Here is a 57,671-nt window from a genome sequence, read left to right as displayed (position 1 = left end):
ACAGCAAAAACATTTCCCATTCTTATACGGGAACGGTTCGTTATTATACTAAAGGAGCTCAGGACTATTTTGCTTTTCAGATAGGAAGCGGAATAAGCCCGGAAGAATTCCGAAATAACCTTCTGGAAAATGAGACCTTTAAACTTAAAACCTTTAAAGTGGGTGCTGAGTATAATTTTTCTTACCGCTCCGTCAATCTCTTTTCTGTGGGAACAATGTACTATAACCAGGAATTCCGTCCGGGTGAGAAAGGAAATCAGTTTGATATTACTTTAGGCTATACCCGAAAGTTTTAAAACTTTGACTTTGTTTTTTTCTTAAAATTCACCATTACTGAATCCGGCATTAGTTTTTTCGTGGAATAAAATTGAGCATTCATGCTTTTATACTGATTGAACCTACCATTGATTTTACCTTTGGCTGCAGCATCATTAGACGCATCTTCTTGCATGGCTTTAAGCGTGAAAAGCTGGCCGTCATGGATATAATACTTCTCAGATACAAAATCAATAAGCTGGTTTTTACTTTGCATCATAGGGATTCCCACATTACTGATTTCAGAATCTGCAGAGAAACCTCTTCCAACCCATGTAACTGTAGAAGGGGTAGTGATTTTATAATTATTTCTGTAGTATGCTAAAATAGAAGGCGCAATATCAAAATGGCTTACTGTTTTGTGAAAACGCTTTGATTCTTTTAGTAATGGTGAATAGATTAATAATGGCACATGGAATCTGTCAATTTTAGATTCCAAAGTAATTTCAGGCATACTGTGATCTCCTGTAATAACAAAAATTGTATTTTTAAAATCGGGACGTTTACTGTAATTTTCAAAGAACCCTTTTATAGCATCATCAGCATTCAATACTGAAATTAACTGATCTTTGTGGGCAGCTGCCCATTTTTTCTGTTCCGGAGTTAAAATCCCGGAGTTAAGCCTTTGGTTATACACCTTTTCATAATGATCCTTATTGTTGATTAAGAAAGGGTTGTGTGTTGAAAGTGTAAGTATCATATTGAAATACGGCTGATTCTGTGGTTTTTGCTCCTGCTGCATTTTATTGAAAACAGCCTGATCTTCATATCCCCAGCTTTCTCCATTATTGGCAGGAAGTTTAAGATAAGGACTGCTGAATGAAGCTTCATCTATAATATGATCTACTCCGCTATACTCCAGGAACTCACGGTAGCGGTCAAATGATACATGACCTCCATAATAAAATCCGGTTTCAAAACCATTCGCTTTTAGAATATTATAAAGATTGAAATTCTCCGGTGTTTTTTCTATTTCAAGGAAGCCGTTCTTTCCGAAAGGAAGTGATCCTGTTAATGATGGCAGTGCTCCAAATGTTCTTCCTGCTGAGCTTAAACTGTTTTCCCAATACAATCCTTTATGGGATAAAGAATCAAGATAAGGGGTAAAATTACCGATATATCCTTTCGGGGATGTATAAGCATGTCCAAAACCTTCCATAATGAGAAAAACAAGATTAGGAATCTTGTCTGATTTGGTAATATAAGCTCCTAAGAAATCCGGGGTATTTTCTTTTCTCCAGAAAGGAAAGTTTTTATCGATCATTTCTGCATCTGCAGTAAAGCCTTCATTTTCGCTCAGCAGTTCATTCAGTTCCGGGTGATCACTTATGAAATTGTCTTCGTTGGATTTAAAGAAATAAGCCCATTTACTTTTTGCTGCATTTTGGTTAAACTCATTCTCAGAACTCAGAACTTTTCCTCCTATTATATTGGAAGGGATAAAGAATGACACTAAACCGAAAACCAAGAGTGTCAGTCCCGGATAGATTGATTTTAAAGCTGTTTTGCCTGCAATCCATAAAGGAACAAAAGAAACTGTTATTAAAATTCCCAGTAAAGCAAAGTTTTTAAAGTTAAGCATTCCACTTGCCTGCAAAATCTGCTTCATCTCCTCTTTACTGTAGTATAAAATATCCGCCCCAAGTACGTTACGGCTTTCAGAAAAATATAGGAATAAGATATATTGTGTAACCGCTACAATAGCCAAGGCTAATATTCCCAGGATTATTGCCCATTCTTCTTTGATAAAATTAATGATCAGATATAAAATTCCAACACAGAATAACAGCTGAAATGCAAATAAAATATTTTCAAAGAAAAGATGACCAATAATGGCTGATGTTTCAAATTTTGGAAAGGTATATTTATACCATAATATTTCTGCGGTCACTCCTATTAAAAATAAAGCAAAGAAAACCAACGCCAGCATTCCCCACTTTTTGAGCCCGACCTGAAGTATAGCATATATTCTTTTTTTCAGAGGTAAATGCTGTATGCTTTGATTAAAACCCTGTCTTGTCATTTCGCCCCAGCCATGGGATTTTTTGAAATAATCAATAAATCCGTTAACCCCTGCTTTTACTACAATTGGATGAAAATAAAAAGGCTCAGAAAAAGCTGTAAAAATTAATTTCAGGAAGTCTTTTCTTTTGGTATAAACCCGATGGCTTACTAGATCCACCAGTATGGCGTAAATAGAATAGAGGAATCCCATTGAAATCACGAGAGCAAACAGTACAATAAAGAATGGCCAGTTGATAATTCCCAGTAATAAAAAGACAATAAAGATAATGTATCCTGAAAATTCAATGAGTGGACCCAGAAATTCAAAGAAGAACCAATAAGGAAGACTGATCATTCCCAGTTTTTTATACTTCGGATTGAACATTAGTCTTCTGTGTTTCCACAGGGTTTCCATAGTACCGCGCATCCATCTGTTCCGCTGTTTTCTGAGAATATCTTTGGATTCGGGAACTTCTGTCCAGCATAGAGGATCCGGAATAGTAAGTACTTCATAAGGTTCGTTTTTTTCCTCCATGTACTTTCTCATCCTTACAACCAGCTCCATATCCTCTCCCACCGTCTTTTTATCATAACCACCGCAGGCCAGTACAATTTTTCTGTCAAATACTCCAAAAGCACCAGAAATCAGGATCAATCCTGAAGCTCTGGACCAGGCCATACGTCCAAGAACAAAAGCTCTTATATACTCCAATGCCTGTGTCCTTCCCAAGAGTGTTTTCGGCATATTGACACATACAATTTTTCCATTTTCGATGACACAATTGTTAGCCAGACGAATCACTCCACCACATGCAATGAACTTTTTGTCGGTTTGCTCCAGCATTGGTTTTGCAAGTTTTAAAATCGAATCCTGCTCAAGAATACAGTCAACATCAATGCAAACCAGATATTCCCCGGAAGAAATATTGACGCCGACATTTAAAGCATCTGCTTTACCTCCGTTTTCTTTATCAACAACAATCAGTTTTTTAAAGGCCTGATTTTTACTTTTATAAACGCCTCTTACTTCATTGGTTTCTATTTTTCCCTGTATAAAATAAGCTACAGGCTCAAGTTCATAAGCTTCGATCAGATTCTGAATTGAATCATCCTTACTTCCGTCATTCACAATGATAATTTCCAGATTATAATAGTAAAGGGATAAAAGGGAACGTACATTTTCCACTATGGTCATTCCTTCATTATATGCCGGAGCAATAACGCTGAATACAGGCGAATTGGGATTTGCCGCAATGATGCTGTAGTCTGTAGATGTATTTTCTTTTTTATAACGCAATACAGCGCCAAGCGCATAAATTCCTATCCAGCCATAGATAAGAGTTACTGCTGTTCCGTAAATAAAAAACAGCCAGATAACAACTTCATATATGATGTGTGAGAATTCTAACATACTTTTTCCTGTATTGCGTATTTAATAATTTGAATCAATTCTTCAGAAGAGTTTTCTTTTTGAGATACTTCTTTCAGGTATTTTTGTTGTTCCAAAGCACACAAAGCCTCTGCAGCATGAACTTTTATCCCTGAATCAGTATTGTTCAATAATTGATTTTTCAGAAAATCTGTACTGCATTGGTCTTTTGACTTTTTCATGACTTTGAGCATCTCTTTCTGGACTTCAACCGGCTGATGTAGATATGTTCCCATAAGATGGTTAATGGTTGAAGAATTTTCCAATGATAATAAAGTTTGTACTACTTGTACTCTTACGTCAACAGCAGGATGATCCAATAAATAAGTAACTACAGGATACAGAGATAATATCTGAAATTTTCTTAAAAGTTTAAGGGTAAAAATGATTACGGAATCATTAGAACTTTCCATCCAGCTTTTAATAATGTCCTCCGAGTTCTCAGGAATATGGGTGATAGAAATAAGCAGACGAAGCTGCTGCCATTCTGATATTCTGGCGGAAATACTGTTCAGGAAATGAAGACCTTCGAATCCCTTAAAGTTCACCATCGCATATTGCGCTTCCTGATACACCTGAGCTGAAGGATGGGTTAAAAATGTAGAAATTTTTGGCAATGCTTCTTCCACATGCATCGCAGTAAGTTCCTGTATTCCTCCTGCAATGATGTGTTCTTTCTTTTGATTCAGTTTTTTCAATGCTTCTTCGTGAAGGCCATACTGCTGAAATAGGTCTTTAAGTTTATTTTGAGCTGCCCCGGAAAATTTTTTCTCAGATTCTGCCAGTTTATGAAGGAGTAGATTTCTGAATGAAGAACTGTCTGAAGCTGCTGAAAAATTAGGATCTACAGGCATTTCTTCCTTATCATATACAATCACTTCCGAGATTTTTTTATTGATCACTTCGGACCATCTGAAGGTCTGAACAGATTTTCTGTACTGATAAAAGCCATAAATCAGTACACCGATGATCAGTAAGAGTACTAAGGATAGCATTCCCAGGAAAACCAGAAAAAGAAAATGTACAGAAGTGGTGAGTAACATGGCTGTAGTTTATTTTGAAGAAAATCTTTTTATTCTTAATATCAATTCATTGGGACTGAAGGGCTTCACAATAAAATCGGCTGCTCCGAGGTCGAAAGCATTCAGTACCACTTCTTCCTGCCCCATACTGGAAAGCATGATTACCGGTATCTGCTTCCCCATGCTGTGAATGGCTGAAAGTATTTCAATTCCCGAGGCAAAGGGCATCATAATATCTGTGATGGTCAGATCTACCTCTCTGGTTTTAAGGGTTTCGATAGCGTCTTTCCCGTTTCGGGTCAGGATCACCTCGTGTCCTTCTTTTAATAATTTGTGTTCAATCGTTTTTAGAATCAGTTCGTCGTCTTCGGCGATTAGAATCAGCATAATTTTAGTTTTTTATTGTATTAAATTTTTAATTAGTTGTAATCCTGTTGTTATCTCGTGGATAATTTCCTCTTCCATGGAAATAAAATCCATATCAGGCTCTGCTTTATTTTCCCAGTTGGCAGTACGTTCCGAAAGCTTTACCAGTCCTGCTGTTCCTGCTGTTCCTTTGAGCTTGTGAAGAATCAATTTCAGATGGGTACTGTCTTTTTCTGCTGCGTTTTTTTTAATATCTTTTTCAGCCTGAACAAGTTGCTGTAATACAAGATTCAGAAATACTTTTCTGAAATCTTCATCATCATCCCCTATTTGTTCACTCAGAAGATTTATATCCAGATCATTTTCTTGATCTGACAAATCCTCACCCGGGAGATTTTCATTAGGAATATATTTTTTCAGCATTTCCAGCAAATCATTTTGTCTTAAAGGTTTAGGCAGGAATTCATTCATCCCGGAATCCAGGCACTTCTCTTTTTCTCCCAGTACATTACCTGCAGTTACCCCAATAATCGGAACATTGGAATATTCCGGAATTAAGCGGATTTGTTTGGTAGCTTCAAGACCATCCATTACCGGCATCTGAACATCCATTAAAATGATATTGAATATTTTTCTTTTACACTGTAAAACAGCTTGAAGCCCGTCTGTAGCTTCAGTAAGCTGTGCATCCTGAACCAGTGAACGCATCATTTTATGGTTAAGAACCATATTGACCGGATTATCATCTACCAGTAAGATCTGTGGTGCCTGCATAAGTATAGAAGTTTCAGTTTCCGGTTGTGGGATTGTGATGATCTCCTTTTCTGTATTTTTTACCGCTTTTCTTAATGTTTTATAGAGCTCTTCAGACTTGATAGGCTTCAGCAAGAAATACGAATCGTTTTCCTGGCGGAAAGAATTAATAAGATCGTGTTCCTCAGAAGACGTGTGAAGAATAATCAGAGGAAAAGATTTATTTTGTTTGTTGAATAGTTCCTTGATTTTTTCTATCGTTTCCAGTCCGGAAATAATAGGCATATGATAATCCATCAGAATAACATCAAAACGCTCTCCTGCAAGCAATATCTGTAGAGCTTCCATTCCATTAGAAGCAAGCTTTGAATCAATATTTTTATAGGCAAGCATGTGCTGAATAATAATTCTGTTGGCTTCATTATCATCTACAATAAGTACCTTGTTTATTTTCAGATCTTCATACTCAGTGTGTTCAGACATTTCATAAGGAACCTCTATGTCAAAATAAAAAACAGATCCTTTCTGTAGTTCGCTCACCAATGACAGACTGCTTCCCATATATCTTAGGATATTATTTGAAATGGTCAATCCGAGACCTGTTCCGCCATATTGTTTGCTGATAGAGCTATTTTCCTGAGTAAAGGCATCAAAAATATACTGTTGTTTTTCTTTCGCAATGCCAATTCCGGTATCTCTTACGGAAAATCTGAGTTTGATATTTTTGCTGTCCAGATTCAGTCTTTCTACTTTAAGTTCTATTTCTCCCTGCGATGTAAATTTCACAGCATTTCCAAGGAGGTTGATCAAAATTTGTTTCAGCCTTGATTCATCCAGCCATATCATTTCAGGAAGTCCCTGTTCTATATTCAACAGTAATTCAGTATTTTTTTTCTGCGATTGGTAAAGGATGACATTAATAACCTGGCTTACCATATCATAAATATTAGACTTCTCAATTATAAGATCCATTTTTCCGGATTCTACCTTAGAAAAATCAAGTATATCGTTGATGATATTCAATAAATTTTCGCCTGATTCATTAATATAATTGAGGTATTGAGTCTGTATATCGTTCAATGGAGTTTTTAAAAGGAGATCAGAGAAACCAATAACACCATTCAGTGGAGTCCGGATTTCATGGCTCATGTTGGCTAAGAATTCAGATTTTGCTTTACTTGCAGTATCCGCCATTTTCTTGGCATTTTTTAGTTCTTTATTGATTTTCACAGAGGCTGTAATATTCTGTGCAGAAACAATAATCCCGCCTATGATATTACTGGAAAGATACCATGGTGTCACTTCTACACTGTAATGCTGAATGATTTCTCTGCCTGGAACTTCGATGGCCATATTATCATTTTTGTAGGCCTTTCCTCCCAGTGCATCCTGGTATATTTTTATTCTTTCATCCGGTACATTAGGGGAAATCTTAAATATATTTTCACCAATAAGTCTGATGTCGTTCATCTGAAACTGATCTTTCCAGCTTCTGCTTACAGAAAGATAATTAAGATCCTTATCAAACATGGCTACTGTAGAAGGTACATATTTTACAAAAGACTGCAGCATAGCCTCTTTTTTGGCCAGTTCAAGATAAATATTTTTGAAGGTATCAATATTCTGAATAATTCCGTAAACTCTGGAGCATACGCCGTCTTCAAATTCCGGTATGCCTTTTACTCGTACCCAGATCATTACACCGTCATTTTGTACAAGCTGTAATTCTTCATCGTAGGGAATGCCTTCTTTTGTGGCTTTTTCGAATAATAATTCCAGCTTTTGCCGGCTTTTCTCACTATAGAAACCCAGTGCATTTTCAAAATCAGGTTGGAAATTTTTATCTATTTTATGGATTTCTCTGGTAGATTGTGACCACAGAACAGTATTGTTTTTAAGGTTCACTTCCCATCCTCCCACCTGGGCAACAGCACTTGTCTGTTCCAACATCTTTTTGGTATGAACCAGATCTTTTTCCAAAGTTATTCTTTCAGTAATATTCAGTGCAGTACTTATCACATAAGGATTTCCTTCTTTATTGATCTCCACAAGATTGTGATACATCCAGACCAATTCTTCGCCTCCTTTTGTTTTCAGGATCATAGTTCCGAAATCTTCCTGATTTTTGTTGATTCTTTCAAGATATTGCTCAAGAAGAGGCCAGTTTTTTTGGGGAACAAGGTTTTTTAAATTTAAGCTTTCCACTTCTTCTGTTGAATATTGCAGGGCTTCTCTTCCTTTTTCGTTTACAGCAATGATATTTCCGTCCATATCATGCATACTCATCAATCCTATGGCGTTTTCGAAGAAGCTTCTGAACCGGCGTTCAGAGCTTTCCAGTTTAAGTTTTTCTTCAATACGTTGGGTGATATTGATTCCAAAACAAAATATCTCTGAATGATTTTGATTGAGCTTTAAATACCATTCAACAATGATGCTTTTGTTATCATCTATATTCGTTGAAGTAGTGAATGTTACTTCTTCATCCGTATCAGGAAGATTTTTGGAAAGTAATTGCAACTGAGAATTGTGAGCTCCTACAACGTCCAGAAAATTCTGGTTAAGAATTTGGCTCTTATCCCTCTGCAATGCATTTTCAAAAGCCGGATTAACTTCTTTCAGTAAGAAGTCTTTATCCAGAACACAGATCAGGTTATTGGAAATGGTAAAAGTCTGTTGAAAATACTCAGCCTGAATATTTTTTCGTTTTCCCATCAGGACTTTTGTGATTGCCTCTCCTATTTTTTTTAGTGTTAAAACCTGATCGTTTGTGATTGTTTTAGGTTTATAATCAATAACACAGATGGTTCCCAATGCGAATCCTTCATCATCAATAAGAGGTACTCCTGCATAAAAGCGGATTCCCCCAGCCAAAATAAGTGGGTTATCTGATGATCTTTCATCCAATAAAGTATCGTTAATAATTACAATATCTCCGCTTGAAATAGAATATTGACATAAAGTGTTTTTCCTGTCTACAAAATCAAGAGCAATTCCCACACAGCTTTGGATGGTCTGGGTTTCGCTTTCCATCATGGCAATAAGCGCTGCTGGGCAATCTGTCACCATACATGCTGTTTCTGCAAAAATATCTAGCTGCGGCGTTTTTCCTAGATATAAAAGGTCAAAATACTCCAGCTTCCTCATTCGTTCTACTTCATTCAAAGGAATTGGATACTTCTTCATACAGTATATCAAAAATTAGAGACTTTTCTTTTTTTAGTTATTAAAAATAACAATCCAGGCATTAGAATTATTATTTTAAATATTCTCAGTCTGTTTAAATTATTATTTTAATAGTTAATCCAAAATACGAAATATTTTGTATTCCATCACAATAAATCTAAAAATAAACATATATATATGATTATTTCAAATGAATTTCAATAAATTATAGATATTAAAAAAAGCATTCACTATTATGTAAATAAAAAGTACCATATAAAATGATAGGCTATTCAAGGGATGAATTCTCTTGTACAACTGCTCGTCGGAGAAAGTATCTACATTTCCTAGGTCGGAACATAAAAGAGGATAAGTTTAGTATTTCTAGAGATAGAAGTTTGTTTATAGTTGAAATCTTGAAAATTGAATATTATAAAAAATTACAATTTAGCTTTTAAAAACTCTGTTTAATTTTCACTTTATATTCTAAGAAATGTTAAATGTATACTCATCATACACAGTACTGATAAGTTCATCAGAATGAATATTTCGCGAAAAAATGGGATAATGGAAAGCATCGAGCTTATTTAGAATACGGATAAGGTCCATCTTTTCTTTATGGGTAAGATTTCCGGCAACAATATTTGTTGCCTGACGAATTTTTTCCATTTGTCTTTCGATAACAACCAGTCCCTTTTCTGAAATACGAATAAGCTTACTTCTTTTGTCCACGTCACATTCTGTCTGTTCTACAAGTTTCTGACGAAGCAGCCTGGCAATAATAAGCATACCTACTGGCTTATCATGAATATTTTTTTTGATAAGTGCCATTTTATTCATTTCACCAAAAGCTTTTAAATTAATCAGGTAGATGAAGTCTTCCTGAGTCGAAAATTCAGAATTAATGATAGCTGACTTTGAATAAGTCTTAGCATATCGGTTGAGATGGACCAGTAATGTACTAATTGCACTTTCAGCCGTTCTTCCATTCTCTTTTCCTTCCCAATACGGTTCATCAAGAATATTCTCACAATCAACTTTCTTTCCACCCGAAACCCATAATTTAAAGCCTTCAATAGTAGATGGATAAGAAGATGTTTTATTATCTGACTCAAATTCCTCGAGAAGAGTCATAAATTCTTTAATAAGGGTAAAATTCATTTTAATAAGATACTATACAAATATACCAGCTTTAAATTTAATATCAATTCTCTATTCATTGCACACTAAGTTTGTTCAAAAAACGACAAAAAAAACTATTATTATTTTGTATACAATTTATGCGGTATATATCAATAAGTACATATATAAACTACAAACTGTCCGAAACTTTATCAGCTTCGGACAGTTTGTAGTATACGATCTTAAAATTAATTTGTTTTTTTTCTCCATTCAGCCTTAACGTCTTCCGCTGCATCTTTTGTACTTTCCCATGCTTCGTCGGCTTTATCTTTAATATCTTCCCATGCATCAGAAACATTTGATTTCACTCTATCTAACCAGTCCTCCTGTGTTGCTTCCTGATCATTATCTCTTTTTTCATTGATATAATCTTTCACTTTATCCGCTAATTCATTAATCTTCCATTTCGCATTATCAGCTACATTCTTTAAAGAGTTTTCTGTTTGATTAACTGCATTTTCCGCTTTGTTATAATCTGAATTATTCATAATATAATATTTTAGTAATTGGTATATAAATAAACAATGTCTGTGCCTAAAATATTATTCAAAACGTTAAAAATTCCTAAAATATCAAATCATCATTTACAACAATTACTGCATGTTAAACTATTGACCTCATATTCAAAGGCATAATTCTTTCTATCATGGAAGTTTATGATGATTATGTTTTACAACTGATGACAGCCTACTTACCTCCACCAAGGTTTTTAACCATTCCTTTAAAAATAATTCCATGAAATGGAAGGACCATAAACCAATATATTCTCCCCCACAGGCCTTTTGGGCGGAATACAGCTTTTTGCCATAGCTTATTTTTATACACCTTAAACATGAGCCAGGCTTCTCCGGGAAGCTTCATTTCTGCCAATAAAATCAGCTTCCCCTCTTTACGGTCTGCATACAAAACCCTCCAGAAATCCAAAGCATCTCCTTCTTTAAGGTCTGAGGGATGCCTTCTCCCTCTTCTAAGTCCCGGTCCGCCAAACATTTTATCAATGAAACCTCTTATTTTCCATAGCTCCTGCCCATACCATCCATTATTACCTCCCAACTGGAAAATCCTATTCACACAAGCTTCCTTACTGTCATACTCTTCACTCCTTAGATCTGTAAAACAACCATATTTAGGTACATCCTGATATTCTTTTAAAGTTGAATCATTCCGGCTGCTGATAAAACTGTCTTTCCAGCTTGAGATGATTTCATTGGCCTGAATTTTTGCCAATGTTCTTTGGAGTGCAGTTTCATAAGAAAACGGCTGTATCTGGGTGATGGATTTAATCTGTAATAAGCTTTCCGGTCTGCACACAACTTCTACTTTCATACTCCCCACAAGTGCCTTTGCCAGATTATAAGAGGTTGAAGTAATAAAATACAGCCAATAGGAAGAAAGCTTTGGAGTCATCACCGGAAGAGTAAAAATTGTTCTTTTTAAACCCCTTACCTCCGCAAACTTCAGTAACATATCCTTATAGGTGAGAATATCATCACATCCTATATCAAAGTCTTTATGGTAAGCCTGTTCTTTAAACAAAATAAAAATCAGAAAATCCAGGACATTAGCAATTCCAATCGGCTGACATTTTGTATACAGCCACTTAGGAGCGATCATCACTGGTAATTTTTCAACAAGGTCCCTTATAATTTCAAAAGAAGCACTCCCGGAACCAATAATGATACCTGCCCGAAGAACAGTGACGGGAACTTTACCACTCATAAGAATTTTCTCAACCTGATACCTCGAACCTAAATGTTTTGACAATTGCTTCTCATTCACCAACCCCGACAGATAAACGATATGTTTGCATTGCGTCTTTTCTATATATTCAGAAAAATTATAGGCACATTTCTTTTCCGTATCTTCATAATCCTCAGCAGCACTCATGGAATGCATCAGATAATACGCTCCTGTTATATCTTCAGGAATGTTCTTTAATGTTTCCGGTTTCAGAAAATCAACTTCAATTACTTCAACGCGATGATCATCAACATCCATCCCTGCCTCAAACCTATTGATATCTCTGCAGCAGCATACCACTTTGTATCCTTGCGCAGCAATGACACTGATCATTCTTTTACCAATATATCCGGTAGCCCCAGTAAGCAGAATTTTTTCCATGGGGTTCTGAATTTAAATATATCATTAAAAACATCATACCTTAGATTAAGATATTATATCTTCTCTAAAAGATGGCCAAAATAATTCTTTTTCTTAATGAGATAACCTTGATTCATCTCATTAGAGTCTATTTCCAGAGGAATTCTGCTGTTGAGAATAATATCACTGCTCTCCACAGATTTAATTTTGTCTGGATTATTAGTTAGTAGATTGATCTCTTTTATCTTTAGAATATTCAGCATCTCAACGGCTACATCAAAGTTTCTACCATCCGCTGGTAGCCCGAGCTTCAAATTGGCTTCAACGGTATCCAATCCTTTTTCCTGAAGTCCGTAAGCCCGAAGTTTGTTAATAATTCCGATATTTCTTCCTTCCTGACGGAGATAGATAATTGCCCCTCCTTTTTCAGACATATATTTCATTGCAGCATCCAACTGCTGCCCGCATTCGCATTTTTTGGAATGAAAAACTTCTCCTGTAATACATTCCGAATGAAAACGTACATTTACAGTTGTACTAAAATCTGTATTCTCTGCCACCCAAACCATATGAGGACTCCAGTCTTCTTCATTTTCTGAAAATGCATATACTGTGAACATCCCATAATCGGTAGGTATTTTTGATTGTGCTTGTATTTTGAGCATTTTTTCTCTTTTAAAGTTTATATAATTATTTATCAAACGGGCTTTTTTTGTCCTGTTTTACCCAAACAAGTTTTGATGTATCATAACCAATCTCCTGAGCCTTAGATATAAAATTTCGTTGTATGTTTTCAGGAATAGTCTTCTCACGGGACAGAATCCAGAGATAATCTAAGTTTTTACCAGCAACCAATGCATATTTATAATCTTCCAGTGCAACGACGTTATAACCGGCGTAGAAAGGCCCGAAAAAACTTACTTTTAGTGCTGCCGTATCATTATCACCCCTGAATTTAGCAGTCCCAGTAGCAGACACCCATTTATTCTTTTTAAAATTATATCCACTATTGACGACCTTTACACTACCATCTGCATTAAGGCTGTACTGAGCCACCGCTTTATCAAGATCTTTTTCAAAACGGTAATCAAATCTTGCGATTTCATACCAGGTTCCTAAATAGCGATTGATATCAAACTGACTTACAGGCTCCGCTTTTTCAGGCATCGAAGAGCAGGATATCATGCTATTAAACAATACAAAGCTTAGCAATACTGTAAAAATTATTCTATTTTTCATTTTTAGTTATTTTTTTAAAGAAATAAATATTGAGTAAAAACTGGCTGTAACCGTAAACAGCATCTTCAACAGGGATAGTCCCCATTCTAATCCCTAAAAAGTCATCAGGATTATAATTAACAACCGGCGAAGAAATTAAAGAACCTGTCAGAATTCCATTTACCGCGAAAAATCCAGGCATTAAAAGCAAGTACACAAAACTGGCCTTTCCTAGCCAATCTTTTTGAGCGATAAAATGCAGATAAAAAAGGGTAATTAGCATTACAATTACGGTCAACAAAGTGTATATTCTTTCATAGTATAGAAGCCCTACCACACCCAGAACAACAACAGATGTAAATACAATTAGGTTGTTTAAAACACTAATCCAATCTAGGGTAAAATATTTTTCCAGACAATAATAAGTAAAAACACAAGCGAAAGGAATACAATAGAAAAACAACCATTCTTCTACTGGAAGTCCCGCTATTTTAAATCCTAAAGTATAATTGAGATCAAACCACCATACTCCCTTTGCCGTGAACCAAATATCCCAGGCAATAAAGGGAATGGCTACAATGGTGGAAGACAGCAAAAATTTCCCAAAAAGTGTATTAAACTGTATTCTCCTGTCAAAAGATGCCAAAAAGCAGATAATGACAGTGAAAAAGTTAATCAGTATGTAAGTATAAGGCATCATTTTTTATTGAAATACATTTTAAAATATTTAACAGGTACCCACAAAAAACCGAAACATTCTCCATCTTCTTTTCCCAGATGCTTGTGATGTTGCTTATGAGCACGTCTGATGGCAAGAAAGTACGGATTCTTTGTTTTAGTGAAAATCTTAGCCCTCTGATGAATAAAAATATCATGCACAAAGAAATAGGCCATGCCGTAAAGGCTTATTCCCAGACCTATAAAAAACCAATAACTAAAATCCTGTTGTACTCCCAGATATAATAAGGCAATAGAAGGGCTTGCAAAAATAAAAAAGAACCAGTCATTTCTTTCTAATTGGCCATCATGACTGTGATCATGATGATCCCGGTGCAGGATCCAAAGGAAACCATGCATAATATACCGGTGAATAAGCCATGTAGCTCCTTCCATAGAAATAAACACACCTAAAACGATCAGAACATTCATGATTCGTTATGTTTATTGTTAAAAAGATCATTTAAAACCCTGTGTCTGAAATCGAAAATACTTTTAAGCTTTTCTTTTACAAATAACTGATGAGCTATTTTACCTAAAAATCCCATGGGAAGTTCATAGTCTACCGTATCTTTCATGAGTACTCCATGCTCGTTAGGAATAAATTCATGAAAATGATTCCAGTGCTTATAGGGACCTTTTTTCTGAAAGTCTGTAAAACTTTTATAATGTTCAACCTGGCTGATAATGGTTTTCCACCTCATGGGGATCCCCAATAAAGGAGAGACTGTATAATCTATTTCCATTCCTTTAAAAATAGGCTTATCCTTCACATCGGAAAGAACCACAAAACCCATACTATCAGGCGTTATTTCTGATAAATTATGAGGGGATGAAAAAAACTCCCATGCCGTTTCAATATTGCAGTTAAGCTGTTGTTCTCTGTATAATCTGTACATCATTTATTTTTTATTGATTTTTAAACGCTCCACAAAATCATTTCAAACGGATTTCTACAATCAGTAATAAGCAGACTTGTAACGAATATAACTTTTGAAAGCAAGCAGCAGCTTTTGTGAGTTAGCAATCCTGATTCTGTGCTGTAATATATTCTGGGAACTTGTTTTCTTTATTTTTTCAAAAAGGGAAAGATAATATCTATAGGCTAGGTATACTCCGAAAATGGATGAGCCTGGCAGTTTTTTAATTCCCTGCAACGCTTCTTTGAATTCTTCTTCAATTTCCTTTTCAATCAGCCTTTTAACTGTATTATCAAAGACTGACATATTCAGGAACGGAAAATAAGTTCTTCCTAAAATTTGATAATCATCTTTCAGATCCCGTAAAAAATTAACTTTCTGAAAAGCAGATCCCAGTTTCATGGCAAAGGGTTTGAGTTTCTCATACTGCTGTTTGTCACCTTCTGTGAATATCTGCAGACACATCAGTCCTACAACTTCCGCAGATCCATAGATGTATTCTTTATACAATTCAGAATTATAATCAATTTTATGAAGATCCATTTCCATACTGTGTAAGAACTGATCAATCAGCTGTCTGTTTATATCATAATTACGAACGGTTTCCTGAAATGAATGCAAAATAGGATTGAGTGATATACCATCTTCAAGCGCCTGATAGGTTTCGGACTTTAATCTATTCAGAAGTTTCTCTTTATCATAGCCATGAAAGCTATCCACAATTTCATCTGCCAGGCGCACATACCCGTAAACAGCATAAACAGCAGGTCTGATGGAAGGCTTCAATGCCAGTATTCCCAATGAAAAACTGGTGCTGTATTTTTGCGTAGTGTACTTACTCACTTCGTAAGACAATTCATCAAACAATTTTTTCATATTATTTTATTTTTAGTTTACTGACTTCAGTCGCTACAATTTTTCCGGAAATTACTGATGGTGGCACTCCTGGACCGGGAACGGTTAACTGTCCTGTATAAAAAAGATTTTTGATCTTTCTGTTTCTTATTTTGGGTTTCAAGACAGCTGTCTGTGATAAAGTATTGGATAGCCCATAGGCATTACCTTCATAAGCATTATAATCAGAAATAAAATCACTTACACAATAGCTTCTTTTATATTCTATCCTGGAAATAAGATCAGCATCACCGGTATGTTTTTCAATTCTTTCAAGCATCTCCAACAGGTATTTTTCTCTGATAGATTCTTCATCATGTATTCCAGGAGCAAGGGGTAACAGTAAAAAGAGATTTTCACAACCTTCAGGCGCTACCTCCGGATCTGTTTTAGATGGGCAACAGGCATAAAAAAGCGGTTTGGAAGGCCATTTCTTATTTATATATATACAGTCTATATGATTATCCAGTTCATTTTCAAAGAACAAGGTATGGTGTTTTAAATGAGGAATCTCACCTCTAATTCCAAGATAGTAGATAAGACAGGAAGGAGCAAAGGTTCTGTTTTTCCAATATGCCTCATTGTAATTTCTCTGTAATTTTGGAAGCAATGTTTCTGTATGATGGTAATCTGAGGAAGCAATGACTGCATCAAATTCATACATTTCATCATTTATTATTATGGAAGATACCCTTCCGTTTTCTGTATTGATTTTCTGTACTTCGTGATTAAAATGAAAGATTACCCCTTGTCTTTCCGCCACTTCCTTCATCGCGAGAACAAGCTGATAAAACCCTCCCATTGGGTATTTTGTTCCCAAAACATATCCTCCGTAATTCATAAGGCTGTAAAGTGCAGGAATTTGCTGCGGGGATGCTCCAAGAAATATAACCGGAAACTCCATCAGAGATCTTAGTTTGGGATCAGTAAAATATCCAGAAACATAGTTCCTGAAATTGCTTAAAAGATCAAGTTTCAGTGCATTTTCCGCTATTTTTAGAGAAGCAAATTCCAGCCAGTTATAACAAGGTTTTGTGACAAATTCTTTCATCCCCACCTCATATTTAAATTGGGCAGACTGCATAAATTGATCGTATTGCATAGCGGCTCCTGTTTCTATTTTTTCAAAGAGCTTGCGGATATCTTTATTTTTCCTGGGAACTGCAACTTTTTCTTCTGAAAAAACCATTTCAAACTGAGGATCCAAAGAAACAAGATTAAAAAAATCGGATGTTTTACAGCCAAAATCACTGAAAAACCCCTCTATAATATCTGGCATCCAATACCAGCTGGGCCCCATATCAAACACATATCCTTCATCTGTTGTAAATTGCCTTGCACGCCCCCCTGGCTGATGGTGCTTTTCAAATACGTGTACTTCATTACCTGATTTTGCTGCATAAGCTGCCGCTGAGATTCCGGAAAATCCGGAACCTATCACCGCAATTTTCTTTCTTAAGTTTCCAGTATTCATTGTTGTTTATTTAATAGTTTTACAGACTCTCTCAATATGTTGTCAGTTCAGTCTATTATAGACAATATCCAGCAAGTCTGTCGCTTCGATATTCATACGGTAAAAAGAATCATGGAATTCATCCAATTTAGAAAGTATAGCAATAAGAAGCATTTGTTCAGAATGGTTCAGATTTCCCACTACCACCTTTGAAGCTTTACGGATCTCATCCATGTGCTCATCCAGCACAGAAAGTCCTTTTTCATTTATCTGAATATGTTGAACCCTCCTATCTTTATGAGAGGTAGTCTGTTCAGCCCAGCCATTACGGATCAAGCGGTTAATAATAAGTATCCCTGAAGATTTCTCACTAGCATTATATCTTATGAGTTCCATTTTTGTCATAGCTCCCATGGTTTTCATGCTTATCAGATAAATAAAGTCATCTTGACTTGAAAAAACGGAATTACCAATTGAACGGGAGTACGTTTTTGCATACCTTCCCATTCTTATCAATAACGTATTGATGATACTATCAGAACTTCTTCCTAATTCCTTTCCTACCCAATCCGGATGTTCCTGCTCAGAATAAGATTTCGAAGTAGCATTGATCCATTCTGTAAACCCCTGAAGATCCTTACTGTATTGAACTTTATCTTCATTCTGTTGTATGAATTGCTGAACAAGTTCAACAACTGCTTTTATAAGATCAAAATTCATATCAAATAAATTAGTATACAAATATACCTATTATAGTTTATAAATATACTTTTAGTTGTTGTATTTTTATTCTTATGAATTATAAGTTAGTATTCAAAGCGCTTATTAAAACAAAAAAAACACCTAATAATCAACACTATATAGATTGCAAATAGAAAAAACCTGCCTTTAAAGAGGCAGGTCTATAAAGCTATTTTATAAATTATAAATAGCATATTAATAAACTATACATTTTTTAAAATATGAACAAAATGTATTTTACTCACAAGATGTATTAAAAATAATTTGAATTGAGTTTTTCAAAAACAAGAAAAGGAAACAGCTTTATCGTTCTCTGCTTTAAAGATCCCTGTGATTCACATACCAGATGTGAACCAATTTCCTACGCTATGCAACAAGATTTAACATTTCTATAAAAAATACTGCAAGTATTTATTCCTTACAGTATTTTTATGTGTTTCTAGAATCTCTTAAGTTTCCTATTTTAGGTAAAAAAAGCTACTATATTAGTTTTGGAATTTTACAAAATCCAGATAAAAAGAGGGATTTCCGGCATTGAATGAAGCTGGTATGACTCCATTTGTTTTACCCGCAAAGACAGCATACGTTCCCGGTGTCGCAAAATATAATACACGGTTCTGATCTCTTGGAAACATGAATGCAGCAGTGTTTGATCCACAGTAGCTTCTCCAGACATCACCAATCCCATTAATATAGAAAAAGTAATCATTACAGTCAGAATTGACAGCGACTCCACATCGGAAAAAATACCAGCCTTTGGCCGGAATTGTCACCTGAATTCCCGTATTCAATCCAGAGGCCCCGGTGCCCCCTGTAAAAGGATTTATCAATGTTCCGGTATATGGTGTCCAATTATTCGCAAATGCCGTAGTAACAGTGGATGACCATGTTGCTAAACCATCAGTATCACTTGTAAGTACATAACCCAGCTGCTGAGTACCGTCTTTAATCTGAAGAGCTCCATTAGTAGTTCCGTTGTCAATAATAACTTTTGCATTAGATCCACCCGCTGGTACAGTATTGGTTCCCATCAGTACTTTTCCTGTACCGTTAATACTCAAATTGTATCCAGCCATTGCAATATTAGTAGCTTGCGAAAGAGTTCCTCCCAGTTTTACATCTGTACCTGACAATGCAATACCGTTACTCGCCGTCACTTTTGAAAGTATTTCCCATGTTGAAGCAGGCCCTGTAAGTCCAGTACTAACAAGTTCTATACTTTGGTTTGCGGACACAATAACACTGGGGCTACCATTAATGGTCTCCGGAGATGTGGGATTTACTGTAATGCTAAAGTTTGTATTATTTTTAATTCTATAAATACGTCCTTTATAATTTCCAATTCCACTTATGGCAGGGGGCAGAGTAAAAATAGCATCGGAACTTCCATTATAAGACACATGGAAATCTGATGAGGTTAAATTATAAGAGTTTGTATTGATAATGTTATAATTTGCTGCTAATGATCCTGAGATATCCATAGTGGAACCGGGATTTGCAGTATTAATACCAACTTTACCTGTCTGAGAAAAGACAATAGCAGGGCTTAAAGCTAGTAATGCAAAAAATAATTTTGTATAAATCTTACCCATTCTTTATTCTTTATATATGTTAATTGATACTGTTATTACAGGAGTAAAGATATCAGAAGATTTATATAGAAAATTTATATATTTTGTGGAAATACATTGATAAGCTTGTGGAAAAATATCCACAAATTCAAACCTAAGATAGTGGAAATTATAAAAGAGAAAGAAGAAGACGATTTTTAGGATAATCATTTATTAGTAATTATTTATAAATTTGTAAATGACAAATTTATAAACGATTATATGCATCAAACTCTTGATGATATAAAACTTATTGATCCTTTTTCATATTGGGCTGTTGGTACATATAGTTGTATTTGATTTGGCAATTCTGTGCTCCAAGTTTTCCTGAAGATCGCCTTTCATAATAAGGAGTGATCCGTGAGGGAGTGGCAAACTGTATTTGCTTTGATGGGGGGCTTGTTTTCTGAAATCAAACTTTCTGGTTTATCCAAGACTGATAGATGCAATGACGGATGCTTTCCATAGCTGCTTTCTTTATCCTGATGCCATGCTACCGAATTCATTATTATCCCGGTAAAGATTGAGCAATACACCATTGAATTGATAACCGAACTCTTTTCCTATTCTTCCTTTTAAAGCATACAGTTCGGGAGTTCATTCATTTCTTCTGGTCGTATTATTATCGGTTTAATCGTACGATTTTGCGTCGCCATACCAGGCAGTCAAACGTGAAGTAAGCTCAATTGGGTCATGATTCATTTATAATAAAATATTTATCTTAGCAAGATCCTGTTACTTCGGGATTTTTTCATCATTTGTGTTTTTACTTTCCGTGGGGAAGTTTTTTGATTATGCCATGTACTCAAAAAAAAAATTAATTTTTATCTCCCATTTTTTCTTTGATCTGTCTGATATCAGTTTTAATTTCTGTGATAAAATTTTGAATATGGTGTTCTGCAAATTCATCAGGCTCATATTCTTTGGTATTAATACTACAGGCAAATTCCCAGATCTCTTTAATTTCAGGCAATGGAATTTTATAAGGCTCATAAAATTGATTGTCAGCCTTCACCCATATACCATCTGCTTCATGAAACTGAAACCTTTTGTAACTGATACCATCATTGGTAGTAATGAAAACATACGTTCTGTCCGTTTTCAAATCCGAAAGATTTTCTACATATTTTCCTACGATATAGGTTCCGTTCTTATAGGGGGGCATTGAATCTCCGTCAGCTGGAAATGCCCTGAACTTACCACCTTTTAAAAAAGGTAATGATATGGTCTCCAGACTTTCTATGTATTCCGGATCTCCATAGCCATTCAAGTAGCCCATAGAAGCTTTTTGGGGGATAATCTCAATCTGATTATTTCCATCCTGATCAACCTTTATCGGCAGAACAATCCTATTCTCAGGAAGCTCCATGAGTTCCTCGATAGAAAACTTTCTGACATCTACAGTCAACAATAAGTCGATGCTTATGTTATAGAATTTTGAAATTCTAAGCAATATTTCAATAGGAGGTTCTGTTCTGCCATATTCATAGGCGACATATCTGGATCGGGTAAGAATTAATAGATCTGCCAGTTCTTGCTGAGTCATATTTTTCTTTCCTCTCAAAAACACGATGTTATCAGAGAATTTTGACATTGTTACAATTTTAGACAACAAAAATACAAAATTTGTTTCAAAACGTGACTAATTTTGTCACATGGAAAGAGCAATTGTACATATGGATTTGGATACGTTCTTTGTTTCCTGTGAAAGGCTGAAAAACTCCGAACTGGATAAAAAGCCTGTGATCATCGGAGGTGGAGACCGTGGTATAGTGGCGTCCTGCTCTTATGAAACCCGTTTTTTCGGAGTCAGAAGCGCTATGCCGATTAAAATGGCTTTACGGTTGTGTCCCGAAGCTAAAGTAATTAAGGGAGATATGGAAATGTATTCCAACATGTCCCATATGGTAACGGAAATTATCCAGGAAAAAGTTCCTGTTGTGGAAAAGGCAAGTATCGATGAATTTTATTTGGATCTCTCCGGAATGGATCAGTTTTTCGGATGCTATAAGTGGACATATGAAATCGCAGAAAGCGTACAGAAAAACACAGGTTTACCCATAAGCTTTGCGTTGTCTGCCAATAAAACCGTATCCAAAATCGGAACCGGGGAATCAAAACCAACCGGAAGGTTTGAAGTCAAACAGCGTGACATTCAATCATTCTTGAACCCACTTTCGGTAAAGAAGATTCCTATGGTTGGCGACGTTACCTTTCAGCTGCTATCAAGGTTGGGCATCAGAACCATACAGACTCTTTCAGAAATGCCTGTTGATGTACTTCAGCAATTGATTGGTAAAAACGGAAATGAACTCTGGAAAAAAGCACACGGAATTGACGAAAATCCTGTGGTCCCATATTCGGAAAGAAAATCTATTTCTACAGAAGATACTTTTGCCCAGGATAGCATCGATATTCAGGGGATTCAAAGTATACTCTCAGGAATGGTTGAAAAGCTCTGTTATCAGCTCCGGGCAGAGAAATGGCTGGTATCAGTAGTGGTGGTAAAACTCCGCTATGCCAATTTTGATACGGAAACCAAACAATGCAGAATTCCTTACACCTCAGCTGACCATACTCTGCTCAGGTATGTTTTAGAACTCTTTAAAAAAGTATATACCAGACGGATGAGAATCAGGTTAGTTGGAGTAAAGTTTACCGGACTGGTTCACGGATGCCATCAAATGGATCTCTTTGAAGATACGGAAGAACTGATCTCCTTGTACCAAACGATGGATAAAATCAAGAACAGGTTTGGAACTTCAAGTGTAGGAAGAGCCTCAGGTTTATTAAAATAGTACAAGATGTTTCTGAATTGTCATTCTTATCATAGCCTTCGGTATGGAACCATTTCGATTAAAGAACTGGTTGAGCAGGCTGTACATTTTAATATTAAAACCCTGGCTCTTACGGATATCAATACCATTACCGGGATCTATGATTTTTATAACCTTTGTCAGGATCATCATATCAAACCGATCGTCGGAGTGGAAATAAGGGTTCAGGGTGAACTGTATTATATCTGCCTGGCCAAAAATAAAAAAAGCATTGCAGAAGTCAACAGGCTTTTAACCGCATATAACTGTGAAGACATTGAAATTCCTAAAGCAAATCCTGATTTTACAGATACTTTTGTTATTTACCCACTGGAGAATATTCCTGAAAAATTAGCAGATCATGAATTTATAGGCATCAGACAGAACCAGTTAAATCTTTTGATTAAACCGGAATTAAAACAGTTCATTTATAAAATGGTTATTCTTCATCCGGTTACCTTTACCACCCCTGAAGAATATGAGCTGCATAAAATAGTAAGGGCTATTGATCACAATACATTGATCAGTAAGCTTACAGAAGCTGATTACTGTAAAGACAACGAAATGTTTACTGATAAAAAAGAGCTTCTCGCTCAATTTTACCATGAGTCACAGATTATTGAAAACACAAAGTATATTGTCAATAGCTGTCATTTTGATTTTGATTTTTCAAGACCTAAAAACAAAAAGCATTTCACAGACAGCAAAGAAAATGATTCTAAGCTTTTAAAAAAGTTAGCATATCAGGGACTTTCTAAAAGATATTCCGAGGATAATCTACAGGCGAAAGAAAGAGTGGATAAAGAATTGGAGGTTATTGACCAGCTTAATTTCTGTGCTTATTTTCTCATCACCTGGGATATTATCCAATACAGCAACCGAATGGGGTTTATGCACGTAGGAAGAGGCAGCGGTGCCAATTCAATAGTCAGTTACTGCATCGGAATTACTGATATATGTCCTTTGGAACTGGATCTTTATTTTGAAAGGTTTTTAAACCTCAACCGCAAAACGCCTCCTGATTTTGATATTGACTGGAGCTGGCAGACCAGGGATATCATCCTTGAATATATTTTTGATAAATATGGTAAAGACCATGTTGCCTTCTGTGGAACCAATGTTGAATTTAAATACCGTTCTATTTTCCGGGAAGTAGGAAAAGTATTTGGCCTTCCGAAAGAGGAATTGGATACACTGGCAACCAAACCCATCCAGGAACATGATAATAATTCAGTATCCAAACAGGTTCATTACTACGGAAAGCTTTTAGAAAAGTTTCCTAACCAGAGAAGCATGCACTCCTGTGGGATTCTGATCTCAGAAGAACCTATAACCAATTATTCTGCACTCGAAATGCCTCCCAAAGGTTTTCCGATCGTACAGTTCGATATGTACACTGCTGAAGAGATTGGCCTTGAAAAATTTGATATTCTCTCACAAAGAGGGTTAGGAACTATTAATGATACGGTAAAGCTGGTGAAGGAAAAAAGAGGAATTGATATTGATATGCGGGACACTTCTCTCTCAAAAGACGAAGCCCGATGCAATGAATTCTTAAGTTCCGGAAAAACGATTGGCTGTTTTTATATTGAATCTCCTGCAATGAGAGGATTACTCCGAAGACTGAAATGCGACAACTATAAAGTACTGGTAGCTGCCTCTTCCATTATTAGACCCGGCGTGGCTCAAAGCGGGATGATGCGGGAATATATTTTCAGACATAACCATTCTACAAAATTTGAGTACTTCCATGAGGTTTTTGAAAAACAACTGGGAGAAACTTATGGCATTATGGTATATCAGGAAGATGTTATTAAAATCGCCCTGCATTTTGGTGGGTTATCCGCTCCTGATGGAGATGTACTAAGACGGGCCATGAGTGGCAAAGGGCGATCTTTATCAGCTTTACAGAAGGTAAAGGATAATTTCTTTGAATCCTGTAAAAAGCTGGGACATCCCGAACAATTATCCATGGAAGTATACCGGCAGATCGAATCTTTTGCAGGATATTCATTTTGCAAAGCACATTCCGCTTCTTATGCCGTAGAAAGTTATCAGAGCTTATTTCTCAAGGTCTATTATCCTATCGAATTTATGGTCTCCGCTATCAATAACGGCGGCGGGTTTTACAGAACTGAAGTCTATATTCATGAAGCCAGAATGTCGGGAGCTACCATCCATAATCCTTGTGTCAATTTAAGTGAATATCAGACAACGGTTTATGGTTCTGATGTTTATTTGGGATTGATGCATATTGAAAGGCTGGAAACAAAATTAGCACAGTTGATTCCTGAAGAAAGAGCTCAAAATGGAGAATATACATCATTGGAAAATTTTGTCAAAAGAATTGCTATTGGGATCGAAACATTGCAAATTTTAATCTTTATCGGCGCATTCCGCTTTACCGGAAAACAAAAACATGAACTGCTGATTGAATCAAGATTTCTTTTGGGGAATAATAAAATAGCATTTAGGCATCCCACATTACTGGATGAGCCACAAAAAGATTATCAGCTTCCCACTATAGAAAGAAACCGCTTTGAAGACGCTTTTGATGAAATAGAGATATTAGGTTTTCCCGTTTCTTTCAGTCCTTTTGATTTGTTACAGACCCGATACAGAGGTTCCGTTTTAGTAAAAGATTTATTGAGGTTTCATAAACAACAGGTTAAAATGCTCGCTTATCTTATTTCAAGAAAACATGTTCCTACCAAAAAAGGAACGATGTATTTCGGTACCTGGATTGATGCGGAAGGAGAATATTTTGACACCGCTCATTTTCCAAACTGTCTTGAAGAATATCCTTTTCAGGGTGGTGGCTGCTATCTCTTATTGGGAACAGTAGAGGTCGATTTCCATTTCCCCACCATTACCATTAATAAAATGGCGAAAATGCCTTTTATTCCGGATCCAAGATATTCTATGGATAAAGAAAAATCATTGGAAGCTCAGCGTAATCTGCATGAAGATATCAGCATGACCTGGCGAAAGCCTTATCCACAGGAACATGAAATAGGATTACCAAGGCAAAAGATGTTTTGAAGAAATAATTATCAACTATTGTAATTTATCATTCAATTTTTTTCTTAAAACTAACCACTAAATATTCTCCATTTGAACAATACTTCTTACAACTCTCATCTTTGAATTTACCGGGCTGTTTTGAATACTCTTCAATATATTTAGTACTTTCTTCAGTATCAGCCGGAACAACAATAATATAATAGTTTTCCAGAACAGATTGATCCGCATTTTTTACAGCCTCATTTTTATATAGTATTGCCTCGTTATATTTCATATAAATTTATTTTATGCAATAAATTACTGACAATCCTGACTAAAAATTATGACCTGAATCATTTTTAGCATCCGCTATAATAAATAATAATTAAGCAAAAATTACAGGATATTTCAAATTAGAGAAAGCAATACAGAATAAGATCCCGGGATACAAGGAACATGATTATTTTTGCAACGCTAAATTAATTGGGCACAGCATTTACTAGGAAAATTTTAGTCAAATCCAACACTATATTATGTAAAAATTACTATTATTGGTTCGAGCGCAACGTCTTGTATCACATTCCGTGTTCTAACTGACCTTCTTTAGTAAGATTTTTAATAAAGTAAGATGGGGTTACGCCATGCTCATTTTTAAAAGCATTGACAAAAACCTGAGATGAAGCATAGCCACACTCTTGAGCAAGATAGCTTATTTTATATTCTCTGTATTTTTTTTCATTGTATAATTTATCTGTAATGTACTTCATCCTTAGACTATTTATATAATTATTAAAATTTTGAGATTTGTGATTGTTAATAATCTGCGATAGATAGGTTGCATTCGTTTTGAACTGACTCGCAAGATAATTCAACGATATTTCTGATTTCAAAAATTTACCTGAATCTTCAAAAGTTTTCAGTTTTTTTAAAAGTTTTTTTTCTGTTTCAGAATACATTATGTTATTGGATGTTACTACATTTTTTTCAATATTCAATTCTTTTTCTCTCTCTTGATTCTTCAGTTTAGTAATAAGTTCATCATTTCTTTTACGATACGCATTATTCTTTTTTCTATTGTAAATCCATGATACCATGACTATTATCAATATGCTTATGATAGCAATTAAACTGATTTTCAGATTATTCTTACTGGATTGATTTTGTGTTTCAGTTTTGATTTTATTAATTTCTTTTCTGGATTGGTCTATAACTGTCATTTTTTGAGCATTCTTAATACTATCACTCAAATTGGTATATAACTTCAGATATTTCAGTTCTTCAGTTTCATTCTTTAAAGCTTTATAAGTCTCTTTAAGGTCGTTATATATAGACAGTCTCTCTTCGGGCTTGCGTTTTGTCCTTTCAATTTTTAATGCTTTTTCACCAAAATATATACTTTTCTCATATTGCTTCTTTTTAAGGTAAATGTAGCTCGCAGTTTCATACACTTCAATATCGCAAAGTTTGAAATACTGCGGATAAGTTTTGGAAAACTTTAAGGCTCTCTGAATGTAAGATTCTGCAAGAACCGGATCGGGCGGGGTCTTTCTTTCAAGGCAGATAATGCCCATATTCATAAGCTGATAGATATACAGATGATAATATTTTGCTTTTTGTAACTCCGTAAGCTCCCTTACGGGAACAGTTTCCATAACATCCAGGCTCTTCTTTACGTAATATATTAAAGAATCATTTTTTTTCAATCTGGAATATATACCGGAAAGCATCAGATAAGAGTTCGCAAGATACCTTGCCTTATCAGCTTTATTCGGAATTTTATCTGCATTGGGTTTATTACGACGTATCATTTCTTTTGCCTCAGAAAGTAATCCCAACCCTATTGCTGTATTTGCCTTATTAATGGTAATAAGGCTTAATGAATTATAATCCTTATCTGCAGAAGCCATCTTTTCAGCCTGATTACCGTATTTCTCAGAAAGTTCATAATCTCCCTGTCTGGTTGCATATGATTGTAATAAAATGACTCCCTTTATTATTCCGGGAGTGTAATTTAATTTTCTAGACTGATCCACAAGATTTTTTAACTTTTCACTGTTACTGGTCAGTCTGATGTCAGAATACTGGATGCTATCATACTGATTCATAATCAACACTTCTACTCCAGTTTTCTTAGGGGATTGAGCACAATATATGCAAGAAATTAATAAAAAAAGAGATTTCATCATACTTATACTAATATAATAGCTCATATTTTCATCCATTCTTCAGTAGCAATTTTATAAGTAATCCGTTTAAAAAGTTTCTATTTGAATTTAATTATTTTTTTAAATATTAGCCTATTTTTTTCAAGACAATCACAAAAATAGTCTTTACAGACAATCTCCAATAAATTTTCTGAAATGGCTCTTCTAGGGTTTCCAAAAAGTCCAAACAGTCCCGTTAAAAACGGCAAGCTGATGATTTGCCGTATCATAAGCCATCATTCCTGCGGCTGGATTTACAATAACCAAATGTGGATTATCCATTTTGGGAAGCACCATAGCTTTGTTATTATCAGTCAGAACAAGGATTCCAGAAGTAGTATCTATACTGCTATTGCTTCCTATAGCTAATTTAGCACCGACTAATTCAGTTTTGGAATTTTGTAATGTTGTATTCACTGTGCCAGTTGTGTCAATACTTAGATCTGTCCACATACTCGATTTTCTGTATTTTACTTTTTTGTCAGAAATATCATAAATAACCGTACCATCCACAGCTCCTATAACAGAGGCAGCCGATGTCACCCAGGGAAGAATTATTCCCTTATTGCCATCGGCAAATTCAAGAGATACAGATGGATTACTTACAGACGATTTACCGATAGCTACTTGGGTGAAATATAGATTAAAAGATAATAAAAAAGTAGTTAGTATAATTATTTTTTTCATTTTAAAAAATTTAAAGAGCGTTAAATCTCATTTAATATAAACAGAGCTTATCTGAGAATCATCCAGAGCTTTTAAGAAGCTTGACATTAATGTTTTTCTTCTGTTAAAAATAAAATTCTTAAATAATTCAACAAATGAATATTGAATAGGATTTTTATAAAATTGAATATCCAAAAATATATGAATATGAATTTAAAATCGTATTAATAATCACCTGGACAGGTCTGTATTTTCATTTCATACCATTTAAATGTTGCTGCATTATCTTTAGTGGTATATATTTTTATAACGTTATTAGTGGTATCATAAACTGTCATACCTTCAATAAAATCCGATGGGGATATACCGATAGGATTACCTAGAGTGTCAAAAGTCACACGATTAAGAACAACTCCTTTCGTTTTTGCCTCTAATGCCATCCATCCCCCTTTCCTTACCATAGGCCAGTTATCCGGATTCCCCACCCCGGCTCTTCCCAAAGCAGTTATTCCCAATTTTGTATCGGAAGATGTCCCTACCAAAAGTCCCGGTTTATAGCAGTTGCTGCAAGCGTTGATGTTTTGTGAGCTACCCACTCCTTGCCCTTGTTTATGATCTGCGTCAGCACCGCCTCCTGGGTTAACAAGAATAGGAATTCCCTGAGAATCAACACACGATGCATCTGCACAAATATTTTTATTAGGTGCAATAGATCCAGTCCCTACACTTAATGTTCCAGCAGCATTGACTAGTTGGGCAGAAGTGACGTTATCATCTCCTTCCAAAGCATCCAGGCATCCATCATTATCGGAATCGAGATCAAGAGAATTGGGAATACCATCTCCGTCGTAATCACATGGCTGTGGTACAGTAGCACCAAAAGTAAAATTAGCATAGTTTTCTGCCACAGTATAATCAAAGAAAATACTGGTGTGTATACCCGGTATTCTAAGAATAACGTAACCTTCCTGTCCCGTGATCTGGGTTTGTGAATTTACAGTAAAGCTACCACCTGCTGTACCAGACCATATAATCTCTATAGGATTGCTAAATATAATGGGTACAAATGTATTTGAACTTCCAATAGAGGAAAAAACCAATATAGGATCGGTCATTGGAGAAGAGAAGGTCAGTACATTATGGGTAACTTGGGTATTTTTAATAGTTGGGTTATTATTCGGTAAGCCGTAAGAAGAAGGAAAGAAACCATAATTATATAAGCTCCCTGTTGCTTCTAAGGGCTTATTTGATGTATAAGTGAAACCAATTCCGTTAATAGTTCCTGTAGCAATTTTATTATCTGTTGGGGAAAAAGTAATGGGTCCCGTCCAGTAAAAAGTTCCCGGACATTCCAAAGCATCAGGAATTCCGTCATTATCATCATCTCTATCTAAATCATCAGGGATTCCGTCTCCATCTGTGTCTGTCACCTTTGCTGTTGTGGAAAAAGAATTATCAATTTTTTCCAATATTGCCTGTGCTTTTACAGACTGAGAAAGACATAGAAGATAAAATAGCAGTCCTATTAAAGTAGGAATTTGTCTCATATTTAATTGTAATGGTTAGTTATTAATTTTGTTTTAAATACTGAGATTCAAAAATAGTATATAAAGCTCAAGTATAGATATAATTGTTATATAAATTAAAAAATTAATTCACGCAAAAAAAAATATAAAACATTGATTATCATAACTACTTATTTGTATAACTGCTAAATAAAATATTCAAATAATTTATACGGAATAATTTAAATAATTATCTCATATTATAGTTATTACTATTCTTACCTACACTGTATCATTGCTTCCGCATAAAAATAGTGATGAAAATAGTTAAATTTGGCTTTTATAAAGGACAATAAGACAACGTTAAATTTGGATGAGCCTGGTCTCTGTAATACCCATAAAGATCTGTATAACCAAATAAAGCACCTCCTTTTTATGTAATCAGGCCACCTTCCGGGCCATAATGTTTCGGATTGCTAAGTTCACAAGCTGCTGGCAGATCATGCTGGCAGAAAAAACAACTTCCGCACGAAATCGGAAATGGAACAACTACCCTGTCGCCTACTTTTAAATTGGTAATATTCTGTCCGGTTTCTTCAACAATCACCATAAATTCGTGGCCCATAACCATGGGCGTGGCTGGGGTATCCCTCCTGAGTTCATATGTAAGTCACTTCCACAAATTGCTGTAGAAGTAACCTTTAGAATAATATCGTTGGGGCTTTAATACAGGGATCATCCACAGTATCACAAGTAATGGAACCAAGTCTATGTATAACAGCTGCTTTCATTACTTATAATTATTAATTGGTATTAACCATACTATTATTCAACCAGAAGAACTTCTAAAAACGTATCAAAATAGTCAACATCATTTTTATCTTTCACTGAAATATAAAATCTTCTTACCACAAGTTTGAGAACCCGGAAGAAATGAATTAAAATATCACTAATACAACAATTTCGGACATGAAATCAATGCCCGGAATTATTGTTATGTCTGCTGTACAGATATTCCGGAAATGTATTTATCTATTGAATCCATTTATCATTAAATATTTGGATTTCCTCGGTATTATTTTTGTTGTGTCTACTAAAAGTTCAATTATGCATATTCTGGAAAACATTTGGGGTGTGGGAACTTCTTTAAATAGTATTCAGATGGGAGTCCGTGGGATTACGGTCTTTCTCTCGGCATTGATATTAATCCGTATTTCCGGCCGCCGTTCTTTTGGGATAGGTTCTGCATCAGATAATATTATCGTCATACTATTGGGCGCCATTTTGAGCCGTGCTGTAGTGGGAGCTTCCCCGTTCATACCGGTACTCAGCACATGTCTTATCATTGTACTTCTCCATCGTATCATAAGCTGGCTGAAAAGTAAACATAAGTCTTTTAATCAAACAGTGGATGGAAAAAAAATCCTTGTTTTCAAAGAGGGTGAATTTCTGCAGCCGAATATGGACAAAGCCCTTATCTGCAAAGAAGACATTCTGCAGGGAATCAGAAAATCAGCTTTAACTGATGATTTAAATCTGATTAAATATGTTTATGTTGAATACACCGGAGAAATTACTGTTGTGAAAAACAATGACATTCCATAAAGCAAGTTTCAGGGCCAACTTTCATGTGGTAAACAGTTTTACCTTCAGACTAAATTACTGTTTATCTCATCAACGTTTCTAAGCTACTTCGCAGGTATTATGACTATACTCATATAATTTCAAGAAAGTAACTTTTAATTTTGAAAGTCTACAGCAAACGCAACACTAACTCACATTTCAATCAATCTATGAAAAATCTATTTTTATGTTTCATAGCCATTAGCTTTATTACTTTGGCCTGTAAGAAAAATGAAACGGAAAGAAATACTACTGAATCCGTCAATATACAAAACAGTCGGCCTGATACTACATCTTCAACATCTCAGAATTCAAAAGATAGCGCAGCAAAACAGGATAGTATCAATACAAAGACTCACATAGGTGGAAGAAAAACAAGCAATAACAATACGGGCAATGGCAGTGGAAATATCAACGCTGCTGTATCGGACAGTTTACAGCCTGCAAGACAAAAACGATAAAAAAACTACTTAGATTTTATTTAACTAACCACAAAATACTATTACTATGGAAACAAAGAACGCATCCAGTAAAAGAACTGCTACTGCCAAAGCAAAACCAGGAAGAAAACCAGCCGTTAAAAACACTGCTAAGACAGCAGCAAAAAAGGATGCAGCCAAAGACCTTCAGGATCTTCTTGAAGATTCATTAAAAGATATTTACTGGGCGGAAAAAGCACTTGTAAAAGCGCTTCCTTTAATGATGAAAAATGCTACTGATAAAAAACTTATCAATGCTATAGAAAAGCATCTTGCTGAAACAAAAGTTCACGTTGAAAGACTTGAAGATTGTTTTAAGTCATTAGGAAAAAAAGCACAAGCCAAAAAGTGTGATGCCATGCAAGGTATTCTTGAGGAGGGAAAAAGCATCATTAAAGAAACCAAGCCCGGAGCTGTAAGGGATGCCGGAATTATTGCGGCTGCTCAAAAAGTGGAACATTACGAAATAGCGACCTACGGAACATTAGCTGCCTTTGCAAAGGTACTAAAAGAGAAAAAGTGTCTCAAAAATTTTATAGATACTTTAGGTGAAGAAAAAAAATGTGACCTGTTACTGTCTAAGATTGCAGATACTGCACTTAACAGTAAGGCTGAATAATACTATAAAGGGGACTCATCAGTAGTTCCCTTTGCTCATCCCTTTTTACCACATTAAGGTTATTTATTTGAGATAGAAATCAAACCGATATCAATCTTAAAAGGCTAATAAGGATATAGAACTTGAAAATAAATCTTTAAAGGTTGATACTTATGGTTATTTCTAAGTCAAAGATTTTTCCGCTATTTCAATTTTGCAACCTTCTTATGACCATTAGTTCATATAAAAAGCTTCTTGATTATTACCGGCGATAAAACTGACATTTGGTTGGTAAAAACCGTTAGTGTTCTGCTTTTACCTTATGTCTGCTCTTATTTTTATTTTATTTTATATTGAACCCAAAAAGAAATACTATTATTGCTCTTGCATTATCACTGTATTGTATGGAATTTATAGGAATAGATTTATATTATTATTTCAACAATATTATAAATATGTTATCTTATTGATGCTTGGGTGCAAATTATATTTTAATGTACTGGCTCTATTATATTATTAAAAGAACTGCATATCAGTTTTCAAAGTGATTTATATGAAACAGTAAACTTTTTTCGATTAGAAAAAGCTATAATTTAATTCACATTTAATTTTCTTATTACATTAAAATACTTTATGAAATGAAGTTATTGAATTTAGTATGGATCACTATGCTAATATCACCTACTGCGTTATTTACAAGACTGACACTCTATCTATATGAAGATTAAAAGTTCCGCCTTGAGACAAAATATATCCCTTCAGATTTTTAACATACACAGAACTTCCTTTTTTGACTTTTTCAATATAGTTTCTTTCAATAGACCTTGCATTGAAAATCAACAATGGCATATCTCCCATACAATGTACATCACACCCTCTTTCAACAATCATTAAAGTTTCCATAGGTATTCTTATGCCCAGACATTCATTATTTATAACCGTACTGTAAACAAGTTCTTTGGAGCTGGTATTACCACTTACCGATGTATCAATGATGCAATGAGGTACAAAACCCAACCCCTTACTCACTCCTTTTTTTCTCATGATAATTTCTGCAAGACAGTTGGCTCCTTTATTGATTCCGATAATTTTAAAGTTTTCATAAAACAGGTATTTTTCATATAACAGCTTCCAGATTGAAGTACATTTTAAAACATGACATATGTCGAAATGTCCGTCCATAAAACAAACCAGATTGGTTTTTATAATTCTGTCACGATAATCACTCTCCAAAAAATCAATATCAAGCATGTGTATAAATCCGATGTCTTCATAACCAAGCTTCCGCAGCATTGAACAATACTCATTTTTAAGGTGAGCTTCACTTCTTAATACCGTAGTTATAATTTCAATTCGCTCAGGTTTATTGCCGGATATAAATTGTGAAAACTCAGGTTTGCTTTGATTACTGCGTATGTTAGCAATGATTAATCTTCCTTTTGGAACCATAATACGTTATATTTAGGGTTATTTTTAATTGTAGTCGACTATTTACATTCCACAGCTTATCCTTTTTCGTTGTTATTACCAAATATTGAACTTATGCTTATGTACAGCGAAAAGCTATAAGCAGTAAATCTCCAATCTTAAAATCCTTATGAATAACATTATGTAAGATACCAACATTACAGTTAATCTTTTATGACTGTAATCAATTTTTACCATTATTAAACAGGTAATTCTAAAAATGGCTATTTGCTTTCTCTTATGTACTTATTTATACCAGATTCTCCAACATCGGTTCATCAGAGCAAACCAATTTCACTTTGGCGTATTATAATATCTCTTTGCCGGAATCGTTTCTCCAGCTTTTGTTTATAGGCTTTCCAATATTTCCGGTCTATTTCAGGAATCATGACCTCATAAATAATGATATGGTCCTTTACTTCCTTATCCTTTTTATCTTTCCAAATGCCATTGGCTGGAGACTGCGAATAAACAGTAACCCCGCCGAAATCAGCTGTCAGTTTTTTATTGATTTCCTTATATAGTTTTCCGGGAAAAGCTTTCCCCTCCGCATCAGATAAAGGCACAAAAACACGCACCAGCCTGGTGGGTTCCTGTGTACTTTTTGCTTGTTCAATGGCTTTATATGCCTTTTTGCATGGAATTAGCTCAATTGGGGTAAACTCTTTGCCCTCCTGATCATTATAATTGACAAAGAAATTCTTAATCTCATCCAATACAGTCGTTGATAATTGTTCCAGCTTCTCAATTTTTTCAAAAACCACGGAACTTTCCGGTACCGCAAGATAACGGTCATTCTCTTCCTGAGTTCCATCTTTCTCTTTTTGTATACCCCTGATGGCCCCAATGATATGGCATTTCATGATACAACCAGCAAAGGTGCCCTGCTCCGAGAGAATAATCACATCAAGCGGATCTCCATCCTCTCCTAGCGTACCGGGAATAAAACCAAAGTCATATGGAAAAACAGTGCCCAGAGGTAATGTTTTTGCCAATTCAAAACCACCTAGCTGGGGATTATAATTATATTTTGTATTGGAGCCTTTAGGGGTTTCTACTCTACAATATATATTCTTCATAACAAGTTGATTAAATGTATTGTTTGAAAATCATCAAATTACCTTATCCGCAACCGACTCCAATTATCAATGTATTGTATTTGATTTATTTTCCTGAATTTCATTTGAGTAATGACCGTTCTTCTGTTGTCTTTTATGGAAACGCTCAGATTTTTCGTACGATTTGTGTAATTCATCCAGCTCTGCCTCAGTAAGATCTTCAATATCAACCAGGCGGTCATTGGCTTTTTCATGGGAAGCAATAAGTTCATTGAGCTTAATCTGAATTGCCTTTGAATCCTTGTTTTGAGCTTTCTGTATTAAAAACACCATAAGGAAAGTCACAATGGTTGTTCCCGTATTGATGACAAGCTGCCATGTTTCGGAAAAATTAAAAAGCGGCCCTGTAACTGCCCATATGATTACAAATGCACAGGCAATAATAAAAGCCGATGGACTTCCTGTAAAACAGACAACACGGTCTGAAAAACGTTCAAAAAAATTCTTGTTCATAGTATAAGGGTTTATATGCTTCTGATCAGCCAATAGTTCTTTCACTAGCCAATTTACCAATAATACAATGCTAATTTTATGATCGAAATCAAGTCAGTAATTGAAAAGAAACACTGTTTGCATTATTTAAAATGCTTATAGTAGTAAGAGAAGAGTTCACAGAATTTTATGGTTGTTAATTATTCTCAATTATGGCTGCACTCATACAAAATCATTTGGAAATAAACTGAGTTAATCCATATTAGCTTTTAGATGTTAATGCTTTCTTATCAATTATGACTGAAATCATAATTCATATCCATATATAAATCATAAATTCGCCATCTAGTTAATTGAAAACATCATACTTGCATTCAGATGAGCTTTCTCATTCCAGAGAAAGCTTATCTTATTATTTGTTTGGTGTGAGACAAGTTTCAGCTTTCGTCTTTGGTGTTCTTTACTAGACTTATACCTGAAAAAAAGAATAATAAACCAATAATTCCTACAACAATAAGGGTCATATTGGCTATACCTTTATTGATCTACCCTAAGGCCGGTAAGGTTGGCAATCTGCTGCCTTGTTAGCGGGATCTGATAGGAATAAGGAGTTTTACACAATGAAATCTCCTTATAATAATCCATTAATGACTTGATTTTGGACACAGGATCAGTTGCTGAATTATTAAACAGCATCACATATTTATAATAAAGCCTGTCAGAAAGACAATGGAAGAGACGGAACATAATCTCCCGATTTTCCGATAGTATCGAAAGAAAATTGGATTTCGGCACCTTCAATATTTTGCAGTCTGTCTTAGCTATGGCGTTCATAGGATACTTATTATCTCCAAATAACAGAGATTCTCCTATGCTTTGTCCTTCAGAAAGAATGTTTAGGGTAAATTCCTTACTATCCTCATGATAGTTGTTCAGTTCCACTGTGCCTCGCGCGATCTGAAAATAAAAATGTGGAGTATCACCCATTTGGTAGATTACCTTCTTTGCGGGATAGTCTTCATAAACAGCTCCATGTTCGAGCAAAAGATTCTCATCGTTGATCATATTTTTTATTTTTTTGATATGGTTTAGCAATGAAAATTCTCAGTAAAAAATTGGTTCAATATCAACAGTAAAGTCTAGGCCAGCAAAGATTTATGTGGTATCTAAAAAAGAAGAAAGTTGGTAAGACGACCAGCCAATCTAATTTTACCCTTGAGAAAGCAAGGTTCTTGTATAAACAGCTAAAAACATCTAAAAATTTTGATTTTAAAAATATTCCATTATAAATATCCTTAAAATAATATGATGTATATGGAAGTATTCAAAGCCTGATAAAACATCAATACATAAATTATTGGATAGAACATTTAGGCAATACCTTTTTTATCTTCAGTTATTTACAATAAAGCATGATTTCTTATATTTTCTTAAGTGGATTTCTGTAAAATTTAAGGATATAATTATTTAATATTCCTAACTTTTTTTATTGACAAAACCTTTTTTTAACCCTATTACGGCAAAGCCAGCCACAACTCCAATTGCTATAGCTACTTTAACGCTTTTGGAAATATTTAAAGGAGGTGTACCGTATATTTTGTGTGGGTCTTGAGAAGGCTCAAGTATATTCCCCGATACTTCAGGACCATTCTTTATTTTCATTATTAAACGTACACCAGCTGATGCTGTATTGATTACTAATTTGGGAAAAAGTCTGTAAATTGATGTAATTGCATAAGATCTGAAATCAGGAAATAAATCTTTTCTCGGTTTCCTGGCTAATTCAACCATTTTTGCAGCAGTATCCCTTGGATCTGAAGCAATGGGAGGTATACCCATCTTGAACCCTGAATATTTTGCAGAATGAAGATTCCCGGTAGATTTTTGAAGCTGAGGGTACAAATTAGAGATATGAATGTTTTCATAATTTGAAATCTCCCCTTGAAGACCATCCATCATACCTTTGATACCGTACTTCGTTGCCGAATACACAGAACTGTAAGGTGCAGGCATATATCCTCCTATAGAAACATTATTTATCAATATTCCCTCATTCTGTTTTTTGAAAATTTTAATGGCATTGTAAGCACCATGCATATAGCCAAATAGATTAGTTTTAATAACCTGTTCGTGAATCTCCATTGGAATCTCTTCAAATTTTCCACTCGCCATTACCCCTGCATTATTTATCCAAATATCAATCCTGCCAAATCGGGACAAGGTCTCTTCTGCTACTCGTTCTATATCTGCAGCAACGGATGTATCAGCGGAAATTCCCAGTACCTCTACTCCCATTCCTTTGCAAAGCTCAACCACTTCATCTATACCTTTCTGTCCTCTGGCTACGATAACTATATTGCACCCTTCCAATGCAAAAGCCTCTGCAGCAGCCCTTCCAACTCCACTGCTAGAGCCTGTAATTACAACTGTTTTTCGTAATAAAGTCTGTTGAAACTGTTCTTCTTTTCTCATGTTTACTTTTTTTAATTCAGTAACAAATAGAACATGTATTATGCCAGATGTATAATTTTTAAAATACATTGTACATTCATTCTAATTTTTACGTCCAAGAATAATAATGATTTTACCAAGGGCAAATATTTAGAATCAATCGGTTTATAAATTCTAAATTATGATTATCAATGTTTGTGTATCTCCGTTTTTATAAAAAGTACCACAAATACACTTTTTAATGTAATTGGTCTTATTATTGGATACATTTTAGTACATCAATCACAAAAATATCCTTTTATGAAAAAATATATTGTCATCATAGGAGGAGGTTTTGCAGGTATTAATTTCATCAAAACTATTGCTAAATCTAATGAATTTAGCATCACATTAGTTGACCGAAATAATTACCATTTTTTTCCTCCGTTAATTTATCAGGTAGCTACTGCATTTATTGAACCTTCACACATCAGCTATCCATTCAGAAAGTTATTCTCAGATTATACAAATATTCGGTATCATATGGGAAGTTTTCTTAGTATTGATACAAATCTTCAGATTATAGAGACTGACAACGGTAAAATAGCCTATGATCATGCCATTTTTGCGCTGGGAACCGAAACTATTTTTTTTGGGCTAGATCATGTACAAGAGTGCGCATTACCTATGAAAACCATTAATGGAGCCTTATATATTAAAAATCACTTACTGCTGAACCTTGAAAAAGCTTCAAGAAATCAAGATGAGAATAAAGCAGAAAGGTTACAGAACATCGTGATTGCAGTGGGTGGACCTACCGGAGTTGAACTGGCAAGAATGATCGCAGAGATGGGTGCTTTTGTCGCAGAAAAGGAATATCCTGAAATTGAACTTAATCTCTCCCATCTTTATCTGATCGATGCGCTCCCCTCATTGCTCGCTCCTATGAGTGATGCTGCAAAAAAAACAGCATATGATAATTTAAAAAGACTCGGCGTTAATATTCTTCTTAACGTTTCAGTAAAAGATTACGTTGAGGGAAATGTAATACTATCAGACGGAAGAAAAATAAAAACCGAAACACTCATCTGGACCTCCGGGGTAATTGGTTGTGAAGTATTGGGTATTCCCGAAACGAGTATAGGTAAAGGAAGAAGATTATTAGTTGATGAATACAACAGAGTTTTAGGGTTTAATAATGTCTGGGCATTAGGAGATATCTGTTTGCAGTTAACGGATAAAAATTATCCTAAAGGACATCCTCAGGTTGCTCAGGTTGCTCAGGTTGCTATTCAACAAGCAAAATTAGCCGCTAAAAATTTTATAAAACTCCATCATCAGAAACCTCTACAATCTTTTGTGTATAAAGACAAAGGCAGCATGGCTATTATTTCAAAATACAAAGCCGTGGTTGATCTGCCTAAGTTCTCTTATACAGGTTTTTTCGCATGGCTTACCTGGCTTTTTATACATATCATTCCCTTAACAGGCTTTAGAAACAGAGTAAGGCTTGCCTTGGAATGGTTCAGATTATTTATAACCAATAATCCTTCTATAAGAATGATTTTGCAACCTGGCAAAAATGGTCAGAATAATAAAAATTAACTTTTAAAATACATATTATGCTTAAGAAAATGTTATCAGGTTTAGGCGGAGCTATCGCACTTAACCTACTCCACGAAATCGTCAGAAAAAATTTTGACAACGTACCACATATCAATGAGGTGGGCGAAGAAGCGTTAAAAAAAGTAACCGATTCTACAGCACTTGAAATTTCTGATCCTGATAAATTGTATGCAGCAACTTTAGCGGGTGACATCGTGAGCAACGCTATTTACTATGGAACCACAGCAACAAATCATAATTTCGCAAGCGGAATTGCAGCCGGAATAGGAGCCATTGTTCTTCCTCAAAAAATGGGTTTGAATGATCATCCTGTAGCAGAGAATAATAAAAAGAAATTCATGACCGTCGGATACTATATTTTCGGTGCAATGGTTACCAAATTTATCTATGATAAAATTAAGTAAGACTCATTACCTCTGCTCGCAGGGGTAATTTTTTTACCATGTAAAATATAAGAATAAGACTTATAAATACTTCAGTATACAGCAAATGATCATTAACATTTTAATACTGTGTTTTTAAAAATAACACTTTTATGTGTATGACAATAATTAATAAACTGCTGTTCAAATAATTAAATCCCAGATCTAATGGATTTACACATTATCCGTTTGTGAATTCTATAAAAATAAAGTCATAACATACCACAAACCAAATAGTATAGGCATATTTATTGTTCAATCATTCAAAAATATTCAGTATGGAAAATAATAAAACAATTTCAGCACTTAATAAATTACTTCATATTACCAATGACAGAATTAAAGGTTTTGAAAGTGTAGAAGGAAAAGTTTGGGAAAGCTATTCTGATCTAAAGGATGAATATGATAAAATGATCTCCCAGTCAAAGATAATGAAAAATGAAATCATCAATCTCATTACTGAAAGAGATGGAAATCCTGATGAGGAAGCATCATCACTGGCTGGTAGTCTACACCGGACCTGGATCGATATTAAAAATTCCATACCGACAAGTAATAGTGATAAAGAAACCTTGGAGAATGTAGTTTTTGGTGAAAAGCATGCCATTGAAGCATACGATAATGCATTGAAAAGCGGTGATCTTTGCAGCGAAAGTTCAAAGATAATTGCGGAACAGTTGAGACAGCTGCGCATATCTTACCATCAGTTCAATAACATTGAACATTATAAAAAGAAAGATGAATAATCTGTTTCATATCTAAGAAACTCTATCATAATTTTCACAGACTAATTTAAGAATCGGAAGTGATCTCCAAGTAATAGCCTTTTGGTTCTGTTTGTTTCACATTGGTAAGTAAAAATTATATACCTGATTTTTACCGGTAATACTATACATCATGAAAGCAATTAATAATTTTTGGGAAATACTTAAAGGGACATACAAGGACTGGAGTGCACGGGATCTCGGAACCGAGGCTGCCAGCTTAGCCTATACCGCAATTTTTTCGATTCCTGGGCTCTTAATCATAGTTATATGGCTTACGGGTATATTCTTTGGTGAAGAAGCGGTACGGGGAGAAATCACTAAACTTATCGGGAGCATGATGGGGAAAGATGTTGGTAAAAGTCTTGAAGAAATGGTCGTAGCCGGCATGGTGGATAAAAAGAACATCGTTATGAAAATCATTGGAATCGTTACGCTTGTTTTTGGGGCAACTTCACTTTTCTTCCAATTTCAAAAATCCCTCAATAAGCTGTGGGATATCGTGGCAACTCCTAAAAAGGCTTGGGAAAAATATCTTCTCGACCGTGCGAATTCTCTGGGGATGATTATTGTCATTGCATTTCTTATGCTCATTACCTTGCTGCTAAGTTCTTTCATCGGTCTTGCTAACGATTGGGTTATCCACCGTTTCGGGTTGGAAACCCTGGTTTTGGTGAGTATTATTAATATTGTTGTAGGCTTTCTGGTTACACTATTTCTTTTCGCAGCAATGTTCAAAATTCTGCCGGATGTTGAGTTACAATGGAAATCCGTATGGGTTGGAGCTGCAGTAACAGCTGCACTGTTTACACTTGGAAAGTATATCCTTACTTTTTATTTTGAAACGTTCAATCCCAGTTCAGCATTTGGTACTGCCGGGACTGTTATTTTACTATTGTTATGGATTAATTATACCTGTCAGATTATTTTCTTTGGTGCAGAATTCACTAAGGTCTACGCTAAAAAAATGGGGCATCAACTTAAACCTTCAAAACATGCAAAATGGAGCCCGCAAATAGTATCTAAAGAAGACTCGAAAAAATATAGTAACTGCTGAAAAAACTCCTGATAAAACGGTGAAAGATTCGACGATTTAGTTTCGAAAACTTAAAATAAAAACCATGAATAGTTTTTACTTTTTTTTAAAGTTAACGTTTAGCGTCATATTTCTCCGACGAGATGCTTCGCCCGGTAAACAGAGAAAACTGTCAAAACAAAATCTAAAACTTGGAGTTTATGATCAGGAAGGAAAGCTCCTGGATAAGTATGAGACGTATTTTGAAGGTCCATTTAAACTGCAATTTTAAAATAAATTGATACGGATTGAACTTTCTAAGACCATATTCTTTAAAATTGAAGACTGTCTTGCAAAGTGTGTAAGTTAAAAGTCAGGCTTTGATTTTATACTTATCTTTTCTTTTTATAATGTTGATCTGTCGTTAGTTTCTTTACTGTTCAGGATAAGGGTCAGTTTCAACTGGCTTAGAATTTTTTTTAAAATCTCTTCCGTGTAATATAACTTTACAGAAAGAGGGCTAAATTTATTTTTATAATTATTGAACTCTATTTTATCTGAAAAGACAATCTGCCTCTTATACAGAATCGAGTAATAGACATAAATTTCAAATACAGAATGTCTTTCCGGTGTACAGTATCCGGATGTAGCAATACACCAATCACTTTCAAACATTGTGGATGCATAGAGTCCTAACTTGTCAGCAATAAGGCTTGATACACAATTAGAATTTTTGATCTCAGAAGTCTCTACCTTCAACAGTTTCACTATTTTATCAGGACTATGTACCGTGATACCGCCTTTATAAAATAATTTTGAATTAGTCATTTCCGAAAATGCAAGCTGCATCGCACCAGCGGTAACACTTTCTGCAAGAGAAATGGTTTGATCACAACTCATAAATTCTTCATTGATTTGTTCCAAAAGGATCTTGTTAAATTCCATGATACTTTTATAATATAGATTTTACCTAATTAAAATTGATCTGTATTTCATTAATGTATTAACGAACTTAGGGTAATGTTTATTCTTTAAATGAAGACGCTGCTTTATATTATTGAAAACAAGCCACACACTATCAGCTGTATGGCTTGTTTAAATTTTATATGTTTAATCTTCTTGCTGAGCATCAAAATTAATGTTAGTTTCTGCAATCTCCGTAAGGTTGTAATCTGTATCTTCTTCCTCCTGCAGTGTTTTTTCTAACAGCTCAGCAGCCTTATCGTGTCCCATAGTAATAGCAAGTTGCGTTAAGCCTCCATAGCTTGCGATCTCGTAATGTTCTACCTTCTGCGCCGCGATTATCAGAGCTGCATCTCTTGTCATCGTGCCTTCTTCCGTAGATTTAATGATTTCTTCGCCTTCCTTAATCAATCCATCCATTGCTTCACATTTTTTCTGCTCCGGACTCTCATTAACGAGTTTAAAAACTTTCTCCAAGCGGCTTATATGCTTTTTAGTCTGTAACTGATGATCCTCAAAAGCATCTTTAAGCTCTTCGGTTGTTGCTGCGTCATGCATAGTCTGCAACGCATCTACTAATTTATGCTCAGCGTAATAAATGTCTTTTAGTGCATCTACAAAAAATTTATGCAGCGGAGCATTTTTCATCTCATTTTCTTTTACTGTAGCATTGTCTACTGTCATTTTTTTGTCAGCAGCACCGGTTGTCGTGTTTTCTGTTGTTTTAGTTGCCATATGATAATGGGATTTAAAAGGTTAAAAGGCTGCCCCTTTTTCACAGAGACAGCCTAAAAAGAATTATGAATTACGTCTGCCTCCGAATCCGGATCTGCCGGATCCTGAAGATCTTCCACCACCATGAGAAGCCTGACCTCCCATTCTGGCTATTCTTGTACGTTCAGATTTACTCATTGAAGCAAAACCTCTTTTTGATGTTCCCCCTCCTGAATTAGAACCTCTGTTACTACCTCCTGAACCGGAGTTAGAATTAGAGCCACGGCCGCTTCCTGAACTGGAGTTTGATCCACTGCTATTTCCTGAACCGGAGCTTGAACTACGCCCTCTTCCTGAGCTGCTGTTGCCACCCGATCTTGAATTGGAGTTTCTTGAGCTTCCTCCGCTATTTGATCCTGATCTTCCTGATCCTGAATTTGATCTTGATCCTGAGCCAGATCCCGAAGATCTTCCGCTTCCTCCTGACCTAGATCCGGAGCCAGAACGGGATCCTCCACGAGAGCTGCTTCCAGAACTTCCTCTTCCACCAGAAGTAAATCTTCCCTGACTATCCCTGTTTTGACTACCTCCTCTATTTCCTCTGCTTCCGCCTCTTGAACCTCTGCCCCTATTATCATCATCGTCATCGTCGTCATCATAGTCATCATAGTCATCGTCGTCGTCATAGTCATCATCATCGTCATCATAATCTTCGTCATCATAGCCTCCTTCCTCATCGAAATAGTCTTCAAAATCTGAGAAATCATCATCGTACTCCTCATCCTCACTTCCGTCGTTATAACCATGCTCATAACCTAATTGGTACGCTTCTTCAAGCATTGACTGGTCATCATCTGATGAATTTCTGCCTGAACTTCTGTTGTTTGAATTTCTAGTGTTCATAAATTTTACTTTTTGAAATTAATATTTAGTGATGTACCGCAGTCCTTGACTAGTATCAGACTACAGTCAGTTTATTTTTAATGTTTAGACAACACAATACCCGCACACCGTAGAAACAGTGTGAAACATAATTGAATAATACTTTTAGTTATTCTATTATTCTGTAATAAGTTAAATTATATGTGTCCTTATTTAAAGCTCACGCCAGCTGAATCCTTCATCTTAATAGTGGCAACACTATCATTTGGATTTCTTGATGTAATACCTGTTGTGTCTGGCCGTGTAGAATTTGTATTCATTGAATCTATAGCAGATGAATCAGCAGTAATTGGTGGCGCTGTTTGTACTTCTTTTTTACAACTGATTGTCAAAAGCCCTAGAAGAAGAGCTAAAGAGATTATTGCTTTCATATAACATATTTTAATTTGGTATATCAAAGCTACAAGCTCAGGAAAGCAAATCCTATGACAATGATCATAATTGATTCATAAATTTTATTAAATTTTACTCTTCACCTATTTATATGATAAGAAAGAATAAAATCACTCTAATATTTTTTAGATAGTAATTTATTACTTTCTTTAGAATTAATACGATTTCAAAATCTATATATCACCAGGATCGAAACTCAACTAACCCATCTGTCAAAATTTTCCATTGAATTTTTGAAATTCCCACCATCCCTCCAAGGGCAATAGCTAAATTCCTTGCTTTGTCTGCGATTTGAGCATCCATATTGGGTGTCTCGTTACGTCCGTAAATACCTGCTTTTATAAAATCTTTCCCTCGTGCTATAATAAAGGTAGAGCTTGCATCTCCCGTGTAAAAGTGTGCGGTGTGCATATTTATTTTACCCGGTATCCCCGATGGTTTACACTCAATAATCAGCTGCTCCAAAATTTCATTATTGGCAGATAAATTTTCATACATATCTGTTATCTCGACCCAATCAAACCCTCTTACTTCAAAATTGCCCGGCCCCGGAATATCAATCCTAATGAAATCTCCTTTTTCAGGTAATCTCTTTTTTAAATTCCCATTTTTATCGTGCAGTTTAAAATCCGCACCAACTCCACTAGCATAATAATTCCAGTAATTTACCGACAAAAGGCGATCTTTTAAAGTCTTATACAAATCAACTATATCTTCAAAATCTTTAGCTAAACGAATACTTTCCGTATCGTGAAAACTTCCTTTTTCTTGCAGGGGTATCCCTGTGATCAATTGTGGCTTCATGTCGTATTTTTTTGTGTAACTAAACATTTAATTTTCAATATGTGGCATATCAACTGGTTTTGATTCCGGAGAACCTTTTTCTCTGAGCCAAATTGAAAGGATAACCAGCGAAGCAACTGCTAAAAACTAACTCTGCCAGTTTTGAAACGACTCAAACCAAAAACGGGCATCATACAAATATTCCTGAATTGGCATCACAGGCAGTTCTTTAGCAATCTGCTCACCACTGTATTCTTCATAGCTTCCATAAAAATGACAGGTAAAACTGATAAGAAAAGAATACTTTGTTGCAGGAGGAAACCATACCACAGTAAAACCAAGCTGTTTTAAATAACCCACCTTTTCTTCAAACTCATTCCATAAATTCTAGGAATGGTACCAATGAAAAAACTGAATCATTACTCCGTTCATAACCCATAATTTAACCGTTGACAATGAGCCCACCGTTCGGATGGAGAACCTGCCCCGTCATCTGTGCTGAAGCATCGGTAGCTAAAAACAGATAACTTGAAGCAATCTCATCCGTATTAGCATTTCTTTCCAATGGAGGCTTGCTTTGATCGTCTTCTTCTTCACCAAAAGTTTTCTCAGTAAGGGGTGTCGCTACCGGTCCAGGTGCTACTGCATTGACCCGAATTCCTTTATGTTTCGCCTGTAATGCCAGCGATCTCGTAAAAGAAACAATTGCCCCTTTTGTAGCTGAATAATCTAATAATTCTTCATGCCCCATATAAGCCACTGCAGAGGTCGTATTAACAATGGAACTCCCTTTTTTTAAATGGGGAAAAACTTCCTTGGTAAGTAAAATCATTCCAATGATATTGGAATTAAATGTCTTTCTGATGTTTTCTTCTGTAAGGTCAATAATATTATCTGCAGGAATTTGTATTCCCGCATTGTTTACCAAAATATCAATTTTCCCAAACTCAGTAAGTGTTTTTGAGACGGTTACTTTACAAAAATCTATATCATTGATATCTCCGCCAAAACATATAGCACGCCTGCCTAGCGCTTCAATTTCCAATTTTGTTTTTTCTGCATCTTTTTCGTCTTTATAATAGATAAACGAAATATCAGCACCTTCTTTGGCAAATAATAAGGCAATTGCTTTACCTATTCCGCTGTCTGCTCCTGTAATGAGCACTGATTTATTCTCCAATTGCAACCTCTCCATACTATTAAAATTTATACATCCTGTGGTTCCTGCATTTTTCCCATACGATATGCTGCCATGCTATCGCTTGCCAGATTAGACATGGCTACCGTTAATTTATTTTTCAACCCCGAGATTATTTTATCCTCTCCTTTCATCAGAGCTTCATAGCCATCTTTAGCCACTTCTTCCGGAGTGCTGAAACTCTCTTTATCTTCCATAATCTTACTTCTGTTCATCTGGGCTTTGTTGAAAAAATCCGTATCGGTCGGTCCTGGAAGAAGTGCCGTAACGGTAATTCCGGTATCTTTTAACTCTTCACGAATCGCCTCAGACCATGATAAGATAAAAGCTTTACTTCCATGATAAACTGATTGCCATGGACCGGGTGCTTTACTTGCGATTGAAGCCAGATTCAGTATTTTTCCTGATCCTTTGCTGATACGATCCTTTAGGAAAAGTTTGGTTAAAATCAGAACTGCATTTATATTGAGCCTGACAATATCCAATTCCCGATGTATATCTGTATCTTCAAATTTTCCATAGAAGCCTTGTCCTGCGTCATTCACCAATATTTCCGGGCTAATATCGTTGAGTCTAAGTTCGGCATACATAGAAAAAACATCATCTTCTTTAAAGAGATTTTTTGCCTGGGTTACCACCTTAACACCATATTTTTTAAATTCATTGGCTTTTTCAAGCAGTTGATCATGACTGCGCGATACAATAACCAGATGGTAGCCATTTTTTGCGAATAATTTCGCCAGTTCATATCCGATTCCACTGGTTGCACCGGTGATCAGTACATATTGATTTTTGATTTCCATATCGTTTATTTTAAAATAATCATTTGATTGAGTTCACATTTAAAGCATCCGAGAATAAATTCCGCGTAATACAGCTGGGCTGTTGAAACCTTTGTTTTATGGTGCAGTTCCAGTTTTTTGGATAAAATGATTTCATTTTTGTAGGCGAATGAAAAATGCGCGAAAATTTTTTGATCCGATTCTTTCACAGGAGTTGCATATCCCGTAACAGATATTCCCCAGTCTGTATTGAATAATGCACTAACATTCAACGCCATTTCATCGGCAACTTCCTTAGAAACACAATCACACTTTATCGCTTCCTGCGCATCAACTTTCAAAAGTTTTACTTTTTCCTCAAGAGTATAGGCGGTTATGCCGCCTTTAAAAAATTCAGAGGCATCTTTCATCTGCGAAAATGAAAACTGCAGGCAGCCAGCAGTAACACTTTCTGCCACAGAAACTGATTCATGGGCAGATTTCAGTGCCCCGCCGATATAATCCAACAAAGACTGTTTAAATTCCATGAGAATACATTTTAATTAATTAAGAATACGTCTCTCCTAATACTATGGAGATTTACTTACCTCCAGGGATCAAGCACGACTTTTACACATCCGTCCTGCTTTTTATCAAATATTTCATATCCTTTTGCCACCTCATCAAGGGAAAGGCGGTGCGTTATGATATCATCGAGTTTTACCTGCCCGGTTTCCACATATTTCATTAATTTATCAATGATTGCATGAACCGAGGATTGCCCCGCTTTAAGCGTAACGCCTTTATCAAAAAGCTGACCTACCCTAAAATTGTCATAATTCATCGGATAGACTCCTAATATGGAAACAAAACCTCCGCGTCTTACTCCACTCATACACGCATCCAGCACTTTGATAGAACCTTTTTCAAAATTGACAACTGCCTTTGCTCTATCCATCAGATTTCTGTCCGGTTCAAAACCTACAGCATCTATGCATAAATCGGCACCTCTGCCATGGGTCATGCTTCTGATTTCGTCAACAGTCTGTTTAGCGTCTTCCCAAAGAATGGTTTCGCATCCTGTAAGATTTTTTATCTGGTCCAGTCTATATTGAAGGGTATCAATAACAATTACTTTTTTTGCATGATGAAGAATAGCACTTTTTACGGCCATTGATCCCACAGGCCCTGCACCGAAAATGGCTACCGTTTCTCCACCTTTAAGTTCCGCCCACATTACGCCGGTATACCCCGTAGGAAAAATATCGGTAAGAAAAAGCACCTGTTCATCGGTCAATGAATCAGAAACCTTTCTAGGTCCGAAATTAGCATAAGGAACTCTCACATATTGTGCCTGCCCGCCATTATACCCACCATACAGATCGGTATAACCAAACATTCCACCTCCTTTTTCAGTAACCAAGCCTCCTTCGGGACCATAATTTTCTATATTGGAGTTTTCACAGCCTGATGGTAGATCATGCTGGCAGAAATAACACCCTCCGCATGCAATCGGAAATGGTACAACAACTCTGTCACCCGCTTGTAGATGATGAATGTTTTTTCCTACTTCCTCCACAATTCCCATAAACTCATGTCCCATTACCATAGGACGCGGCTGAGGAATTCCTCCCGAATACATGTGAAGGTCACTACCACAGATTGCGGTGGAAGTTACACGAAGAATGATATCATTTTGATCTTCAATCTTTGGGTCATCGACGGTATCACAGGTAATGTTACCCGGTGAATGAAAAACTGCTGCTTTCATATTGTTATATTTTATAGTTTATACGTTATCCATGTGTTCATCAGGCTTTATAAAAGCTGCGATGACCATTTCAAATGATAATATAATTAAAAATGGCTGATGCGAGACCTGGATAAAGTTTTTTATACTTCAGCTATGGTAAAGGATCTCCTCCTTCCTAAACAGCTACAGGTAGTGTATCGACAATAAATACATGAGGCAAAGGGGGGGTAAAGTAATCCCGAGAATGCTTAGCATTCTTCCTGTTTTTAAATTGTCGAAATTGGAGTAACCTCCTTTATTTTTATCGTATACTCTTTTATCTCTTCTGTAAAGAAAAAGAGCGATGCCTCCGGTAAGTCTTCCCGGGATTCCATAACAGCAGCATAAGGCTACAGAAGAAATTCCGAGCACTAGCAAGGCTGTGGCAGTGGGTAATTTGGAATTCCTCATAATGATAGATTTTGAAACCAGTAGATTATTCCAGTAATAAAATGCAGCCGGCATTAATGATTACACACTGTCTTTATGAACATTAATTTTCTGGGTTATAAATAATTTAAACCATCGAACCGTCAGCATCAGATTTTCAGAAACAATATAAAGTCCTTTCGAATAATATCCGATAACCCTTTCAAGGCAGATTACCGGATATTTATTCGACATTATTTTACAGCATCTTTTGCTTTTTTAGATTCCATTAAATGATGATCTAAAGTGGGAAGTGTTTTAGTGGCAAAATTTTTCAGAGAGGATTCGGAACCGTCAGCAGCTTCTTTCTTAAAATCAGCTATTGTTTTTTCATGATCCTTAACCATCATATCGGTATACATACGATCAAAATCAGCTCCTTTTTTAGCTTTAAGATCATCATATTTTTTCTGTTGGTCTGCATCTAAGCCGGTAGGCAAATTGTAAGCCGTTTTAGAAGCCCACTGCTTTAATTCTTCGTTGGCTTTGGTGTGATCCCCTACCATCATTTCACCCAGTTTTTTAACTGTTGGGTTGGTCGCATTTTGGGATACCAATTCTCCCGCCATCACTTCCATCATTTCTCCTTTTACTGCTGCATCAGCAAATTTTCGATCCTGATCATTTAATGATGTTGTTTCAGAAGACGTTTGGGAAGTTGAAAGAGAATCTCCAGGCATTGTATCCGAATCAACAGGAGCAGACATTTCGCTGTGATCAGCTGTATGATCAACAGTAATGGTTTCTTTTTTGTTACACGCCGTTATTGCAGCAATGGCTACAATGATTAGAATTGTCTGTTTCATAATATTTTAATTTGTTGGTGTTGATATGAATGCCAAGTAGTTCTTACTCATTTTTTATACTAATCCGTTTCTTTCTTTTTCAAACTGCCAAACCCTGTGATTAGCTATCGCCTCAACAAATAAATCATCAGAATTAGCATCTTTAGCAGAAATTACTCCAGAATCATCATGTTTGATCGATGCCACATCTGTAAGCTTTTTGATTACTTCAGTATCATATCCAAAGTAAATGGCTTTACAGTGACGGAATGCTTCATTAATAAAATCAACCGTCATATTTTTATTTCCAGGCTTTACAAAGCCTTCTGCAGATTTTGCACCGCCGCAGATATACAGAGCATCAAAGCAAACACTTGAAGTTGTAGATAATGAATGATCCGGAATGTACGTCTGGCCGTCCGAAGATTTTACCGGTGCTACGGAATCAGCAATATATTGTACAACTGCACCCTGCCCTTCTAATTTTTCTATTAAATGATCGGTAGAAGCAGCATCAAACCCATCAGTCATCATAAAGCCAATTATACGACTCTCAATGGTATCTTTAACGGTATTGGCCATACTCAGCGCTTCTGAAAATTTTAAGGAAGGTTCAGTTTCCGCACTTTGGAGACTTGCCGGATCGGCATCTGCAGGAATACTTTGATTGGGCTGATCGAGAATTTTAACCTCAACACCTAATCTGGATGCCACTTCCTGTGCCAAATCTTTGTCTACAAAAGTTAGCTGACCAACCATTCGTTCTCTGATGGCAGGAAGCGTTACTTTTGAAAGCTCAAAAACCAATGCATTTTGCAGATGCGTTTTTTCAAAAGCAGACTGACTGTTGTAAAATAATTTTGCCTGAGAATAATGGTCTACAAAGCTTGAGCTTCTTGCCCTTACTTTATGACCTTCCAACCGCTCCTCCTGGGAGACGAAACCTCCCTCTTTCATCATGGCCTGAAACGGACAGCCACCGCCTATTGAATTGGGTTCGTAACTTACTTTTCCTTTAACGATCTGCTGACGCATGTGTCCGTCACGCTGATTATTGTGAATGGTTGTAATGGACGTGTTGATCGGAATTTCATGAAAATTCGGAGATCCCAATCTGGTAAGCTGAGTATCGGTGTACGAGAAAAGTCTTCCCTGTAAAAGAGGATCATTGGTAAAATCTATGCCGGGAACAATATGACCGGGATGAAATGCTACCTGCTCTGTTTCTGCAAAGAAATTATCGGGGTTTCGGTTTAAGGTTAAAGTTCCTACAAGCTCCACAGGAACAAGCTCTTCCGGGATAATTTTTGTAGGATCAAGGAGATCAAAATCAAATTTGTGTTCATCTTTTTCAGGAACTAGCTGTACCCCCAAATCCCACTCAGGGAAAGCTCCATTCTCAATGGCTTCCCAAAGGTCACGTCGATGGAAGTCAGGATCATTTCCTGAAATCTTCTGTGCTTCGGGCCACCCCACCGAATGAACTCCCAATTTGGGTTTAAAATGAAATTTCACAAAGTGTACATCGCCCTGTTCATTGATAAATTTAAACGAATGCACACCAAAACCTTCCATCATACGGAAGCTTCTCGGAATCGCACGGTCACTCATCAACCACATGATCATGTGGGTACTCTCTGGCATTAATGAAATGAAATCCCAAAAAGTGTTGTGAGCCGAAGCAGCTTGTGGAATCTCGTTATCTGGCTCAGGTTTTACCGCATGGATCAGATCTGGAAATTTTATAGCATCCTGAATAAAAAATACTGGCATATTATTACCTACCAGGTCATAAACACCTTCTTCTGTATAAAATTTTACAGCAAATCCTCTTACATCACGAGCCAGATCTGTACTTCCTCTGCTTCCGGCAACGGTAGAAAAACGCACAAATACAGGAGTCTCTTCCTCGATATTGTTTAAAAATTTAGCTTTTGTATATTTTGCCAGACTTTTATTTAATTTAAAAACACCATGAGCACCGGAACCTCTTGCATGAACTACTCTTTCCGGAATTCGTTCGTGATCAAAATGAGTAATTTTTTCTCTGAGAATAAAATCTTCAAGAAGAGAAGATCCTCTTTCGCCTGCTTTCAGAGAGTCCTGATTGTTATTGATCTTTAATCCCTGATTAGTGCTCAGTTTTTCGTTGCTGTTATCCGTTGTATGGTCTTGAAGTTGATCACGCTTCTGGTTTGATCCTAAATTTTCATTTTCCATATTTCTTGTTTTACGATTTGATGTAGGTGATATTGATTAAGTATTTAATGTACTGTATCAGATAATGGGATATAGCAGATTATCTTAGGAGGATTATCCAACTCATTATTATATTTTGAAGAAAGTTTCTTTTGTAAGAAAAGAGAATCAACTAACCGGGCCGTGCCTATTAGAAAACAAAGTGCATTACCTTAACTTTACATAACATATTATAAAAAAGTAAGCCGCACAGGTTAATCTGTGCCAGTATTTTTGTAATTGGTGTTCATATAATCTTTATTTTGATGGTGTATTTCAAAATTACAAATCCATAAAAATCTACCCTATGACTTAAATCATATAGCAATAATTTATTGTAGTAATACCTATGAAAAAATTATAAATATTAATTGCCGAATTATCTATTCCAGGTATAAAAGAATATGCTTTTTAAACTCTTTAATGTGGTTAAATTTATTCCAATCATCAGATAGCATATAATGATAAAGTAACAGGCAAACCAGCAATAGGAGATTTTATTACTAACATAAAAATCACACATCTTGTAAATAATGGAAATGAAATACGTATTAAGGTTATCTGCAAAGGCTCCGATCTTACTAAAGATATAGCTAGAAGATTTACTAAATATGATGGTTTTTTAAATATTATCAATATTATCAAGATACTGTACCTATCCTTGGAGATACGGCATTAAATCTTTTTAAAACAGCAATTATAAATAATGGTTACTACTGGGATAAACCACTCAAATCATAGTTTTAGAGTAAACGCTATGTTGGATTTGAAAGGATTGAGGAATCATGCGATCATGAAAAATGTAATGATGCAGAATCCTATACCTTCAACCCTGAGAAAACTTTAATATTTGAAATACTGTAAAGATGAAGGCAAAAGTCAATTATAATGCTAAAGGTACTTGGTTAGAACCTTACATTGGTCAAGAATTCGAAGTTTTAAATGAATCAAGATATTATATTACTATCGAATTTGATTATGGAAATAGCGGCTCCCGATTAAAGAAGCTTGAAAAGAAATATTTTAATTTCATATGTAATTAATTACGGAAAACCACAATTTAAAACCAAACAACAAAAGTAAATTAGTAATATGAAAATCTCTTCACAGAATGACTTGATTCTTGAAATCATAAAAGCTCTGAAGTATAATTCTTCCGGAATAGGACTGCGGCAAATGTATGATGTTAAAATATTTAGAGGCCCCGAAACATCGAGTATTGAATTTACTCCAAAAGAAGGGCGCGAAATTAATCCCCGGGATTTCTTTTATCTAGGCCTTGATATAAAATACTAATATATGTATGTCTACGGTCTTCTGCAATGACACAATAACTAATGAACTAGTTAATGAAGATAGAAACACATTCTTTGATCAAATAGCCAAAAAAAAATATTTCCTTTAACAGCCTAAATATAAAACGAATTATTTTTCAAAAAAAAACAACAACTGATACTCAGTTGTTGTTTTTGCCTCGATTCTGAATGAAATTTTAATAAAGATATTAAAAAAACTCTTTATTCGACTCCTTTCTTAATAGCTTTTATTATAAACCAGTTGGGAATGAAACTAATTTACTGTACCGAAACAGCCATCAATTCCGATCATAAAAATTCAAGACGGCTGTTCAGTACATTTTAAAAACTAATTAATAAAAATCGTAATTATCACAAATTTACGCTGTAATTTCTCTTGTATATTGTTAATATTATTGCGATACTTCTTAATTTCATTCAATTCATTATTTCCTCTCTGAATTGTCTTATAAAAAACACTGAAGGCAATGTTGTTTGTGGATATTTGTGTTATTAGAATATTTATTGATTTATTGCCTGATTTGGGAACTTCAGCGAAATTAATCCCCGATTCTAAAAATAAGTACCTGTGTAGAGGTTGCAGCAAGCGTCATCCCTGCTCCTCCACAGTTACCAGATTGTCCTCTTCCGAGAGTGAGTGTCCACGTTCTGTTAGCGGGAACGGTGGTTGCATAAGTGATTGCTCCACCATGATTAGAAAGAGATCCTTCTGAATGTGCTGCTGTACTGTGAATTCTTGAAGTTGTAGCATTGAGGGGAAAATCTACAAAATATGAACTGATAGTACATCCTGTTGCACTGTGTGTTGCTTCATATACAAAAGTAATCTGATAAGTTCCTGCAGGAAATGTAACAGTACTTGTTGCTGCATTAAACGTCATTCCTGGAATGGTATTTTTAACCACAGACATTGGAACTACCTGCGATCCTCCAGCACCCTGTGCTTGTAAAAAATTAGCTTGTGCAGTTTCAAGCCTAAAAACTGCAGGATTAGGAATAGAAAGAGCTCCCAAGGTACCAATACTTTTTACCACACCGGTAGCATCGAGTACCATAAGAGGATCAGTAGTAGTATTTCCAACTCCTACACCTTGCAAACGTAACGGATCTGTAGCATTGACATGAAGTTTGTTAGTGGGAGCTGTAGTGCCAATTCCCATGTTTCCTGTAGCAGTAACCGCCACATCATTTGCTTGTTGTGCAACCGAAGGCACTCCGGTAGCGGGATTGTCTTTAGCCGCATCAATATTAAAAACACCCTGAGGATTAGTAGTTTGAATACCAACCTGAGCATTTAAAAAAAAGAAATTACCTGCGAAAAGCAGTAAACAATAGATAGGGATTTGTTTCATATTTCATGATTTTATGATTAGATTTTATATAAAAACTGTTTAAGTAAGAATTTTTGCAATTTGATTTAAAATTTTCATTAAATAATATGTAATCTAAATCAAACAATAAATCACTCACTGGAGTTATATATTATTTCAAATAAAAATACTCATTTCAACAAATTCTATTCTTAACAAAAACAAATATATAATTTTAACGAATATAAAACAATAACTTATATTAAATTAAAAATAACAATAAAAATATAATCAAAAAAACAAATATTTTTCAATACAGCCAAAAATTTATAATTATAAAAAAAACAACATACCATATTTAAAAATAAAAATAATTTAAATATTCAAAATATTTAAATATAAAAACTAATAATACAACCCACAAAAGCTAAAATAAATTAGTAATAAACAGTTCAATTTTTACTCAAATCCTTTATCTAAATTTTCACCTCTCATGTAAAATTCTATATACTTATCGCATAGTAAATGCGTAAGGTATGATTTCTCCTGTGTTTTGGCTCTATGAATACTTCAACTCTACCATTTAATAACATGTCCATCATATCCCATTTACGGATCTTGTGATTATATTGAATGTACACTTCACTTAAAAATGCTTCTTCTTTTTATCTTCCTGAAATTCCACTATCAATATTTCTTGATCAGGATGCGGTGATTCTTTAACTATACCTCGTATTTGCATGTTACAAAATTGATACATTTTTAAAGTTTAATGAAATCGACATCAATATACTTTGTATCAATTTTCATTTATACTGAAACCATGCGCTTTTTCAGAAAGAAATAATTAGAGAACAAATCAACATGTTTAATACGACAGAACTTGACGTGTTAAAAAGCTATCAACAAAAAAACCTCCCAGTAAATTGAGAGAAAAAGTGTAAAAATAAATTATAAGTTAAATGACTTGGTGTTAAAAAAACTATAAATAAATACTGTTTATTGGTATCAACGCTTATGCCATATTAATCCCTTATTTATGAAATTTTTATTTTTGTGGCACATTTTATAAAAATAAGACCTCCCGAAGGAGGCAAACATACATTAAGTAGAACTTTAAAGTTCAATTGCTCTAATATACAAAAACCTCCCAGGGCATAGGAGGCTGAATACATATAATTCGAAATATTAATTAAATCGAATATTTAAAGATACATAAAATAAATATCACCACCTAGTGATGTGGTAGGTGATTTGACAATATACTTATGTTTAACTTTGACAAAACAAATTAAAGTTATGGCCTTAAACGTAGAAAGACTTTTAGAAAAAAAAGGTATTAATAAAGCAAAACTTTCTGAACTTTTGGGTAGAGGTGACAACAGAAGTTTATGCAACAAACTTGTTAAAGTCTCCTTCTTTAGCTAGTGTTGAAAAGATAGCCGAAGCTTTAGAAGTTGATATTGTGGAGCTCTTTGATCCGGTAGATGAAGAAAAAAATACGAAAGGACGAGAAAGGAAATGAAATAGTAATAGGATATCTTAAGAAGTAATCAAATGCGAACACTGAACTTTACAACTGAAAAACCAAAGGAGTTTGGATATTATTTTGTAATATGGCAGAATGGTGATGCTGCAGTTTTGATTTATGTAAATTACCTGTTAATCGATGGTGATGAATTTTGGACCTGGGGATATGATGATAGTGATGACCCCGAAGAAATAACTATTGATATCCTACATCCTGAGTTATCCAATTTTCTCAGAGAATAATCGAGGAATAAGAAAAAAATAAAAAAGCCTCGGAATACGGGGCTTTTCGATATAGTATTATTTAGTAATGTATTTCAAAGAAAGGCTGATTAAAAGAATTTAATCCATCCTGAATGTAACTTTATTGTTTTGTCAAAATAATTTCTTTTGGTAAAGGCTCAGGCCTTTGATCAGCTGGTTTGCCATGATAAAAACAGTCTGGCTCAATAAGCTGGCT

Annotated in this window: 52 protein-coding genes and 2 pseudogenes (1 of these 54 running past the window's edge); 12 read left to right on the top strand and 42 right to left on the bottom strand. The window is 35.3% G+C overall.

What is annotated here, in order from left to right; genetic code table 11:
- Positions 1-296, top strand: the final stretch of a protein-coding gene (locus JO178_RS10355; protein ID WP_291935081.1) for a YaiO family outer membrane beta-barrel protein. 940 nt of this gene lie to the left of the window's left edge; only the last 296 of its 1,236 coding nucleotides appear in the window; its start codon lies beyond the left edge, outside the window; its stop codon occupies positions 294-296.
- On the opposite strand, the gene JO178_RS10350 is transcribed toward JO178_RS10355, so the two are convergent.
- From JO178_RS10350 to JO178_RS10270, 17 genes are all read right to left on the bottom strand, one after another.
- Positions 293-3,730 (bottom strand): sulfatase-like hydrolase/transferase, encoded by a 3,438-nt coding sequence (locus JO178_RS10350; RefSeq protein ID WP_291935079.1) that lies wholly within the window; start codon positions 3,728-3,730, stop codon positions 293-295. The two genes, JO178_RS10355 and JO178_RS10350, sit on opposite strands and share 4 nt — an antisense overlap.
- A complete protein-coding gene (locus JO178_RS10345; protein WP_291935077.1) occupies positions 3,724-4,791 on the bottom strand; it encodes a HEAT repeat domain-containing protein in 1,068 nt (355 codons plus the stop codon). The genes JO178_RS10350 and JO178_RS10345 overlap by 7 nt, the downstream gene beginning before the upstream one ends.
- Positions 4,792-4,800: 9 nt before the next feature.
- Positions 4,801-5,157 (bottom strand): response regulator, encoded by a 357-nt coding sequence (locus JO178_RS10340; protein ID WP_291935075.1) that lies wholly within the window; start codon positions 5,155-5,157, stop codon positions 4,801-4,803.
- Positions 5,158-5,169: 12 nt separating this feature from the next.
- Positions 5,170-9,075 carry a response regulator gene (locus tag JO178_RS10335; protein ID WP_291935073.1) on the bottom strand — a complete coding sequence of 1,302 codons (3,906 nt, stop codon included), beginning with the start codon at positions 9,073-9,075 and terminating at the stop codon, positions 5,170-5,172.
- Between the two features lie 465 nt (positions 9,076-9,540).
- Positions 9,541-10,215 carry a MarR family transcriptional regulator gene (locus JO178_RS10330; RefSeq protein WP_291935071.1) on the bottom strand — a complete coding sequence of 225 codons (675 nt, stop codon included), beginning with the start codon at positions 10,213-10,215 and terminating at the stop codon, positions 9,541-9,543.
- Positions 10,216-10,424: 209 nt separating this feature from the next.
- Positions 10,425-10,724, bottom strand: coding sequence for a hypothetical protein (locus tag JO178_RS10325; RefSeq protein WP_291935069.1), 300 nt, complete (start codon positions 10,722-10,724; stop codon positions 10,425-10,427).
- A gap of 199 nt (positions 10,725-10,923) precedes the next feature.
- Positions 10,924-12,357 (bottom strand): SDR family oxidoreductase, encoded by a 1,434-nt coding sequence (locus JO178_RS10320; RefSeq protein ID WP_291935067.1) that lies wholly within the window; start codon positions 12,355-12,357, stop codon positions 10,924-10,926.
- A gap of 53 nt (positions 12,358-12,410) precedes the next feature.
- A complete protein-coding gene (ribA, locus tag JO178_RS10315; RefSeq protein ID WP_291935064.1) occupies positions 12,411-13,001 on the bottom strand; it encodes a GTP cyclohydrolase II in 591 nt (196 codons plus the stop codon).
- Positions 13,002-13,026: 25 nt separating this feature from the next.
- A complete protein-coding gene (locus tag JO178_RS10310; RefSeq protein WP_291935063.1) occupies positions 13,027-13,575 on the bottom strand; it encodes a lipocalin family protein in 549 nt (182 codons plus the stop codon).
- Entirely contained in the window at positions 13,565-14,254 is a 690-nt protein-coding gene (locus JO178_RS10305; protein WP_291935060.1) for a lycopene cyclase domain-containing protein, read from the bottom strand. The genes JO178_RS10310 and JO178_RS10305 overlap by 11 nt, the downstream gene beginning before the upstream one ends.
- Entirely contained in the window at positions 14,251-14,703 is a 453-nt protein-coding gene (locus JO178_RS10300; protein ID WP_291935058.1) for a sterol desaturase family protein, read from the bottom strand. The genes JO178_RS10305 and JO178_RS10300 overlap by 4 nt, the downstream gene beginning before the upstream one ends.
- Positions 14,700-15,173, bottom strand: coding sequence for an SRPBCC family protein (locus JO178_RS10295; protein WP_291935056.1), 474 nt, complete (start codon positions 15,171-15,173; stop codon positions 14,700-14,702). Before JO178_RS10295 ends, JO178_RS10300 begins: the two co-directional genes overlap by 4 nt.
- A gap of 57 nt (positions 15,174-15,230) precedes the next feature.
- Positions 15,231-16,067, bottom strand: a complete 837-nt coding sequence (locus JO178_RS10290) for a phytoene/squalene synthase family protein (protein WP_291935054.1) — start codon at positions 16,065-16,067, stop codon at positions 15,231-15,233.
- 1 nt (position 16,068) lies between these two features.
- Complete coding sequence (locus tag JO178_RS10285; RefSeq protein WP_291935052.1) at positions 16,069-17,559, bottom strand: oleate hydratase; 1,491 nt, start codon at positions 17,557-17,559, stop codon at positions 16,069-16,071.
- 42 nt (positions 17,560-17,601) lie between these two features.
- Complete coding sequence (locus JO178_RS10280) at positions 17,602-18,258, bottom strand: MarR family transcriptional regulator (protein WP_291935050.1); 657 nt, start codon at positions 18,256-18,258, stop codon at positions 17,602-17,604.
- Between the two features lie 506 nt (positions 18,259-18,764).
- A complete protein-coding gene (locus JO178_RS10275; RefSeq protein ID WP_291935048.1) occupies positions 18,765-19,871 on the bottom strand; it encodes a hypothetical protein in 1,107 nt (368 codons plus the stop codon).
- An 835-nt stretch (positions 19,872-20,706) separates the two neighbouring features.
- Entirely contained in the window at positions 20,707-21,483 is a 777-nt protein-coding gene (locus JO178_RS10270; protein ID WP_076350859.1) for a LexA family transcriptional regulator, read from the bottom strand.
- Positions 21,484-21,544: 61 nt separating this feature from the next.
- Between JO178_RS10270 and dinB the strand changes: the two genes are divergently transcribed.
- Positions 21,545-22,687, top strand: coding sequence for a DNA polymerase IV (dinB, locus tag JO178_RS10265; RefSeq protein ID WP_291935038.1), 1,143 nt, complete (start codon positions 21,545-21,547; stop codon positions 22,685-22,687).
- Positions 22,688-22,693: 6 nt separating this feature from the next.
- The gene (gene dnaE, locus JO178_RS10260; RefSeq protein ID WP_291935036.1) at positions 22,694-25,747 is read left to right on the top strand and encodes a DNA polymerase III subunit alpha; all 3,054 of its coding nucleotides are present in this window, start codon (positions 22,694-22,696) and stop codon (positions 25,745-25,747) included.
- 28 nt (positions 25,748-25,775) lie between these two features.
- Here dnaE and JO178_RS10255 read toward each other — a convergent pair whose 3' ends face one another.
- From JO178_RS10255 to JO178_RS21515, 5 genes and pseudogenes are all read right to left on the bottom strand, one after another.
- Positions 25,776-26,003: a hypothetical protein gene (locus tag JO178_RS10255; protein WP_291935034.1), complete on the bottom strand. Its 228-nt coding sequence runs from the start codon at positions 26,001-26,003 to the stop codon at positions 25,776-25,778.
- 280 nt (positions 26,004-26,283) lie between these two features.
- Positions 26,284-27,813 (bottom strand): helix-turn-helix domain-containing protein, encoded by a 1,530-nt coding sequence (locus JO178_RS10250; protein WP_291935032.1) that lies wholly within the window; start codon positions 27,811-27,813, stop codon positions 26,284-26,286.
- A 264-nt stretch (positions 27,814-28,077) separates the two neighbouring features.
- Positions 28,078-28,599: a hypothetical protein gene (locus tag JO178_RS10245; protein WP_291935030.1), complete on the bottom strand. Its 522-nt coding sequence runs from the start codon at positions 28,597-28,599 to the stop codon at positions 28,078-28,080.
- Positions 28,600-28,802: 203 nt separating this feature from the next.
- A complete protein-coding gene (locus tag JO178_RS10240) occupies positions 28,803-30,125 on the bottom strand; it encodes a hypothetical protein (protein ID WP_291935028.1) in 1,323 nt (440 codons plus the stop codon).
- 430 nt (positions 30,126-30,555) lie between these two features.
- Positions 30,556-30,874, bottom strand: a pseudogene (locus tag JO178_RS21515) (alcohol dehydrogenase catalytic domain-containing protein); the annotation flags it as partial.
- Between the two features lie 316 nt (positions 30,875-31,190).
- On the opposite strand from JO178_RS21515, the gene JO178_RS10230 reads away from it, so the two are divergent.
- The 3 genes from JO178_RS10230 to JO178_RS10220 all read left to right on the top strand — a co-directional run bounded on the left by JO178_RS10230 (position 31,191) and on the right by JO178_RS10220 (position 32,804).
- A complete protein-coding gene (locus tag JO178_RS10230) occupies positions 31,191-31,688 on the top strand; it encodes a YetF domain-containing protein (RefSeq protein WP_291935026.1) in 498 nt (165 codons plus the stop codon).
- A 188-nt stretch (positions 31,689-31,876) separates the two neighbouring features.
- The gene (locus JO178_RS10225) at positions 31,877-32,167 is read left to right on the top strand and encodes a hypothetical protein (RefSeq protein WP_291935024.1); all 291 of its coding nucleotides are present in this window, start codon (positions 31,877-31,879) and stop codon (positions 32,165-32,167) included.
- Positions 32,168-32,213: 46 nt separating this feature from the next.
- On the top strand, positions 32,214-32,804 hold the full coding sequence (locus JO178_RS10220; RefSeq protein ID WP_291935022.1) for a ferritin-like domain-containing protein: 591 nt from the start codon (positions 32,214-32,216) through the stop codon (positions 32,802-32,804).
- Positions 32,805-33,476: 672 nt separating this feature from the next.
- On the opposite strand, the gene JO178_RS10215 is transcribed toward JO178_RS10220, so the two are convergent.
- The 5 genes from JO178_RS10215 to JO178_RS10195 form a co-directional block, all read right to left on the bottom strand.
- Positions 33,477-34,232, bottom strand: a complete 756-nt coding sequence (locus tag JO178_RS10215; protein WP_291935020.1) for a hypothetical protein — start codon at positions 34,230-34,232, stop codon at positions 33,477-33,479.
- 296 nt (positions 34,233-34,528) lie between these two features.
- The gene (locus tag JO178_RS10210; protein WP_291935018.1) at positions 34,529-35,329 is read right to left on the bottom strand and encodes an inorganic diphosphatase; all 801 of its coding nucleotides are present in this window, start codon (positions 35,327-35,329) and stop codon (positions 34,529-34,531) included.
- A 66-nt stretch (positions 35,330-35,395) separates the two neighbouring features.
- Positions 35,396-35,821 (bottom strand): low affinity iron permease family protein, encoded by a 426-nt coding sequence (locus JO178_RS10205; RefSeq protein WP_291935016.1) that lies wholly within the window; start codon positions 35,819-35,821, stop codon positions 35,396-35,398.
- 516 nt (positions 35,822-36,337) lie between these two features.
- The gene (locus tag JO178_RS10200) at positions 36,338-36,865 is read right to left on the bottom strand and encodes a Crp/Fnr family transcriptional regulator (protein WP_291935014.1); all 528 of its coding nucleotides are present in this window, start codon (positions 36,863-36,865) and stop codon (positions 36,338-36,340) included.
- Positions 36,866-37,276: 411 nt separating this feature from the next.
- Positions 37,277-38,272 carry an SDR family NAD(P)-dependent oxidoreductase gene (locus tag JO178_RS10195; RefSeq protein ID WP_291935012.1) on the bottom strand — a complete coding sequence of 332 codons (996 nt, stop codon included), beginning with the start codon at positions 38,270-38,272 and terminating at the stop codon, positions 37,277-37,279.
- A gap of 279 nt (positions 38,273-38,551) precedes the next feature.
- Here JO178_RS10195 and JO178_RS10190 point away from each other — a divergent pair, with 279 nt between their 5' ends.
- The 4 genes from JO178_RS10190 (at position 38,552) to JO178_RS10175 (ending at position 42,099) form a co-directional block, all read left to right on the top strand.
- Entirely contained in the window at positions 38,552-39,835 is a 1,284-nt protein-coding gene (locus tag JO178_RS10190) for an NAD(P)/FAD-dependent oxidoreductase (RefSeq protein ID WP_291935011.1), read from the top strand.
- Positions 39,836-39,852: 17 nt separating this feature from the next.
- Positions 39,853-40,260: a hypothetical protein gene (locus JO178_RS10185; RefSeq protein WP_291935010.1), complete on the top strand. Its 408-nt coding sequence runs from the start codon at positions 39,853-39,855 to the stop codon at positions 40,258-40,260.
- Between the two features lie 296 nt (positions 40,261-40,556).
- The gene (locus tag JO178_RS10180) at positions 40,557-41,024 is read left to right on the top strand and encodes a PA2169 family four-helix-bundle protein (RefSeq protein WP_291935009.1); all 468 of its coding nucleotides are present in this window, start codon (positions 40,557-40,559) and stop codon (positions 41,022-41,024) included.
- Positions 41,025-41,175: 151 nt separating this feature from the next.
- Positions 41,176-42,099, top strand: coding sequence for a YihY/virulence factor BrkB family protein (locus JO178_RS10175; RefSeq protein WP_291935008.1), 924 nt, complete (start codon positions 41,176-41,178; stop codon positions 42,097-42,099).
- Between the two features lie 363 nt (positions 42,100-42,462).
- On the opposite strand, the gene JO178_RS10170 is transcribed toward JO178_RS10175, so the two are convergent.
- From JO178_RS10170 to JO178_RS10105, 14 genes and pseudogenes are all read right to left on the bottom strand, one after another.
- Positions 42,463-43,002: a CinA family protein gene (locus tag JO178_RS10170; RefSeq protein WP_291935007.1), complete on the bottom strand. Its 540-nt coding sequence runs from the start codon at positions 43,000-43,002 to the stop codon at positions 42,463-42,465.
- A gap of 165 nt (positions 43,003-43,167) precedes the next feature.
- A complete protein-coding gene (locus JO178_RS10165) occupies positions 43,168-43,755 on the bottom strand; it encodes a ferritin-like domain-containing protein (protein ID WP_291935006.1) in 588 nt (195 codons plus the stop codon).
- 63 nt (positions 43,756-43,818) lie between these two features.
- Positions 43,819-44,637 carry a KGG domain-containing protein gene (locus JO178_RS10160; RefSeq protein ID WP_291935005.1) on the bottom strand — a complete coding sequence of 273 codons (819 nt, stop codon included), beginning with the start codon at positions 44,635-44,637 and terminating at the stop codon, positions 43,819-43,821.
- Between the two features lie 188 nt (positions 44,638-44,825).
- On the bottom strand, positions 44,826-45,047 hold the full coding sequence (locus JO178_RS10155) for a hypothetical protein (protein ID WP_291935003.1): 222 nt from the start codon (positions 45,045-45,047) through the stop codon (positions 44,826-44,828).
- 202 nt (positions 45,048-45,249) lie between these two features.
- The gene (locus JO178_RS10150; protein ID WP_291935000.1) at positions 45,250-45,873 is read right to left on the bottom strand and encodes a hypothetical protein; all 624 of its coding nucleotides are present in this window, start codon (positions 45,871-45,873) and stop codon (positions 45,250-45,252) included.
- A 27-nt stretch (positions 45,874-45,900) separates the two neighbouring features.
- Positions 45,901-46,182, bottom strand: a pseudogene (locus JO178_RS21510) (DUF6766 family protein).
- A 112-nt stretch (positions 46,183-46,294) separates the two neighbouring features.
- A complete protein-coding gene (locus JO178_RS10140) occupies positions 46,295-47,047 on the bottom strand; it encodes an SDR family oxidoreductase (RefSeq protein WP_291934996.1) in 753 nt (250 codons plus the stop codon).
- 11 nt (positions 47,048-47,058) lie between these two features.
- Entirely contained in the window at positions 47,059-47,853 is a 795-nt protein-coding gene (locus JO178_RS10135) for an SDR family oxidoreductase (RefSeq protein ID WP_291934994.1), read from the bottom strand.
- A gap of 5 nt (positions 47,854-47,858) precedes the next feature.
- Positions 47,859-48,359, bottom strand: a complete 501-nt coding sequence (locus JO178_RS10130; protein WP_291934992.1) for a nicotinamide-nucleotide amidohydrolase family protein — start codon at positions 48,357-48,359, stop codon at positions 47,859-47,861.
- A gap of 56 nt (positions 48,360-48,415) precedes the next feature.
- On the bottom strand, positions 48,416-49,582 hold the full coding sequence (locus tag JO178_RS10125; protein WP_291934990.1) for a zinc-dependent alcohol dehydrogenase: 1,167 nt from the start codon (positions 49,580-49,582) through the stop codon (positions 48,416-48,418).
- 165 nt (positions 49,583-49,747) lie between these two features.
- Complete coding sequence (locus JO178_RS10120) at positions 49,748-50,014, bottom strand: CCC motif membrane protein (protein WP_291934988.1); 267 nt, start codon at positions 50,012-50,014, stop codon at positions 49,748-49,750.
- Between the two features lie 60 nt (positions 50,015-50,074).
- Positions 50,075-50,227, bottom strand: a complete 153-nt coding sequence (locus JO178_RS10115) for a hypothetical protein (RefSeq protein WP_291934986.1) — start codon at positions 50,225-50,227, stop codon at positions 50,075-50,077.
- On the bottom strand, positions 50,227-50,838 hold the full coding sequence (locus JO178_RS10110) for a DUF4142 domain-containing protein (RefSeq protein WP_291934984.1): 612 nt from the start codon (positions 50,836-50,838) through the stop codon (positions 50,227-50,229). Before JO178_RS10110 ends, JO178_RS10115 begins: the two co-directional genes overlap by 1 nt.
- 54 nt (positions 50,839-50,892) lie before the next feature.
- The gene (locus JO178_RS10105; protein ID WP_291934982.1) at positions 50,893-53,037 is read right to left on the bottom strand and encodes a catalase; all 2,145 of its coding nucleotides are present in this window, start codon (positions 53,035-53,037) and stop codon (positions 50,893-50,895) included.
- A 1,110-nt stretch (positions 53,038-54,147) separates the two neighbouring features.
- On the opposite strand from JO178_RS10105, the gene JO178_RS10100 reads away from it, so the two are divergent.
- Positions 54,148-54,351 carry a hypothetical protein gene (locus JO178_RS10100; RefSeq protein ID WP_291934979.1) on the top strand — a complete coding sequence of 68 codons (204 nt, stop codon included), beginning with the start codon at positions 54,148-54,150 and terminating at the stop codon, positions 54,349-54,351.
- Between the two features lie 559 nt (positions 54,352-54,910).
- On the opposite strand, the gene JO178_RS10095 is transcribed toward JO178_RS10100, so the two are convergent.
- On the bottom strand, positions 54,911-55,723 hold the full coding sequence (locus tag JO178_RS10095; protein WP_291934977.1) for a hypothetical protein: 813 nt from the start codon (positions 55,721-55,723) through the stop codon (positions 54,911-54,913).
- Between the two features lie 1,515 nt (positions 55,724-57,238).
- Between JO178_RS10095 and JO178_RS10090 the strand changes: the two genes are divergently transcribed.
- A complete protein-coding gene (locus tag JO178_RS10090) occupies positions 57,239-57,454 on the top strand; it encodes a hypothetical protein (protein ID WP_291934975.1) in 216 nt (71 codons plus the stop codon).
- Positions 57,455-57,671: the final 217 nt, after the last annotated feature.

It is taken from the genome of Chryseobacterium sp. (assembly GCF_019236175.1).
GTDB lineage: Bacteria > Bacteroidota > Bacteroidia > Flavobacteriales > Weeksellaceae > Chryseobacterium.
This window is presented reverse-complemented; position numbering and strand designations above follow the sequence as displayed.

Excerpts from the sequence above, each read along its gene's own strand:
- JO178_RS10350 (WP_291935079.1), bottom strand. The coding sequence starts at position 3,730 with ATGTTAGAATTCTCACACATCATATATGAAGTTGTTATCTGGCTGTTT.
- JO178_RS10345 (WP_291935077.1), bottom strand. The coding sequence starts at position 4,791 with ATGTTACTCACCACTTCTGTACATTTTCTTTTTCTGGTTTTCCTGGGA.
- JO178_RS10340 (WP_291935075.1), bottom strand. The coding sequence starts at position 5,157 with ATGCTGATTCTAATCGCCGAAGACGACGAACTGATTCTAAAAACGATT.
- JO178_RS10335 (WP_291935073.1), bottom strand. The coding sequence starts at position 9,075 with ATGAAGAAGTATCCAATTCCTTTGAATGAAGTAGAACGAATGAGGAAG.
- JO178_RS10330 (WP_291935071.1), bottom strand. The coding sequence starts at position 10,215 with ATGAATTTTACCCTTATTAAAGAATTTATGACTCTTCTCGAGGAATTT.
- JO178_RS10325 (WP_291935069.1), bottom strand. The coding sequence starts at position 10,724 with ATGAATAATTCAGATTATAACAAAGCGGAAAATGCAGTTAATCAAACA.
- JO178_RS10320 (WP_291935067.1), bottom strand. The coding sequence starts at position 12,357 with ATGGAAAAAATTCTGCTTACTGGGGCTACCGGATATATTGGTAAAAGA.
- ribA (WP_291935064.1), bottom strand. The coding sequence starts at position 13,001 with ATGCTCAAAATACAAGCACAATCAAAAATACCTACCGATTATGGGATG.
- JO178_RS10310 (WP_291935063.1), bottom strand. The coding sequence starts at position 13,575 with ATGAAAAATAGAATAATTTTTACAGTATTGCTAAGCTTTGTATTGTTT.
- JO178_RS10305 (WP_291935060.1), bottom strand. The coding sequence starts at position 14,254 with ATGATGCCTTATACTTACATACTGATTAACTTTTTCACTGTCATTATC.
- JO178_RS10300 (WP_291935058.1), bottom strand. The coding sequence starts at position 14,703 with ATGAATGTTCTGATCGTTTTAGGTGTGTTTATTTCTATGGAAGGAGCT.
- JO178_RS10295 (WP_291935056.1), bottom strand. The coding sequence starts at position 15,173 with ATGATGTACAGATTATACAGAGAACAACAGCTTAACTGCAATATTGAA.
- JO178_RS10290 (WP_291935054.1), bottom strand. The coding sequence starts at position 16,067 with ATGAAAAAATTGTTTGATGAATTGTCTTACGAAGTGAGTAAGTACACT.
- JO178_RS10285 (WP_291935052.1), bottom strand. The coding sequence starts at position 17,559 with ATGAATACTGGAAACTTAAGAAAGAAAATTGCGGTGATAGGTTCCGGA.
- JO178_RS10280 (WP_291935050.1), bottom strand. The coding sequence starts at position 18,258 with ATGAATTTTGATCTTATAAAAGCAGTTGTTGAACTTGTTCAGCAATTC.
- JO178_RS10275 (WP_291935048.1), bottom strand. The coding sequence starts at position 19,871 with ATGGGTAAGATTTATACAAAATTATTTTTTGCATTACTAGCTTTAAGC.
- JO178_RS10270 (WP_076350859.1), bottom strand. The coding sequence starts at position 21,483 with ATGTCAAAATTCTCTGATAACATCGTGTTTTTGAGAGGAAAGAAAAAT.
- dinB (WP_291935038.1), top strand. The coding sequence starts at position 21,545 with ATGGAAAGAGCAATTGTACATATGGATTTGGATACGTTCTTTGTTTCC.
- dnaE (WP_291935036.1), top strand. The coding sequence starts at position 22,694 with ATGTTTCTGAATTGTCATTCTTATCATAGCCTTCGGTATGGAACCATT.
- JO178_RS10255 (WP_291935034.1), bottom strand. The coding sequence starts at position 26,003 with ATGAAATATAACGAGGCAATACTATATAAAAATGAGGCTGTAAAAAAT.
- JO178_RS10250 (WP_291935032.1), bottom strand. The coding sequence starts at position 27,813 with ATGAATCAGTATGATAGCATCCAGTATTCTGACATCAGACTGACCAGT.
- JO178_RS10245 (WP_291935030.1), bottom strand. The coding sequence starts at position 28,599 with ATGAAAAAAATAATTATACTAACTACTTTTTTATTATCTTTTAATCTA.
- JO178_RS10240 (WP_291935028.1), bottom strand. The coding sequence starts at position 30,125 with ATGAGACAAATTCCTACTTTAATAGGACTGCTATTTTATCTTCTATGT.
- JO178_RS10230 (WP_291935026.1), top strand. The coding sequence starts at position 31,191 with ATGCATATTCTGGAAAACATTTGGGGTGTGGGAACTTCTTTAAATAGT.
- JO178_RS10225 (WP_291935024.1), top strand. The coding sequence starts at position 31,877 with ATGAAAAATCTATTTTTATGTTTCATAGCCATTAGCTTTATTACTTTG.
- JO178_RS10220 (WP_291935022.1), top strand. The coding sequence starts at position 32,214 with ATGGAAACAAAGAACGCATCCAGTAAAAGAACTGCTACTGCCAAAGCA.
- JO178_RS10215 (WP_291935020.1), bottom strand. The coding sequence starts at position 34,232 with ATGGTTCCAAAAGGAAGATTAATCATTGCTAACATACGCAGTAATCAA.
- JO178_RS10210 (WP_291935018.1), bottom strand. The coding sequence starts at position 35,329 with ATGAAGAATATATATTGTAGAGTAGAAACCCCTAAAGGCTCCAATACA.
- JO178_RS10205 (WP_291935016.1), bottom strand. The coding sequence starts at position 35,821 with ATGAACAAGAATTTTTTTGAACGTTTTTCAGACCGTGTTGTCTGTTTT.
- JO178_RS10200 (WP_291935014.1), bottom strand. The coding sequence starts at position 36,865 with ATGATCAACGATGAGAATCTTTTGCTCGAACATGGAGCTGTTTATGAA.
- JO178_RS10195 (WP_291935012.1), bottom strand. The coding sequence starts at position 38,272 with ATGAGAAAAGAAGAACAGTTTCAACAGACTTTATTACGAAAAACAGTT.
- JO178_RS10190 (WP_291935011.1), top strand. The coding sequence starts at position 38,552 with ATGAAAAAATATATTGTCATCATAGGAGGAGGTTTTGCAGGTATTAAT.
- JO178_RS10185 (WP_291935010.1), top strand. The coding sequence starts at position 39,853 with ATGCTTAAGAAAATGTTATCAGGTTTAGGCGGAGCTATCGCACTTAAC.
- JO178_RS10180 (WP_291935009.1), top strand. The coding sequence starts at position 40,557 with ATGGAAAATAATAAAACAATTTCAGCACTTAATAAATTACTTCATATT.
- JO178_RS10175 (WP_291935008.1), top strand. The coding sequence starts at position 41,176 with ATGAAAGCAATTAATAATTTTTGGGAAATACTTAAAGGGACATACAAG.
- JO178_RS10170 (WP_291935007.1), bottom strand. The coding sequence starts at position 43,002 with ATGGAATTTAACAAGATCCTTTTGGAACAAATCAATGAAGAATTTATG.
- JO178_RS10165 (WP_291935006.1), bottom strand. The coding sequence starts at position 43,755 with ATGGCAACTAAAACAACAGAAAACACGACAACCGGTGCTGCTGACAAA.
- JO178_RS10160 (WP_291935005.1), bottom strand. The coding sequence starts at position 44,637 with ATGAACACTAGAAATTCAAACAACAGAAGTTCAGGCAGAAATTCATCA.
- JO178_RS10155 (WP_291935003.1), bottom strand. The coding sequence starts at position 45,047 with ATGAAAGCAATAATCTCTTTAGCTCTTCTTCTAGGGCTTTTGACAATC.
- JO178_RS10150 (WP_291935000.1), bottom strand. The coding sequence starts at position 45,873 with ATGAAGCCACAATTGATCACAGGGATACCCCTGCAAGAAAAAGGAAGT.
- JO178_RS10140 (WP_291934996.1), bottom strand. The coding sequence starts at position 47,047 with ATGGAGAGGTTGCAATTGGAGAATAAATCAGTGCTCATTACAGGAGCA.
- JO178_RS10135 (WP_291934994.1), bottom strand. The coding sequence starts at position 47,853 with ATGGAAATCAAAAATCAATATGTACTGATCACCGGTGCAACCAGTGGA.
- JO178_RS10130 (WP_291934992.1), bottom strand. The coding sequence starts at position 48,359 with ATGGAATTTAAACAGTCTTTGTTGGATTATATCGGCGGGGCACTGAAA.
- JO178_RS10125 (WP_291934990.1), bottom strand. The coding sequence starts at position 49,582 with ATGAAAGCAGCAGTTTTTCATTCACCGGGTAACATTACCTGTGATACC.
- JO178_RS10120 (WP_291934988.1), bottom strand. The coding sequence starts at position 50,014 with ATGAGGAATTCCAAATTACCCACTGCCACAGCCTTGCTAGTGCTCGGA.
- JO178_RS10115 (WP_291934986.1), bottom strand. The coding sequence starts at position 50,227 with ATGTCGAATAAATATCCGGTAATCTGCCTTGAAAGGGTTATCGGATAT.
- JO178_RS10110 (WP_291934984.1), bottom strand. The coding sequence starts at position 50,838 with ATGAAACAGACAATTCTAATCATTGTAGCCATTGCTGCAATAACGGCG.
- JO178_RS10105 (WP_291934982.1), bottom strand. The coding sequence starts at position 53,037 with ATGGAAAATGAAAATTTAGGATCAAACCAGAAGCGTGATCAACTTCAA.
- JO178_RS10100 (WP_291934979.1), top strand. The coding sequence starts at position 54,148 with ATGAAAATCTCTTCACAGAATGACTTGATTCTTGAAATCATAAAAGCT.
- JO178_RS10095 (WP_291934977.1), bottom strand. The coding sequence starts at position 55,723 with ATGAAACAAATCCCTATCTATTGTTTACTGCTTTTCGCAGGTAATTTC.
- JO178_RS10090 (WP_291934975.1), top strand. The coding sequence starts at position 57,239 with ATGCGAACACTGAACTTTACAACTGAAAAACCAAAGGAGTTTGGATAT.